This is a genomic window from Leptolyngbya sp. UWPOB_LEPTO1, assembly GCF_017302695.1.
Lineage (GTDB): Bacteria > Cyanobacteriota > Cyanobacteriia > Leptolyngbyales > Leptolyngbyaceae > Leptolyngbya > Leptolyngbya boryana.
This window is the reverse complement of the sequence record NZ_JAFLCJ010000020.1, coordinates 57,672-103,772: the sequence shown is the minus strand read 5'-3', so window position 1 is coordinate 103,772 and position 46,101 is coordinate 57,672. Positions and strand designations below refer to the sequence as shown.

The following is a 46,101-nucleotide window of genomic DNA, read 5'->3' as shown; positions in this document are numbered from 1 at the left end:
TTGCCAGATTTTTAGGAGTAGGGTCGCTCAAGAGGATGCCCTCACGACAACTTTGAATAGTTTGAACTTTACTGTTATTTGCGTACTTGCCTACAATTCCTTACGATCTTTTAACCTGAGTAGTTACGTTCTTGAATATATCTTTGGTGAACCTGAAGAAGAGTGGATGATTCGACAGTGTGTAGACTATTTATTAAGCATTGCTTTGAATCATGAAATCTATTACTATCGCTGCTCAGATTTCATTGGCTTAGTTAATCCGGAACATCCAGTTATTGATATAGAGATCGACAAATTGTTTGTCGAAGAATACGCGCCTTCCATTGGAGCATCAAGAGAGGAAAAGTACAGAATTCAGAAACTTCTAGTCAAATGAGTAGCCAGCGAAGAAAATTTCAGTTGGCTCTCCTTCTTGATAGAGAACTATATAGCGTCCGGTTCCGCGATCGATGCTATCCCAAAACATTTCAAAAGGCTGCCAATTATCGATGGCTTCTTCATCTAGTAAAAGAGACTCAATCAATTCTCGTGTTGGCTGACTGGTTTGCAATATTTCTTGAATTTCGTGCTCAGAAAGCGGGCAAACCGCAAAGCCTTCTGGTTGATTCGATACGTGAGTCATATCGAGAATTGATTGTGTTCCATCTGGCATCGATTGATCAAGAAGGGCTTCTATTGCTGCATGCACACTGCCATACTGCTCAATCAATTCATTTGCAGAGCGATTTGATTGATTGAGAGTTACACCAATCTGCATGTTGGTTGACATTTGATTGAACCAGTAATCAAACCCGTAACGTCCCATCCTGAATTCTTGCTCTCTCAAGTTTTGAAGTGCTTCGTTAATATCCCTTTGGTAGGGAGTGAAGTAGTGCCAAGGATTTCCGCCCATATCGTTGTTGAGTAAATCATCTCAACTCATTTTTCCCAGGTTTTGCAATAAAAAAGGAGATGGAATAATCCACCCCCTCAACTTAATTGCAGAAAGAATCTACAAATCAAAAATTAGTAGCGGTAGCCGCTTCCACCAGAACCTGGTTTGTGAACGATGAAGCTCATTACTTGGCACTGTTTGATGTTGTCGAATGCTACGACGCGGATGTAGCAGTTCGAGTACTCAGAACGGCACTGTTGAACTTCGTTCAGAACTTCTTGAGGAGAAGTTGCGTTGAACAAAGGCAACTTCCACATTGTCCAGTAGTACTGCTCAGGAGCAGACGACTCGCTGAACTCGATACAAGGGAAGAAGCCGTTCTCGATCGTGTATTGGATTTGACGAGCAATTTGAGCATCGGTCAAAGGAGGCAAGTAGGAGAACGTTTCAAAACGCTGCTCTTTAGGGAGAGTTTTCATGAAATCCTCAATAAATTAACTAGGTTCAGGATCAGAATCTTCGGTTGTGGTCGTCAAATCGAGTTGCGTCATTCGTTCTAGCTGTTTGCGGCGTTGCTCCATGTTCGCTTGCTGCATTGACGATCGCAGCATTTCCGGCAGCACATCGGCAATCTCTTCAGCAAGATGCTCTCGCACCGTCAGAATTCGGAAAGCCAGATCCTGACGTTCGCGAAACAAAGCCTCCATAAATGCTTCACCGTCTGTAATGCTTTCCCTTGAAGAAAACTTGTGCAGCCAGTAAGCCTTTTTAGGATCAGTTTCGTCTAGCTGAGCATAAACAACCCGGACAGCCTGATACGTCAAATAGCTTGTTAGCGTTTTTGTCGTATCTTTCGCAATTCGCTTCAGATCCATAAGTTGAATTTTGAATAATAGATTTTAGATCTTGGGTTTTGGCTTATTGTGCAGCCTAAAACCCAAAATCCGCAATCTAAAATTCATCAGACGGTATCAACAGCTTCAAACTCGAACTTGATTTCTTTCCAGAGTTCGCAAGCAGCTGCCAAGTCAGGCGACCAGCGGCAAGCTTCACGGATGATGTCTCCACCTTCACGCATCAAGTCGCGACCTTCGTTACGAGCTTGGACGCAAGCTTCGAGCGCAACACGGTTAGCCGTTGCACCAGGTGCGTTACCCCATGGGTGACCCAAGGTTCCACCACCGAACTGCAATACAGAGTCGTCGCCGAAGATTTCAACCAACGCAGGCATGTGCCATACGTGGATACCACCAGAAGCAACTGCCATGACACCAGGCATGGAAGCCCAGTCTTGGGTGAAGTAAACACCACGGGAAGGATCGCGCTCAATGTAGTTCTCACGCAGCAAGTCGATGAAACCAAGGGTGATCGCCTTGTCACCTTCGAGCTTACCAACGACGGTTCCGGTGTGAATGTGGTCACCACCAGACATTCTCAAGCACTTCGCCAAGACGCGGAAGTGAATACCATGGTTCTTCTGACGGTCGATAACTGCGTGCATTGCGCGGTGAATGTGCAACAGAACGCCGTTATCACGACACCAATGAGCCAAGGAGGTGTTTGCTGTGAAACCACCGGTCAAGAAGTCATGCATGATGATCGGCATTTCGAGTTCTTTCGCGAACTCTGCACGCTTCAGCATTTCTTCGCAGGTTGCAGCGGTTACGTTCAGGTAGTGACCTTTGATTTCGCCGGTTTCAGCTTGTGCCTTGTGGATTGCATCTGCAACGAACAAGAAGCGATCGCGCCAACGTTGGAACGGCTGCGAGTTGATGTTTTCGTCGTCTTTGGTGAAGTCCAAACCGCCGCGCAGACATTCGTAAACTGCACGACCGTAGTTCTTAGCGGACAGACCCAATTTCGGTTTGATCGTACAACCGAGCATCGGACGACCGTATTTGTTGATTTTGTCGCGTTCAACTTGAATCCCGTGAGGAGGACCTTGGAAGGTCTTCAAGTATGCAACCGGAATGCGAAGGTCTTCGAGGCGCAGCGCTTTCAACGCTTTGAACCCGAATACGTTACCGACCAAAGAGGTCAGCAAGTTGGTAACAGATCCTTCTTCAAACAGGTCGAGAGGATATGCAATGTAAGCAATGAATTGGCTATCTTCGCCACGGACAGGCTCGATATCGTAGCAGCGTCCTTTGTAGCGATCGAGGTCGGTCAGCAAGTCCGTCCAAACGGTCGTCCATGTTCCCGTTGAGGATTCAGCAGCAACAGCAGCAGCAGCTTCTTCGGGCGGAACGCCAGGTTGAGGAGTCACCCGGAACGCTGCCAAAATATCGGTGTCTTTAGGCGTGTAGTCTGGGGTGTAGTACGTTAAGCGGTAATCTTGTACCCCAGCCTTATACCCAGCTTTCGACTGGGTTTTGGTTTGAGCGTAGGACATATCTCCCTTCCTGTAATGAAAAACGATGGAAAACCTTATAAGCAGACATCACCAACAGTGACCAGAGAAATCCTCTGACCGAATTGGTTGGCATATTGCCCTAGTCACTGGGGATCAGTTTGCCACAACATGATCCCATGTTTGGAGTCAGTTTCTTTAATCTCGACTGATTCCGGTGCATAGGCGCAGACTTTCAGAATCATATCAGGATTTCAATAAGCCTTACTTTAGAGAATCTATGTTCGTTGATAAAAAAATGTTATCAGACATGTCCAATTATTACGTTTGCCATATTAAAGCTTAAGAAAATTGGAACTGCCTCATCTGCTTCAGAAAATGCGATCGCTGTCAAGAGGATGAGCATTCTGATTTGCCCGAAAATCGCCCAATTTATAATAAAAAATCTGAACTAAATCTTAACTAACTACAAAAATTAGAAGCGAATGATTCGTGAAACCATAGAATTATGCCTTACCAAAAAATAGATGCGTCTGAGCAGAGATGTCCGTAGTTTCATCTAGGTTCCAACAAAGCTCGATCATTTTATCCCGGCGGTAGTTTATACCCTTGTACTATGAATATACTGCTGAGACAATTTTTTGGTTTTATAGAATACTAAAGCGAGGCTTAGTTTATGTCTCTTTTAAAACGATGTGCAGCAGAGTTTCTAGGCACATTATGGCTGGTCTTTGGGGGATGCGGAAGTGCAGTCTTGGCAGCAGCTTATACAGCAGATACAGCCAAGATTGGTGAGAATACGACGTTTCCGCTAGGAATTGGTTTGGTTGGCGTGTCGTTAGCATTCGGGTTGACGGTGCTGACGATGGCTTACGCGGTCGGTGGAATTTCAGGTGGACACTTTAATCCGGCGGTTTCGTTTGGATTATTTGCGGCGAAGCGGTTTCGCGGTGGACAAAACTTGCTGGCGTACATTGTGGCGCAGGTTTTAGGCGGAATTGTGGGGGCTGGAGTTCTGTATTTGATTGCGTCTGGAAAGCCTGGGTTTGCGCTAACGGGATCGAATCCTTTAGCGACGAATGGATTTGACGCACATTCGCCGGGAGGGTACGGATTAGTCGCTTGCTTTTTGGCAGAGGCGTTTTTGACATTCTTCTTTTTGCTGATCATTTTGGGCGTGACTGATCGACGAGTTGCAAGTGGATTTGCGCCTGTTGCGATCGGGTTTGCGTTAACTTTGATTCATTTGATCAGCATTCCAGTTACCAATACTTCAGTGAATCCGGCACGGAGTCTAGCTCCTGCGGTATTTGTCGGTGGAGAATTGTTGGCACAGGTTTGGTTATTCTGGGTAGCTCCAATACTCGGCGCAGTTTTAGCCGGATGGGTCTATTCATCCTTGTTTGAGGATGCGCATACTTCGGATGAGCCGGAGCGGATTGAGGAAATGGTTTAACGAATTGAGAGCGGAGGTAAAAGCCTCCGCTTTTTTTAGGGTTGGCGAGTTGCGATCGCGAGGCGAATGTTGGGAATCGATCTCAGCCGATCCATAACAGTAATGACTTGCCCGTGAGGGACTTTCTCGTCGGCATTGATCACAACAACGGCTTTAGGATTTCGGCTAAGAATTTCTCGCACTGCAGCAGGGAGAGTGCTGATATTCATTGGTTTTTTATCGAGAGCAAGCTCGCCGTTCGGAGTGATAGTAATCACGACTTGAGAAACTTTTTGAGATTCAGCGGTGACAGCTTTGGGAAGAGCGACGGGTAAGCCTTGCGATCGCGTAAGAAACAGCGTAGACATGATGAAGAATGTCAGGAGCGCAAAGATTACGTCGATCAGGGGTGCAAGGTAGATTTGGGGAGGTAGATCTGGGTCTTCGGGCAAGCGCATAATAGAAAATCCTGGATTTGATCGTGTGGGGTTCAGGCTCAACCTTTCCTACAGTTGATTAATTTCACTGAGCTACTGATCACGAGCGACCGATTAACTCACGACTTAGAAAGTGTGCCGACGACGATAGAGAAGTTCTAACTGTCCGCCGTACTCTTGAATCAGCGCAATCTGGCGCGCGTACAAACCTCGGAACAGATTGGCAAACAAGAGGGTGAAGATGGCGACAACCAGACCCGAAGCAGTAGAAATCAGAGCTTCACTGATCCCGCCTGTGACTCCCAGTGTATTCGTCCCCCCAACATCTCCAAGCCGTAGGGAAGCAAACGAGTTAATCAGTCCGGTGATAGTTCCTAGCAATCCGAGCAGGGGAGAAAGACCGACGATCGTATCAAAGACCGTATTAAAGCGTTTGAGCAAAGGAATCTCTGCGAGTCCGGCGCTTTCGAGAGCGAGGCGAAATTCTTCAGGCGTAGCTTGTTCTAATTCCAAGGCGGCAAGGAAGATTCGAGCGATCGGTAAATCGGCGTTCTTTTCTAACATTTGGAACGCGGCAATTTGGTTGCGTTTGTAGACGCTGAGCACTTCTCGTGCCACTCTTTGATGACGTTGGGAGACTTTGCCCCAGAAAAGAATTCGCTCTAGAATCAGCGCGACTGCCAGGATTGAGAAAAGCAGAAGCGGATACATGACAAGTCCGCCAGCAATAAACCAGTTAGGCATGAGAAATGGGCAATCTTTGGACGATTCATTATTATCGATGACTTTGAGTACGATCGTGGTAATTTCGGAGCGTGTTTGAGGCGTGAGCACTGATTCAATTTATACAGGTTGCGCTGCAAAAAAGGTTTCAGAGAGTCTGATACCGACATCATTCATGCGCTGTTGCAAGCTGTCTAAGAATTCATGCAGCCCGGATTCCATCACATCTTCGATCGTTAAATAATCTAAATCCGATCGCAGTTTTCCGAGCGATCGCTCAACGGATGTATTCCAAGCGCCTTCAGGCGTTCCGGTGATTTGATGCAGCGATCGCTCAGTTTGGCGAATACAATATCGAATCGATCGCGGAAATTCTCGATCGAGCACTAAAAACTCAGCGACCGAAGTTGGGGTGATGCGATGCACGCCACGTTTGCGATACATCTCATACGCACTTGCAGACCGCAACAATGCCATCCACTGCAATTGATCTAACGTTGTGCCCACATCTCGAATCGAAGGAAGCAAAATAAAGTACTTCACATCGACAATTCGACTCGTTTTATCGGCTCGTTCCAGCCAGCGACCCATGAGTCCAAAATGCCAGCCTTCGCTATGGGTCATCGTGGCACTGGCAACTCCCGCAAACAGATGGCTTGCAAGTTTGACTTCACTAAAAAATGTAGGAAAATCAAGCCGATCCGCGACTGCTGCATCATTGACAAAGTGATAGAACGCATTGATCTGTTGCCACATCTCAGACGAAATAATTTCACGTACCGATCGCGCATTCTCACGGGCAGCATTCAAGCAGGAAATGATGGAGTTGGGATAAGTGCGATCGAAGGTCAAAAACCGAATTACATTATCCGCAGTGGCTTCTCCATACTTCTCTTGAAAGATAGCTAAATCTCCAGTCGTCCGGATCAATGGCTCCCATTGCTGAACAACCCCGATCGGTGAATCAAGAGATAAATTCAAATTCACATCAATGAAGCGCGCAATATTCTCAGCACGCTCAACATAGCGATTCATCCAGTAGATCGAATCTGCAACTCTACTTAGCATTGTTCTTTCCTCTAGCTAGCTAACCACCCAAGTATCTTTATATCCGCCGCCTTGCGACGAGTTGACGACTAATGAGCCGCGCTTCAACGCAACGCGAGTCAGGCCTCCTGGCGTGATGTAGATATCTTCGCCATACAAAATATAGGGACGTAAATCCACATGACAGCCTTCAAACTCATCGCCCATTAAGGCAGGCACACGCGATAAGCAGAGGGTCGGTTGAGCAATGTAATTGCGAGGAGCAGCTTTGATCTTTTCTGCAAATTCTGCTCGTTCTGCTTCAGTCGATTGTGACCCAATCAACATGCCATATCCTCCCGACTCATTCGCCGCTTTGACCACGAGCTTATCTAAGTTGGCGAGCACATAGCTCAATTGTGAAGGTTCCCAGCAGAGGTAAGTTGGAACATTCGACAGAATCGCATCTTCGCCGAGATAGTAGCGGATCATTTCTGGAACATACGCATAAATCACTTTGTCGTCTGCAATTCCAGTTCCCAAAGCATTGGCTAAGCCTAATCGACCCGATCGATAAACATCCATCAGTCCTGGTACTCCCAGCAGTGAGTCTGGGCGGAATGCTAACGGATCAATGAACTCATCATCAATGCGTCGATAAATCACGTCGACTCGCTTCAATCCTTTCGTGGTTCTCATTTGCAAGTAACCGTCTGCAATCACAAGATCGCGACCTTCGACGAGTTCAACGCCCATTTGCTGAGCTAAGTAAGAATGCTCGAAGTAAGCAGAGTTATAAATGCCTGGGGTCAGTAGTACAACAGTGGGATTCTCAATGTAATCAGGAGCGAGATTCAGCAACGTTTCGAGTAAATAGCTTGGGTACTCTTCGACCGGCTGAATGTTCATGCGATTAAAGACGAGCGGCAGTGTGCTTTTCATAATCCGCCGACTTTCGAGGACATACGACACGCCAGAAGGACATCTGAGATTGTCTTCTAGGATGTACCATTCTCCAGTGCGATCGCGAACTAAATCCATCCCGCTAATATGTGACCAAATTCCTTTCGGGGGCTTCAATCCCATACAGGGCTTGAGAAAGCCTCGCGAAGAAAACACAATCTCGGATGGAATCACGCCATCTTGAATGATCTTTTGGTCGCCGTACACATCGGCTAAAAACTCATTCAGTGCGACGATTCGCTGCTTCAGTCCCTTTTCTAAAATCTGCCATTCTGCAGCCGCGATCGTCCGAGGCAGAATATCGAACGGAAAAATTTTCTCGGTGCCCTGCTCATCGCCATAGACGTTGAAAGTTACGCCCATTTTGAATAGTGCAATCTGAGCGGCTTGCTGACGATGTTGAATTTCTTCGATCGATAAAGAATTAATCCGGTCAATGAGCGGAGTCACTTCTGGACGAGGACGACCCGGCGCATCAAACAGTTCGTCGTAAAAATGTCCAGGATCATAGTTTGCTAACTTCACAACAAATCACCATAGTGCTCTCTGATTAATAGGATTGAGTGAACTGCTTAAGCTGTAAAGCTGAATACTAAATCCATCATCTTAGGAATCAAGAAATATAACGAAGTCAATCTATTCTCTGAATGAAATTGCAAGGTAGAGATGGAATTCTGCAAAGTTTGGCAATTCATGATGTACGCAGCAGATTTGGGAAACGGACAACGGTTAACGATCGAGAATGTTGGAACACAGACTGTGCTGACTTGGACAAGCCAGAGTTCTGGGCAGCAACAAAGCCAGCAAATGAGCCTCTCGCTTGGCGCTTGGTCAAGTATGCCGAAGTTGTTTAAATCACATTCCAGCTTTATTTTGCAGATCGAATCTCAACGCACGTCTTACATTCGATTGCAGGCAAACGGAATTAGTCTGTTGAGCGAAGTGCCGCTGATGCTTGGTTCTGAAGAGGTTTTGTTTCAGCGTGTCACGACTCCTAGTAGTCCCAAAATGCCAGAAATGAAGCCATTAGAACCCCTGCGGATGGGCAATATGACCATGCGAATGGAACCGATGGAGATGAGCATGGGCAATATGAATCTCCGATTCGAGACTGAGACATCTTCATCTGCCAATGCTTCAACGGCTCACTTCTGTTCGCAATGTGGAACGAAAGTGCAAGAGAACGATCGTTTTTGTGCGCACTGTGGAACAAGGCTAAAAAGTTAGCAACTAAATTCCCCGAATCCGAGGAATTTAGAAGGCGATAGTATGGCTAGCTATGTTCAAAAGTCTGGCTCAAGGCGTGGGCGGAAAAGTTGCAGACCCTAAATCACCCGCCGCACCCATGACTTTAGCTTCGCCATTATTGTACGACAGCGAAACTCCTCCCGCGTTTCCCGTATTGATCTCGACAGATTTACCACTCCAAGATCTCTGGGTTCCTTTTGTCAGTGTGCCTTCGTAAACAGAAGTTCCATCAACGAGGACTTCTACCCAGCTTTCCTCAGTGATATTCATTTTGACATTGACAGCCCCTGGAGACGGTGAAGCAGGAGTCGGGCTACTTGGGGTAGAAGCGACTGGAGCAGAACTGCCGGGTGTAGGCGCTTGAGAGGGTTGTACAGTCGGAGAAGTTGCAGCACTAGGATTCGATCGCTCTGGCTGACGATTGACAAACGTTGAAGCGAGAACGCCGATTACGCCTAATCCGATTGCAGCCGCTAAAGCAATCAGTGGCAGACGAGCAGGTGGCTCACTGGTGCTGATGCGAGGAGGCGTAGGAACGGAGTCGCGGACGGCAGTAGGCTCGAGTTTTTGAGCAGGCTGAGGATCACGAATGGCAGCAGGTTCAGAAGCTTTGGGTGTGGGAAGTGGAGTTGGAGCTTCGCTATGCACGACCTGAGGAGGCTCAGCAGCCCTGGGGATGGAAGGTTCAGGTGCTTTGGGAACAGCAGGCTCAGATGCTTTGGGGATAGAAGATTTGAGAGCAGTTGGCTTCGGGGTTTGAGGCTCGATCGTATTCGAGATCAAAGAAGCCGTCGCTGGAGCAGGCAGGGGGGAAAGATCAACAGTGAACTCTTTCGACAGTGCGATGCCGTCAAGCCCAATCGCATCCGCAAAACGCCGAATGAAGCCTTGAATGAATACAGGCTCGGGAAGCCGATCGAGATTTGCATCTTCGAGCGCAATCAGTAATCGTTGCGGAATGTAGGTTTTCGCGGCAATTTCTTCGAGCGACATCGATTTTTTCTGACGCTCCTGACTGAGCCGCGTTGCGATCGCTTTAAGTTGTTCTTTTTGTGCCGACATACCCATAAATCCTACGACTTTCTTTAGCCTTGCATCATGACAAAAGCACTTTAGATCGAGCCTAGCTGCTTGAGTCAAGCGTATCGTGTTTCAGCCCCGTGTACAAAATCACGATCGCTTTTCAGTATGATGGGGAAGCTAAAATTCTGTAAAGCGTTTTGGCGGAGAGTTCTGATTGTATAACTTATGCTGCGCCGCCCTGATATTGCGTTTATTCCCACCCCTGAATCCGCGATCGAAACTTTGCTCGAAGTTTTACAAGTCAATGATTCTGATGTAATTTACGATCTCGGATGTGGCGATGGACGGATTTTGATCAGTGCCGCATTCCAGTTTGGGGCGCAGGGCGTTGGGATCGACCTTGATCCCCTTCGAGTCAAAGAAGCTCAAGCGAAAGCAGATGAGTTAGGAATTCGCGATCGCGTTAAGTTTCAAGAAGCGGATTTGTTTACAAGTCGATTTGAAGATGCTTCGATCGTCGTGCTATATCTTCTGCCACATCTGAATTTGAGGCTTCGACCTGCTTTGTTTGAGCAGCTTAAACCGGGAACGCGGATTGTCTCGATCGATTTTGATATGGGGGATTGGTTACCTGAAAAAGTGATTAAACTCGATATCGAAGAAGAATCGACCTTGTACTTCTGGACAATTCCAGCCTAATAAAAACCTCCTTGCTCTCAGGGAAGCTTAAAACATCTGCCAATCTGGAGATCGAAGCCGGCGCAACTGCTCGGCTCGTTTGCGGAAAAATGAATCGTCCAAACGGCTGTAATTGTGGCGCAGGGCATAGGTTAGACTAATTGACCAAACCCAAATATGAGCCGTTTGAGTAAAAGCAGAAATTGCTTTCAGTTCAAAAGCTTCCAGCGGAGTGACGGATTGATATCCCGCTAAAAATGCCTCTCGAACTCGACGGCTAATGCCTGTATTGAGCGCAATCTGCCGAAACTTACCCAAATCAAACGCTCGCCAACCCAATCCACATTGATCAAAATCAAATAGAGTGGGTTGATCAGTCTCTGTAAAATGAGCATTACCACTGTGCGGATCGCCCCAACAAATCCCCCAATAAGGAGCCGATCGCGGAAATGTCTGCAACTCTGATTTGATTTGCAAAATTGCAGTTTTGAGATAATCCCGATCACTACTTTGCAAAAACGGAGCGATCGCATCCCAGGATTCATCGAGCAAATACTTCAGCGTCAAAGGCTTGCGATCAAACTTGCATTCAAATGCTTCTCCAGCTTGGTGCATTTTTGCGATCGTTTCTCCTAATTTCGTCGCCTGCCGAACGCTCAAATCTCCGAGCGGAATTGCACCAGGCGCATAGATAAACAAAGCAGCATAGCGATCTCCCTCCGGGGCTTTGATCACAATTGACAATTTGCCAGAGGTTGTAGGCAAGGGATAAGCAACTGAAATCCCTTTCTTTTGCAGAAAATCAAGCAACGCTAACTCAAAATCGATATCTGCTTGCGATCGCCAACCCCAATGGGAAACTCTCAGCACATACGCTGCTTGATCGGTTTCAACCAAATAGACATCACTTAAACCGCGGCACCAAAATTCGCAGGATCTGACCGTTCCAATGTCATAGCACGACAGCACCCTAGACACGATCGCGCTTGGATCGATCGTAGAATAAAGAACGGGCAAAGAAACAACTGTCATGAACTGTTAACGATTTTGTCAACCTCTATACTGGGCTAGAACGACCTCGCTAACGGTTAGATGTGATACGAAACCCGTAAACTTGAGAATGAAGATTTAATTACAAAAGGCGATCGCTGTGATTCGAGTCGGAATAGTTGGAACTGGGTATGCCGCAAAACTGCGGGCAGAAGCTATCAATCAAGACGATCGCGCGAAGTTAGTGGGAGTGGCTGGACATCGAGCCGATAAGACAACTGAATTTGGACATACCCATCAAACTCAAGCATTTAACGCTTGGCAAGAGTTACTCGGTGCTGTTGATTTGGTGATCATTTGCGGGGTGAATTCAGAACATAGCGCGATCGCTCAAACGGCGCTCGAATCGGGCAAGCATGTAGTTGTGGAATATCCTTTAGCCATCGATCTTGAATCTGCGACAACGGCTATCGAGACGGCTCGTGCTCAGAATCGATTACTTCATGTTGAACATATCGAACTACTCGGGGGAGTCCATCAGGCATTTTTGCGATCGCTTTCCCAAATTGGCACGCCTTTTTATGCCCGCTATGCAACCGCCACACCGCAACATCCTGCACCTGCTAAATGGACTTACAATCCCTCTGTTTTTGGGTTTCCACTTGTAGGAGCATTGTCTCGGCTCCATCGGCTTGTTCACGTCTTTGGACAGGTCGAATCTGTGAGTTGTCAGAATCGATATTTGAACTTACAGAGCGATCGTTTTTTGGGCTGTATGTGTAAGGCGCAACTGAACTTTCAGAATGGCGTCATTGCGGATGTTGTATATAGCAAAGGCGAAACAGCATGGAGCGCAGAACGCAAGCTAGAAGTTCAAGGTGATCAAGGCGCATTAGTCTTTGAGGGCGATTCAGGTGTGTTGATCAATTCTGAAGGTGCAACGCCGATCGAGATTGGTGCGCGCCGAGGTTTATTTACCAAAGATACCAGTGCAGTTTTAGATTATTTGTTAGACGGCAAGCCCCTCTATGTCCAACCTGAAGAAAGTTTGTATACCTTGAAAGTTGCGATTGCTGCTCAGCGATCGGCAGAATCCGGACAAACGATTCGCATCGATTAAGCACTTCGTTGCAACTTTGTTCAACTCTTGTCGATGCTGTAAGTCGAGCAAAGTTGCAACACATTCTACTTCCCTAGCGATTGCAAGCCGCCTCTCGTTGGCTCGGCGTTGCATCTGGATAAAATGTCACAATTCCGCGTGCCGCTTTCACAAATACCGCTTTAAAAGGAATCCTTGCTTCTGGATCTCGTACCGTAAACAAACAAACGGACTTACTACTCGAAGTCGATCGTGAAGTTTTAAACGCGATCGTGGCATCTGTCAAAAGCTCCTCAGCATTACTCACATAGGAATATCCTTTCTTCGCATCTCTAGAGATCACCTGATTGCCCCGACGCACCTCAACGCCTAAGGTATAGATTTTCCCTTCGACCACCTCTTCTGCTTGAGCATTATTCGGCAATCGTCCTGCAATTCCGGCTTGCTGCAACTGCCAGTAACGCCCTACATAATGCAATCCTCCAATCTGCTGTGAGCCTCGCAGTTCACCACAAAAGATATGCTCAAACCCTTTTCGATTTGACCAAATCGTCAGCAGATCATCTTGAAACTGCTGATCACTTCTGCGACCTGGAAAAATCTCACCCCCTACTGCGGTTTTAATCCTTTGCACAACATCAGGCGATTCTGCAAACAATCGACGCAATCTAACGGTTCCAACCGGGCTACCAAACTCTCCGCAAGTTGCAAGTACTTTGCGATCGAACTCATTCAATTGCGGTGCAGGCGGAGTAATGTCTACTAAGCGATCGCGAGGAATGCCGACTTGCGCTGGATTATTTTCTTGATCAAAAAATGGCAAAAGTGCTGACCTAGCTGAAATCGCGCGAGTTGGCTTGGGTTTCTTTTGTCTCGCTTGGTATTCAATTCGGGGACTAGATTGAGCCAATGCAGAGGAGTAAACCGTTGTTACACCGAGTAAGAGAAGTCCAGAGCCTACTAGCCCAACTTTGAGAAATTGTTTCATCGCTCACCATCTACGAATGTCATGCCAAAAATTGGGCACTACTAAACGTAGACCATGATACGCGCCTTCCAGTTTCTCACTTACCTAAAAAATCTCTTATGCGCTCCAAAATTCCGGTTGGACTGCTCTTGCTAGTGAGTTTAATTTTCGTTGGATGTGGTGATCGATTTTTGCCATCCGCGATCGGGAAATATAGCTTGCAGGCTCGAACTGCGATCGACCAACTCTTAATCAATGCTTTTCCACGGTGGCAACCTAAAACAAATCCGAACCAGCGGACTGAAGACGCGGTTCGGAATATGAAGAAGTAGGGAATGAGAGCATAAAGAATCAGGGAATCTTTAGAAATTTTATCTCCCTACTCCCCACTCCCTACTCCCTACTTCTACGCCTTCTTCAACCAGCTAAACATCGCACGCAGATCCTTTCCAACCTCTTCGATCGGATGCTCCGCCTCACGCCGACGCATTGCATGGAAACCTGCCTTACCCGACTGATTTTCCAGCACGAATTCTCGTGCAAATTGCCCGGTTTGAATCTCGTCGAGAATCTTCTTCATCTCTGCACGAGTTGCATCGGTGACAATTCGAGGACCACGAGTCAAATCTCCATACTCCGCAGTATTCGAGATACTGTCACGCATCGTCGCTAATCCACCTTCTACAATCAGATCTACAATCAGCTTCACTTCATGTAGACACTCAAAGTAAGCAAGCTCAGGCTGATATCCTGCATTCACGAGCGTTTCAAATCCAGCTTTGATCAGCGCACTCAGACCACCGCACAGCACAACCTGCTCGCCGAATAGATCAGTCTCGGTTTCTTCCCGGAACGTCGTTTCCAGAATGCCACCGCGAGTACCGCCAATTCCTTTGGCATACGCCATTGCGCGATCGCGTGCTTGACCTGTCGCATCTTGATACACGGCAAACAAGGCAGGCACACCTTGACCTTGTTCATACGTGCGACGCACCAAATGCCCTGGACCTTTTGGTGCAACCATGACCACATCCACATTCGCAGGTGGAATGATTTGAGCATAGTTGATGTTAAAACCGTGGGCGAATGCCAGCACATTGCCTTCGCTCAGATTCGGTTCAATTTCATGGGTGTAAACGGAACGTTGGACTTCATCTGGCAGCAAAATCATGATGAAATCCGCAGCCTTTGTTGCATCCGCAACACTATGAACCGTTAAGCCAGCGTCTTTCGCTTTCGTCGCTGATTTACTGCCCGGATACAGCCCAACGATGACGTTCATGCCGCTGTCTTTGAGGTTAAGGGCGTGGGCGTGCCCTTGAGAGCCGTAGCCAATAATCGCGATCGTTTTGCCCGCAAGTAAATCTAAATTGGCATCAGCGTCATAGTACATCCGAGCCATATGAGGAGTCTCCCAGCAAGTCGTAGATAATAAATTGGTGTCAGAATCAGTAATCTTATCAGAAAGTTGGGAAACTATTCGGAATCATTCAGAATTCCTAAAAGTCTGATAGAGTTGGCAAAAATAGAGCCGAGGCACGAAATGTTGAGAGTGAGGTAGGATATCGCCCGGTTTCTAGTAGACTTACTCAATTTACCTACTACCGTCAGTTTTCATTATTGATCTGGTTCTGGAGTCTTAATCAAATCGATTTTCGTCCCTATTTATATGGTGGGAAAATTTGTTTTATATAGCTTAGATCTTTACATCAATCATGTCGCTCAGTATCCTGAACTCTATATATTTGTCCATTCAAATGGCCCTATTTTGGGTAGCTTAGAACTTTCAGAATTTTCCAGTTTAAAGATCCCCAAATTTGAGAGATTCAGGGAGCAAAACAGGCTATATATTTCACGAGCAATTTGGGACTGCTATCTCTCAAAGACGAACCGATTACCTATCATTTTTTCATTACTCAATTGCATTCATCGTTTCAATCTTCAGATCTAGAGGATGCGAATTGTTTGGTTGATTTCACGGTTTACTGGTTTGTGCGATCGCACAAACTCCTCGGAAAATTTATTTGACTTCTTCCATTATTAATGTTGCCTTTCACGAATAGTAATGGCATGCTGGCATAGGCTGTCGCGCTATTGTTTGCGACTCCGCAGACGCAAAATCGATGATTACTCTCTGAATCCGAAAATTACAAAATCGCAATGTAGCTAAACCTGAATTTCAATCATTCAAGTTTATGTCTTCTAAAGCTGTAAAAGTTTCGGCGTTGGTTTATGCGATCGTGTTTTTAACAATTCTCATCCTTGCCTACACGGGGAACCTTCCCACCCAACTCGACTTCATTCCCTACTTGGATAAGATCGGGCATGTCATTCTCTACGCGATCGCAACCTATCTCGGACATTCCCTTTTCGGATATCGTCGTCTGCGAAATGGGATGCCAATTTTCCCACTTCTTTTTGCGATATTCACGATCGTTGAAGAAGCAGTGCAAGGATTCTCACCCAATCGCACGCTGGATGCGATCGATCTCGTGATGAGTTTATTCGGGATTGGCTTAGGGTATCAGCTCGCCGAAAACGGCAACAAGCGCCGTTCCTAACACCACAAAGCTGAATTTATGGAGTCCGACTCTGCTCAGCCTGATAAATGTAGAACTTGCCAAACATGCCAACGGTTTCCAACTGAAACGCAGGCAAGTCAAGAAAAATGGGCAAATTCGGCACAATCGATCGCGTGGATAAATTCGTACGATAAATGCTGAATAGTCCGAAATTTTGGCGATCGGTACTTTGGAGAATTAATTTTTTAACCTGCGCTTGATTATCTTGAACAAACTGCGGGCACTGCTCGCGAATAATTTGAGGCACTTTTTGACAGCCTTCAGCTTTGATTTGCTGTAATGCAAATTCTCCAAATGCGGCTTCATCAGGATTAGTCAGCGCCATGAATCCTGCACCTCCCAGCATTGCTAACCCAACAGTCCCCAAAAGAATCTGAGAGGATTTCATCTTCACACCACCCCGCTACAATTCACGATTTGGTCTTCTATGACGTTTTACCAAGTCTACATGTTCTCAGATTCTTGAACTTATCTAATTTCTTATGCTATGATCATTAACGCAATGGCGAGCGTAGCCAAGTGGTTAAGGCAGAGGATTGTGGTTCCTCCACTCGGGGGTTCGAGTCCCCTCGTTCGCCCTTCCTGGTTCTAGTAAACCCAAATGGAGACTTTTCTGAAGTCTCCCTAGAGCCGAAAATTGAATCCTTCAAAGGTGGGCAAAGCCCATCTCTTGACCCTTTGATCTGTTCGACAAAGGGTCGGATTTTTTATGGAAATCTGTAAGCGATTCACGCTTTTAGGTCTGAAAGCTTCTTGATTGAGTAGACGTTACGATCGCCCCTTGCTATGACTTTTTCCTGGCGAGCCGCGTGTCCCTTTAACTTCTACAACAATTGACCTTAACTGAGATTCCTGAGATCCCTAACTTTCCTTAATTTACCCTTATCGACTCGCGGAAGCAAACCGAATAACTTAGACACATCAACTACGAAAGCCCCTCTAACTCAGGCTTTCAAGACTCTAAGAAAGGAGCTTCCCACATGAGCGTCACTCTAACATCTCAATTTCGTCATGCTGTACTCAAAGCCACAGCCCTCTTGAGCATCAGTGTGCCAGTCCTGACACTCTCAGCACCTCAAGCTGCACAAGCAGATGCACCTCAAGCTCAATGTACTCAAGCGCTCGGCATTAATATCTGCGCCGATATACAAGAACCCCCCGTTGCTTATGGACTCTACGCCCAATCCAATAACATCACGAGTGAAAGAACGCTGTTGCCGCCTGAAGGCGGGTGTCCGGTTTTCACAATCAACGCTCCGAGTGGTCGTTTTCGGGTAGAAGGCTGTTTTAAGCCTGGTTCACCTGCCACACTGGAAGGTGCAGTGAAACGCATCGGCACGACTCAACAACAAGCGTTTAGCTTGAACTTACCCGACGGCCACTTCTTAGGAGACGACCGCCATTTGGGAGAAAAAGGATATGCGTATTATTTAGATGGTGTACAAGTGGCAACGGAACCCAAGTGGTCACGTCAAGATGCAATCACTCACCTGGAATTAGCGAAAAAGACTTATCCCAACCGACAGGTCGAAGGCTATTTCGACGGGAGGAAGCTGGGGTATGAATTATTTTGGGATGGGGTGCGAGTCGGGTTTGAACCAAGTTGGAGCATTGCACAGGCAATCGACAATCTGCAACAAAACAAGAAAGCTTATCCTGAGAAGCGAGTTGAAGGGGTCCTAAACGGGCGAAAAATCGGCTATGAATTGTTTTGGAATGGGGTGCGAGTCGGGTTTGAACCGGGCTGGACGAAGCAGCAAGCGATCGACAACCTCCGTTGGAATAAACAGACCTACCCAAATAAAAACGTAACAGGCTTGTTCAACGGTGAACCGATCGTTTTCCAGCGACCCGCTACCCGTCCTCCAGTTGTGAGACCCTCATCAGTCTAAGCACAGTTCCTCCCGTTCGCTGTGTAGAGTGTGGGGAGAAGATGCAACGTTCCTCCTTCTGAAGCGGAAGCATATCCCTTGCGAGTGACGACTCAATGCTTTTGAAACAAGAAGATGGTATCACAAACTACAAAATGTGATTAAGCAGGAGGAAAACATGGCTGTAATGAACCATAGACGAGCCGTTGGTGTCTTTTCCACTTCTCAAGCAGCAGAACAGGCTTTAACTGAATTGCGGGATGCTAGATTTCCGATGGATCGCGTCTCGGTGATTGGGCGAAACACCGATCGATTGGAAGACAGTCGTCATATCGGGGAAACACATGTTCAGGATCTTTCTGAAACCACTCATGTTGATGAAGGATTGAAGACAGGCGCAGCAGCAGGCGGCGCAGTTGGGGGTCTAACAGGCTTACTTGTTGGACTGGGTACACTTGCAATTCCTGGTGTAGGACCAATTCTGTTAGCAGGCGCGACAGCAACAACACTCGCAACGACCTTGGCAGGTGGAGCGATCGGAGCTGCGGCAGGCGGGCTGCTTGGTGGACTCATCGGGTTGGGAATTCCAGAAGATCGAGCACGGGTTTACCACGATTACGTTACTCGTGGAGAATATCTTGTGATTGTCGATGGAACAGACGCAGAAATTCACCAGGCTGAATCTATTCTCAAGCATCGAGGCATTCACGATTGGGAAATTTACTCTTCTCCGACTTCTGCGGTTCGATAAAACAGACGGTGAGATAGCTACGGTCTAGTGCGGCTTTGACGATGCTTTCTCACTTGTGTTGAGACTGTAATTCTAGAGAAATAAACCTATGAAAAAGATAATGACGCTAGCGCTGAGCAGCATTCTCCTACTTGGAGTCGCTGCTTGTGAAAGCAATTCATCAAAAACGAGTGAAAGCGCTCCCAATTCGACTGAGAAGACTGGGGAAGTTCCGACGAATCAAACTGCCCAAAATAATCAGAACGATGCCGCAAGCAAAGTGCGAAGAGATCAATTGAACTCTGATATTCGCGCTCGCGAACAACGGAGTAATGCAACGGGCGGAGATACTGATCGCGCTGATAGTGATCTAGCAAGAGAAGTCGGCAGCAAGCTGGAAGCGAATATTCCCAATGGTCAGTTAGCGATTAAAGCGAAAGATGGTGCAGTCGTTGTTTCTGGGACCGTACAAACTCAAGATCAGCTCAATAAGATTGAGCCTTTATCCAAGGAGATCAAAGGCGTTAAGACAGTCAACGTTGCGGCAAAGGTTGCTCCTGCTCAAAAGCAGTAGTGTGTGCAATTTTCAAATCGCAAGTAAACAGGATTTGAAAATTACATAAGCCTCAATCATGGATGTCCTGATTCGCTGAGAATCGCACAATCAGGACATCCACTGATTTATAAGCAAAAGTTACTAGCTCTCAAGAGCAAATGGCACTCAGTAAAGTTGAGTTTGAGTTAGAGAAGATGCGATCGCGTATCGTCTTCTTCTCAAAGATTCAAGTTGAAGTCGTTAAAAAAGAGCGATCGTACAGCACTGTACGATCGCTCTTTACAATTTATTTGCTCAACTTAAGGCGCTAACGCATTGCCGCGAATCAAGCTGCCGATTGTTTTCGCCGTAATCTTTAATTGCACCAGCGGATTTGCCGGGACAACCGTTTTGTAGAGATAGCTATCGAAGGTCAATTTCTGAACATCGATATCCGAGCACATTTCGACGAATGCTTCGCGAGTTGCGTCCGTCCGATAGAACACGGTTTGCAGAATATCCAACACCTTGTAGGTCAGACCATACTGCTTATCCCACCGCTTGAGATAAACTTTCAAATCCGCCTCAGTGGGAATCCGACGGCCATTTTCGGAGAATTCAACGATCGTTTCTGCACACATCCGCGCTGACTTCGCAGCGAAGTAAATTCCTTCACCAGAAGACTTCGTTACGGTTCCTGCTGCATCGCCGACAAGGGCAACGCGACCGACAACGCGCCGAGGTCTGGGATGTTCTGGAATTGGATGCGCTTCGACGCGAATGATCTTACCGCCTCTCAGCTTTGCCGCCGCACGGGCACGAATTCCAGCTTGTAGCTTTTTGATGTCTGCTTTGTTGGGCGACATCGTTCCGGTTCCGACCGCAACGTGGTTGTATTTCGGAAACACCCAAGCGTAGAAATCTGTAGAGACATCATCGCCCACATACATTTCTGCCAGGTCTTCGTAATACGCCATCTTGTCGTCTGGCAAGCTGATGCGCTCTTGGAACGCGATCGCATAGTTATAGTCACCTGCATCGATCGCTTTTGCGACGCGTGAGTTTGCCCCATCCGCGCCGATCACCAGATCGACTTCTAGGGTTGCCGCTTTTCCTTCTAAGTTGCCATCGGAATGATCCGCATAGTGTAAGGTATAAACCCCGTTTGCACTCGTTGGCAATTCCAGCTTGTGCATCGTGCCGTTAATCAGCTTCGTGCCACAAGCCACTGCGCGATCGCGTAAAAAGCCATCTAAGACTTCGCGGCGGCACATGCCAATGTATTCATCGTCTTTCAAAGTGCTGCCGATGCTGACTTCCACGTTGGACGGGGAAATCATTTTCATCTTGCGAACTTTACGATCGATAATTTCTTCTGGCAAGTCAAACTCAGCCACCATACAGAGGGGAATAGCCCCGCCACAGGGTTTTACGTTGTCTAACTTGCGTTCGATCAAATAGGTTTCAATACCTGCTTTTGCTAACGTTTCTGCTGCGGATGATCCAGCAGGTCCGCCGCCTACAACTGCAACCCGGAGTGTCAAAGGTTTTCTCCCAATTTCTTAAAAGCTACGAGAGCAATGGTATCACGCCTGTTTTGCTCATCTGTTACGGAGTGCCGCAAGTTGAAACACAGCTTAACAATTCCTCTCGCAAGGTTTCGAGTGCATCAATGTTCTTATGCTGAACACTTTGCAATTACTCTATAGAACTGATGCGAATCTCTTGCTCTCTTAACGTATTGCGCTCCCAAAATACACCGTCTGCCAATCCTTGAATTTTCGGATCAATCTCTGCTAATTCCAAACGGCGCTCTGTGAATAAACAATATTCTTCATTCTGCTCAATTCCTAAGTAGTGCCGTCCTAATTTCTTTGCGACGACTGAAGTTGTGCCACTGCCAAGAAACGGATCAAAGACAAAATCTCCGGGATTGGAGCTGGCGAGAATTAATTTTGCAATCAATTTTTCACTTTTTTGAGTGGGATGGTCGGTATTCTCCGGCATTGACCAAAACGGAATCGTAATATCTGTCCAAAAATTCGAGGGATGAGTATCGCGAAAATTTCCCTGTGCGGTCACTTGCCAATCCTTCGGCGTTCCGTCCTGAGTCCGATAAGGCGCAATCACCCGTCGGCGCTGCTTCACTGCCTCGACATTAAAGGTGTACTCGTGAGACATCGTACAAAACCAAATATCTTCGCTGGAATTTTTCCAATTGGTTTTGGCTCCTCGCCCCTTCTCACGTTCCCAAGTAATGCGATTTCGCACAATAAAATGAGTCGCAGCAACCGTGAAAATCGAAGCAGAAGACAGCCAATCGCCACAAATGTAGATCGAAGCAGTCGGTTTCAGCAAAGGCTTGAACTGAACGATCGCAGCATCGAGCCACTCGGTATATGCCTCGACGGTACGACGCTCAAACTTGAAGCCATTGAAATTCTTCGTCAAATTGTAGGGCGGATCGAGAATCAACAGATCTACAAATCCAGTCGGCAGCAGAGTAGCGATCTCCAAGCTATCCGCTTGAATCGTTCCGGTTCTCAAGTCTGAACTCAGCCTTTCGATAGAAATCAATCGCGGTCGGAGTCGATCGCGATCTAAATCTGTGAGTTCTAGGCTACGATTTCGATTCGCTTTCAGCTTTTTAGCGATTGACATAAGAGAATCCTAACGTTTCCTTTAAAAACCATCGTTTTTGCGGTTGTCATTTAGCACATTCTGCTCTGTTAGTTGAACTTTTGTAGAAATGCTTTAACCAAAGTAATAGTTTTTAGCGAATTCCCCGGACACGGTTTAAAAAATTAATGGGTAAGGTATTACAGTATTCAGATTTTTTCGACAATTGGGCATTCTAACGATTGCACAATTTCAGTTCGACAACTTCTGTCACTCAGATTGGGTAAGAAACCACTTCCATTTATCTTCAGGGTTGACTTGTCATGATGTTCAAAATCGATAATTTTATCTGCGTACAATCACTTAGGCATCGACTTTTTTCTCAGCTCAACCTATGTAAGAAGCAATAACTCCACCGTGTAAACACTGGATTCGTTGACTTCGATCACGTAGAATAGTGGTCAAGACGATGAAGCGAGTCCCCCACTGTAGATGCTCTATCTTCATAGGTTGCTGCCCATGAGTACTTTTCTAAAGACTACACTGACGGCAACTTTGGCTGTGAGTGTATTACTGATAATGGATGGCTCGAAGCTGGTTCGAGCAGAAAGCAGTCCATCTACCAATGGTTCAGAATCCGTACAAGTTCAAAATGCAAGTCCGGTTGCACCCATCTCGATTCGCTCCACTGTCCGCCATTTGGCTGAACCATTACAGAACAGCTTCGATCCAGAACCCAACGATCCTCCTAAAGGAACAGGCGGGTCAGGAACCCGTTAGCCAAAGAGTTTCGATGTTTCAATGTTTTGCTTTCAGTTCCGCAGTTCAGTTCGCTGAGCTGCGGATTGTTTTATGCGATCCTGAAACAGGTGTGCTTTCTGAGAACAGTGCGTTATGACTCAACCTTATTCCGATATTGACCTTGCGCCCTTTATCGATCATTCGCTGCTTGCCCCGATCGCGACGCCTGTGCAGGTCGAGCAGTGGTGTGAAGAAGCCGATCGCTATCGGTTCGCCTCGGTTTGTGTCCTGCCTGTGCATGTTAAGCAAGCCGCCAATCTGTTACACACGAAACAACCGCGCGTCGGAACGGTGATCGGATTTCCGATCGGTGCAAACACCTCAAACGTCAAACTTTATGAGGCACAAGATGCGGTCGAAAATGGAGCGAGCGAATTAGATGTCGTGATTAATATCGGCTGGCTTAAATCTGGGAACCTCGACGCTGTGCATCGAGAAATCGCTGAAATCCGAGAAGCGACCGGATGTCCGATCAAAACGATTTTAGAAATGTCGCTTTTAACAGAACAGGAAAAACGCACAGCCGCAGAAATTTGTTTAGATGCAGGTGCGGCTTTCCTGAAAACAAGTACAGGTTGGACAGGGGGGGCAACGGTCGCAGATGTGCGCCTTCTCAAAGAAATTGCGCAAGACCGAGTCGGAATTAAGGCTTCTGGTGGAATCCGTACCGCAGAGCAGGCTTTGGAGTTAATCGTGGCGGGAGCAACTCGACTTGGAACCTCACGAGGTGTTGAGTTACTGCGCCAGCGCGATACCCTGGATAAGAACCCGTCTTAATCCGTCTACATGAGTCGAACTTACAAAGCGATCGGGATCAATCTCAAAGCGATGCCTCTCGGTGAATCAGATCGGATTGTCACGATTCTGACGAAAGAGTTTGGGCTACTGCGTGCGGTGGCAATGGGAGCACGTAAGCAGAATTCTAAATTGGGCGGACGGAGTGGATTGTTCGTTGTCAATCAACTCCTGTTTGCGAAAGGTCGATCGCTCGACAAGATTACGCAAGCCGAAACGCTCGAATCTTATCCGGGATTGGCGCGGAACTTGAAGAAATTAACTTCAGGACAATATTTAGCAGAACTGGTGCTGCAGCAAGCTTTAAGTGAACAGCCTCAGGAAGACTTGTTTTATCTCTTCAATGAACATCTCGGTAGAATTGAGCAAGCCACGGATTCTGAGGTTCTCCCCCGCTTGATTCACGCGATTTATCAACTTCTCGCGATCGCGGGAATTGCTCCCCAAGTGTATCAGTGCTCAGTGACGGGAGCCACAATCGAGGCCTTCGACCAACTTGATCCAGTCTGTGGATTTAGTGGAGCCGCTGGCGGTGTGGTCAAACTTGATGAACTCGATCGCATTATTGAAGAACAAGCTCCACGTCACCGAGTCCAGTCACCTGTGGGAGAATATCGAGTAGAATCCTCAACTTCGTCGCAGACGACAGTCACCGATTTCCCCCGTAAATTCTTCTCGTCGCGTTCCCTCAATGTGCCGCTTCACGCCCCTGAACTGGCCGCCCTTCAACAGCTTCCCCAAGCTGACTCTCCTGAACCTGACCAGTTTCCGACGACGACCTGGTTGATCCTAGAAAAGTTGCTCCGTCAGTATGCTCAGTATCATTTCGATCAACCGATTCGATCTGCTGCGCTGATTGAGAGTTGTTTTGCACCCGATTCGATGCCGAAACCATGATGCGACCCTCCCCTTCTGATGATTACGTTCTCATGTCCTCTCCGTTAGATAAAGATGCGATCGGCTTGAATTCCCGTCCAAGTTCGGAACCGTTTCGCTCTCAGCCACCGACTGGGAATGGGCGATCGCCGATGCCCAAGGAAAATTTTTCTCCAGAATCAAATGGCAATGGTTCTAAGAAATACGTATCAGAAGATAAGCCTGTCGAGCCGAAACCTCCAGAAGAAGTAGAACAAGGATTTGCTCCTGTTCTAAAAAATCGCGCGTTTCTCACGCTCTGGTCAGGACAAGTCTTTTCTCAACTTTCCGATAAAGTTTATCTGGTGTTGATGATTGCGCTGATTGCGAGTCGATTTCAATCAGAAGGGCAGACGATTAGTGGCTGGGTGTCGTCGATCATGATTGCCTTTACGATTCCAGCAATCCTCTTTGGTTCGATCGCCGGAGTTTATGTCGATCGCTGGTCAAAAAAAGGAGTCCTCGTCGCGACTAATCTTCTCAGGGGCGCACTGGTTTTCATCTTGCCGATCGCGCTTTGGCTGACCAAGGGTTGGACAACCTTTCAAGGGTTACCCGTTGGATTCTGCTTGCTGCTCGGCATTACATTCTTAGTGTCAACGCTGACCCAGTTCTTTGCACCAGCCGAGCAGTCGATCATGCCGCTTGTGGTAGAAAAGCGGCATCTGCTCTCTGCAAATTCGCTTTACACCACGACTGCAATGGCATCTGTGATTGTCGGCTTTGCTGTCGGAGAACCCCTATTAGCCTTAGCGGATACGGTCGCGAGTTGGTTTGGGGGAGGCACGGATTTTGGCAAAGAATTGTTGGTGGGAGGAGGATATGCGATCGCGGGTGTTCTGCTTTTACTCATGCACACCAACGAGAAAACCCAAGACATTCCCTCTCAAGAGCAACCCCATGTTTGGGAAGATATCAAAGACGGGCTGCGATTCCTCAAAAATCATGCCCATGTCCGAGGTGCATTAATCCAGTTGGTCATTTTGTTCTCAATTTTTGCGGCTTTAGCCGTCTTAGCCGTCCGCTTAGCGGAAGTCATGCCTGAAATTAAATCCTCACAATTTGGATTTTTGCTCGCGGCAGGCGGAGTAGGGATGGCAGCAGGAGCCGCGTTACTGGGGAGCTTCGGACAGCGATTTGCTCATGCGAGACTCGGCACAATTGGGTCAATTGGAATTGCAGGTTCCCTTGTTGGGATTGCATTTTTCTATTCTCATCTCTGGATTACCTTGGGACTTTTAGCGGCGTTGGGTGCCTTTGCCGCATTAGTTGGCATTCCCATGCAAACAACGATTCAGCAAGAAACGCCAGAAGACATGCGCGGGAAAGTGTTCGGATTGCAGAACAATGCCGTGAATATTGCATTATCTCTACCGTTGGTCTTAGCGGGAGTTTCTGAGACTCTATTTGGATTACGGGCTGTGTTTTTAGCCCTTGCCGCGTTGACGATCGCAGGAGGATCTTTAACCTGGTATATTGCTCATACCACCGATGGGACTGAAGAATAAGCCTTAATACCTAGAGACGAGTTGTTTCTAATACTCTTCGCCCTCGCTGATTCCCTAGCCTCTATTACAAACTACAATGCACATCGCTTGGCTTGGCAAGAAAACGCCATTTTGCGGCAATGTTACCTACAGTCGAGAAGTTACGAATGCTTTGCTAGACCGGGAACATCAGGTCAGTTTTTTCCACTTTGCCCAGGAAGAAGCCAGTCCTGATAATTTTCCGGATTTAAGAGAAATTCAAATTCCATTTTTATATAAATCCCAGATCTATACAATTCCGACTCTAAAATCTGCCAAAGTTCTAGAAAAAGCTCTGCGGGATCTCTCTCCTAAACCGGATATCGTACATGCATCGCTGACGCTTTCTCCGCTAGATTTCATGCTGCCGGAAATTTGCCAGGAGTTGAATCTGCCGCTCGTTGCAACCTTTCATCCGGCATTCGATCGCAAACTTCGCAATTTCACATCAGGCACGCAACATCTGATGTATCAGCTGTATGCGCCGTCGCTTGCCAAGTACGATCGCGTCATTATCTTCTCTCGAATTCAAAGGGATTTATTAATTAAACTGGGCGTTCCTGCGGAACGAATTGCCGTGATTCCCAATGGAGTTGATATTGAAAGATATTCTCCAGGTGCGTCTTCTTTCAAAGCTCAACTTGGCGCGAAACGGCTCTTTCTCTATCAAGGTCGGATTGCACCGGAGAAGAATGTAGAATCGCTGCTCAAAGCTTGGAAACAGGCAAATATGGGCGAGGATAGCCAGCTCGTGATTGTGGGCAATCATGGAACCTTAGCGGCTTCACTGATTCCGTTTTATGGCGAAGAACAGGGAATTAAATGGCTCGGCTTTTTAGCAGATGAGCGCGATCGCATTAATATTCTGCGCAGCACAGATGTGTTTATCCTGCCGTCGCTAGTTGAGGGCTTATCGCTGTCTTTACTGGAAGCGATGGCTTGCGGAGTTGCATGTGTGGCAACGGATGCAGGAGCCGATGGTGAAGTGTTAGAAGACGAAGCGGGAATTGTGCTAGAGACGCAGCGAGTGACTTCTCAGTTGCGAGCTTTACTGCCTCAGTTGAGAGATCATTCAAGCTGGACAAGAATGTTGGGGCAAAAAGCGCGGCAACGCGTTGAAGAACGTTACACCCTGAGCCGCAATATTGCCCAGGTCGAAGCGCTGTATGAAGATCTGCTGGATGAACATCGTCGAAAACGTCGAGTGAGCGTTCTGAACAAAATTCCATCGCCTTGGCGACCGACTGCGTTTGACATTCCCAGAGGTCGGTATCCGATGGATTCGATCGTGCCTGAACCTGAGAGTTAAGATTTGAGCCTGTGGGCAAGCAGAATCAACGGCAAGCATTGAGGGGACATGGCATTCAGCAAACCTTGCAGACGCTGTGTTTCTCTGCTGGAAATGTCAATACTGAGTAGAGCACTCCAATTCTCTACTCGGAATCATGCCTGATCCTGTTGATCCTCAAGTCGAATTCTATCTGCGGCAAGCACGTCGGTTGAGTAAAGCCGGGCTTTACGACGATGCGATCGCTCAATTCGATAAGGTTTTACAGCGTCAGCCGAGCCTGTCCGAAGTTTGGTTTGAGCGAGGTAAAGCGCTCTATGGGTTGCAGCGCTATGACAAAGCGATCGAGAGCTTAAAAGAATCCATCTTACTCAAATCGGATTTTGAACCGGCTTGGAATATGCAAGGCATGGCGCTTTCCCAACTCGATCGCCATGCTGAAGCCATCTCCAGTTATGACCAAGCCATTAGGCTTCTTCCAACGAACTTTAAGGCATGGTATAACCGCGCCAATGCGCTCTTGAAACTAGGCTCAACGTATGAAGCGCTTCACAGCTACGAGGAAACCTTAAAACGGCGACCCAACTATACAAAGGCTTGGTACAACCGGGGCATTGTTCTCACCCAACTGAACCGATTTGAAGACGCGATCGACAGCTATCGCCAAGCCCTGCTCAATCGTCCTCATTTTTCTTCGGCTCATTATAATTTAGGGAATTTGTACTATCGGTTAGGACGATACGAAGAAGCACTCTCTAGCTATGCCCAAGTGCTGGAAATTCGTCCTGACCTTTATGAGGTTTGGTACAACCAGGCAAATGCGTTCCATCGCGCCGGGCGACATGAACGTGCGATCGAGAGCTATACTCAAACCCTAGCGCTGAAGCCGAATTCAATCGAGGCTTGGTACAACCGAGGCAATACCTTCGATGCACTCTGCCAGTATGAGCGAGCTATCGAAGATTATCAGCAAGCATTAAAACTCAAGCCTGAGTTTTACGAGGCTTGGTACAACTTGGGCGGAGCTTGCCAGAAATTGGGGCGATATGAGGAGGCGATCGCGCATTACGACCAAGCGATTCGATATAAACCACGGTTTTACGAGGCATGGAGTAGCCGAGGATTCGCCTTGGGAAAAGCTAACCGCTATGAAGCAGCGATCGAGAGTTTTGATCAAGCGATCGCGCTGAATCCCGATGTCGATGAGGTTTGGTATCGACGTGGAAAAGCGCTAGAGCATTTAGGCAAGAGTGAGATGGCGATTGCAAGCTACAACACAGCCCTAAGCCTAAATCCGAAGAACGATAAGATTTGGTACAGTCGCGGGATTTCGTTGAGCCGAGCAGGACGAGATGCAGAAGCAGTTGAGAGTTTTGAAAAAGCGATCGCATTGAATTCGGCTCTCTCAGATGCCAAGCATCGTATTGAAAAGGCGATCGCCTCGAATTTAGATCTTTTAGCCGCGAAGCCTCATCTTGACCACTGAAGAAAATCCGAAGTCACAGAGTTCTTGCCAGCAGGGTATCCGCACAAATTGGTCACGCAACTTGCAGAGATTCGGGGACTAAGCCGCATCTTGATTTCAAACCTGCGTCACCAAGTCGGATCGAAAAAGAGATTGACCGTTATACAGTCTTGTCCGGGTGGAACCGAAGAGATACAACTCCGCACGGTTTCGCCGTTATCGAGTTCGACTTCGCAGGCATGGCATGACCCCATCAGGCAACCTGTCGGGATTGAAACCCCTGCACGATCGGCAACTTGCAAAAGCGGTTCACCGACTTCTGCATCAACAGTGACATCATCAGGAAGGAATCGGATGCTAACACTCATCACAAAATTCTAAAGAATATCTAAACGCTAACGAGTTTAGTAGATTTTGCCTCTACTGTATGAATCAAGGACAAACGGGTACGTTGCACCGAAAGGGTTAGGGATAAGAGCGCATGCAGAGTATCTGATGCGCTTGTTTTTTTTCTAGGGTAAAATCGGTTTCAAATTCAGATGCGGCTCGATCGCATCTGCCAATTGATCCAACATGATTTCCCGTTGTTCTCGATAGTTGGCAACCCCGGTCGGTAGCGATCGTAGTCCTCGCTGTTGCCGCAAACGATTTAACCAAGCCCGCCGCCACGGACCATTATCGAAAATTCCGTGCAAATACGTGCCCCAAACCGATTGAGACTCATCGACCACTCCCAAGTTTGGATCATCAAACAGCGCTTGTGTGCCTTCTTCTGATTCAATCAAGCGAGTTCGACCTTGATGAATCTCGTAGCCTGACACAGGCAAGCCGTCTTGAGGAAAATTCGAGGTGACATTCCGCTGACGCGCCACTTTCTGACCTGCAATCACCGTTTTCAGAGGAAGCAATCCTAAGCCGCGATATCGCCCTTCCTGCCCTTCAATGCCTTCCGGGTCAGCCAAAATCTTACCGAGCATTTGGAAACCGCCACAGATGCCAAGAACGGTTCCACCTGCTGCGACATAGTTTTGAATCTCTTCTGCCATTCCAGTTTTATGCAGTGCGATCAGATCCGCGATCGTGGTTTTCGATCCTGGAATAATCACGGCATCCGGATGCCCTAACGATTGCTTAGGATGCAGATATTTCACATTCACTGAGGGTTCAGCTTCTAGGGGATCAAAATCCGTAAAATTGGAAATCCGCGGCAGACGAACGACCCCGATCGTTAAATCGCCTTTCGGGTTTGAGGAACTGCGATCGAACAAAGACAACGAATCTTCTGCCGGAAACACTTGATCCAGCCACGGAATCACCCCAATCACCGGAATCCCGGTTTTCTGCTCGAGCCACTCAATGCCCGAATCGAGCAGCGATCGCTGTCCGCGAAATTTATTAATGACAATGCCTTTAATCAAAGCTCGCTCATCTGGATCGAGTAATTCCAAAGTTCCAACCACATGCGCGAAGACTCCACCGCGATCGATATCGGCGACAAGAATCGTCGGTGCGTTTAAATGCTTCGCAACCCGCATATTCGTTAAGTCGCGGTGTTTGAGATTAATTTCAGCTGGACTCCCTGCCCCTTCACAGACGACGAGATCAAATTCTTCAGAGATGCGTCTGAGCGATTCTTCGATCGCCGTCCAGCCCGGTTCAAAAAACTGCTCATAATAATCTGCTGCCGTTGTCCGTCCAATCACTCGCCCTTTTAATACCACTTGCGAGGTCATATCGCCTTGCGGCTTCAAGAGAATTGGATTCATCTCAACCCAAGGCTGAATTCCCGCTGCCCAAGCCTGCACCGCTTGAGCATAGCCAATCTCACCGCCATTTGCCGTGACATAAGAATTGAGCGCCATGTTTTGTCCCTTGAAGGGAGCCACTCGAAACCCCTTGCGTGTGAGAATTCGGCACAAGGCTGTTGCGATCATTGATTTGCCTGCATGGGAAGTCGTTCCTACAACCATGACTGCTTTCATTGGGTCACCTCCGGGGAATGAATCGAGTATCGGGTCTAATTATGTGTTCTAAACGGGCAAGCGCAGCCAACGGTTTAACGTATTCAAAATGCGATCGCGCAAATTTGCCTTGCCAAACCCACCGACGGATTGCCATTGCGAGACCAGTTGCCGTCCTAGTGGAGTCAAGCGAAACCGATCCGTCAGTCCTTGCCCATCGACTTCCCGCCGCAGCAGTCCAACTTGAATCAGCCAGAGCATTTCACCATCCGCACTCAGTTCAGAAAGCATCCGCTTTGTCAATTGATTTCGAGTCCCAGGGATGCCAATCAAGGCACTGAGCGCAACACTTTGATCCAGCATCAAAGCATAGAGTTTGAGTCGAAAAGGCGCACACCGAACCGCACGAGCAGCACGATCGAGCGTTTTCTGAGGATGACGAAAGACAGGGTTAGGCGTAGTAGGGGTCATCAGGAATTATGACTAGGTTTGATAAAGCTTTGATGAACTGACAAAAGATTCAGCCTCTATTATTGACAGAAATATTGTTCATTTGCAGATTAGATGGCAGCGAAGTGAGAAAATCGTGCTATCTTTAGTAAATTTTCTCAGAGTTTAACGCCGAATCCGGGTAAAGTTGCAGTTTTTACTCAGTAATCTCAAGGATTCGATGTTAACTCAATGTTTCGATCGCTTCTCTCTCCAAGGGTAGAGCCTCGATTGCGGAGAGAGACCACTCAAGATAGATCCGGCACTTACTCTATACGCCTTAAGATTGCTTCACTGATAGAAATTCGTAGAATCCTCACAGTCTGTGATGTCCAATATACGATTAAGAAATGAGGCTTGGCGGTAGGTATGATTCGAGTCATTTTGATTGAAGACCACGATCTAACCCGTGTTGGGATTCGAGCCGCTCTGCAACAGCGCGAAGGGTTTGAGGTGATTGGTGATGCGCGGGATGCTAAGTCAGGCTTGAAGTTAGTCAAGACAGCCCAGCCTGATGTCGCGATCGTAGATATTGGCTTGCCTGACTTCACTGGCATTGAGCTGACTCAGCAATTTAAGCAAGCTCAAGCATCCGGCGAATGTCCAAATACTCGCATTCTGATCATGACGATGCAGGATAGCGAAGATACGGTCTTAGCTGCGTTTGCGGCAGGCGCGGATTCTTATTGTATGAAAGATGCCAGCATCGATAAGTTGGCGCAGGCGATTCAGACCACAGCCGGCGGAAATGCTTGGATTGATCCCGCGATCGCGCGCGTTGTTCTACATCAAACTCAAAAAGTTTATAGTTCAAATCAACATTCTCCCGAACCTGCCACGATTTCAATTAATCGTCTAGCAGACGAAGATCTAGTTCCTGCTTATCCACTCACTGAGCGAGAACTTGAAGTCCTCAAGCTGATTGTCGATGGCTGTAGTAATGCGCAAATTGCCGAAAAGCTCTATATCACTGTCGGAACAGTTAAAACCCATGTCCGCAACATTTTGAATAAGCTTTGTGCGGATGATCGTACCCAAGTTGCAGTGCGGGCACTGAGAACAGGTCTTGTTCAATAGTTCAATCCCTCTAGATGAATCGAATTACCGCTTAGAGACGTTTCGTTGGAACGTCTCTTTCGCTATGCGGTTAATGCATTAATCCGCTCTAGTAAAGTCAGAAAGTCAATGGGTTTCTGCACATATCCATTTGCTCCAGCATCTAATCCAGGCTGCACTTGGGTCTTATCGTGAGCCGAAACTAATAAGATTGGTAAGGTGCAATTGCGCGATCGAATTCTCTCAGTCACTTCCAATCCATTCATGCCAGGCATCATGACATCTAGCAGAACTAGATCTGGGCAAGTTTGCTGAAGCTGCTGCAAAGCTGCAATTCCACTCTCTGCGACTTCAACTTCAAAGCCTTCTGCTTCTAAAAAGACCTGCAGCAGCAATAGATTGTCCAACACATCGTCAACTGCTAAGATTCGACGCACCTTACGTCTTAACACAGCCTGAGTCCTCACTTTACATTTTGTGCTTCTTGCTACCTATAGTTACTTTTATTTACTGACAATCAGTCATACTCTAGAGGGATTTCGAGAGAAATCTATCTTTCGATTTCGCTCTCTGTCTTGAGGGGCTTATCAATCCGGGTCACGATTTTCTATTCTTACGGCTGTATAACCGGAGAAAAAATTATGACGACCGCGATTGAGACAAAAAGTAGAAACAGCGGACTTTGGATAGGCGTGTTACTCATTGCTTTGGGATTAGGTGCGATCGCTGCTCCAGTCTTTTCGACGATCGTGACTGAGACTTGGCTTGCTTTGATTGTGATTGCAGCCGGATTTACTAAGTTAGTTTATGCAATTCAAACGCGTGAACAAGGTGGGTTTATTTGGAAAATTCTCTTGAGTGCTTTGTACATTGCAACCGGGATTACGTTGCTGGTCGCGCCCTTGACGGGTGTTCTGACTTTGACGCTACTCCTAGGCGGATTCTTAGTCAGTGAAGGGACGTTTGAAACGATTTTAGCGTTCAAGCTGCGTGAGCAAAAGAATTGGTTCTGGTTACTCGGAAATGCTATCGTCACGTTGGGCTTAGGGATCTACATTCTGCTGCAATACCCGTTTGATGCACCTTGGCTCTTGGGAACCGTTGTGGGTGCGAGTGTTGCTGCGAGTGGTTTATCGCGAGTCATGTTCTCTTTGAATCCCCCAGTGCAGAATCCCCCAGTGCAACCGAGTGATGAAAGCTCAGCCACTTCTGTTTAAGCCAATTCGCTGAACAATCATTGATTCTGATTTTTGGAGCCGCCGATGTCTTGTAGATGTCGGCGGCTTCACTGTTTATACAGATAAGCAACGCTAAATCAGGAATAACTTTTATCAGCTTCTCAACAAACTAGCTTTAACAAGTATTAACACGCACAACAGCTAAATACTTTTTCACGAACGCAAATAAATTCCGTAGATGCTCCAGTTAACGAGATCTGAATGTACGGAGCACTATATGAATGGATTTCACATTTCAGTAAAGCTCAGTAAGTACCTACGTAAAATCTAGGAGCTTTCCGAGTTTTAACTTGAAACCTTCTGGGCTAAACTTCTCAGCCTTTTAGGTTATGGGGAATTGAGCGGATTTTTTTGTTCTCTCTGTTGATTGAATCAAGTTATGCAGCGCTATTCGTACTTTCTTTCTATATCCGTCAGCCTGCTGATCAATCTTCTCTCTCTAAAAGGCGCGATCGCTGCTTCTAATCTCAAAATCGATTTGACAAAGCCGATAGAAAGTACAGCCGAGACTCTATCGAATCTGCCCAAGGAGAACTTAGCACTAGACCCGGTAGTCATTGCCCAAACCATTAATCCAACACCTAGCGAGATCATTGTCCCGCTCCCCAAAGACCCAGATGCGCCAGAGATTCAGCAACCCGCTCAACCTCCAGAATCAAAACCTCCAGAACCGAAACCTCCAGAGCTTCCAAAACCTACGATCGCCGATCCAGACGTTTCTAAAAAATTACTCGATGCGATTATCTTAAACGCGATCGGGAATAGCTCGAATCGCTTGCCCTGGGTGGTCAATCCAGCGAGTAACTTGCTTGAATCGACGACTTCATTCACCCCGGCAAAGACTGAAAACTATACAGATATTGATGCTCAATATCGCGATGATCAGCTTCTCATTCGAGAGTTTGACTTTGCGCACTTTCCCAAGTCAGACCAGTTTTACTGGGTCTTGCCGAAGAATCGAGTTGTGATCGAAACACGAGGTTGGCAAGCGGGAATTGACTATCAAGGGCAAGAAAGAATAGTTGAAATCGAGCAGCGTATTAAATTAACGCAAGCACTCTGGGGATTACAAGCTGTTTGGTCTTTGCCGCAGCCGTTTCGGGATTTGTACGGAAAGACGGATACGAGCCAGTTTACAATTCAAACGATTTCAGGTGAAATCAATAATCCACCCGGAGTAGCGGCGGCTCCTGTCGTCATTAATAATCCAAATCTAAGTCCGACAGCGGTTCGTATCGCCCCGCCTCCATCTCCTGGAACTGGCTCTAGTAACACTGCCAACGGTGGAAGCTCACTATTTCAGTTTTTAGAGCCAGAAAATGCTCCTTTGATTCTTCAGGCATACCCGACGAGTAATCTACAACCGCTCCTTGAAGCAGAAGGCTTATTTGTCGGTGCAAAAATCCCGCAATCGGCTCTAGAAGCTGCAAGAATTGGCTGGAAAAATCCGTTTACTGGAGAAGGGGAATCCACAGCCCCAATCATGAGTTCTCTGCCTGGAATCAAGATTGGACAATTGGGAAAGTTTGACAATCTTGATTTACTCAATATTTTGGTCAATCCAAGCTTGAATTTAAGCGAACGAAATTTAGCATATTTCAATTCCTTATTCTGGATTCCACTGGGACAGAGACCTCCTCAAATTTTACGCACAAAAATTACTGAAGCTGACGATCGATTTTGGCATCGTTTGTCGCTGAATCAGCCTCACAATCGCACTCTACTGCAATACGATGCAACTCGTCCTCAAGCGACCTATACGAACGTGTTTGCAAATCCTGGCTTTTCTATCTCTTTTTCCATGAAAAAGGTTCAGGTGAATGATCTGCAGTCGTTGAATTCTAGCTTGGGCTTGTTGTTGGGGGGAGTTTTTAGCTTTGTTCGACCGAAAGAGCTAACCCAAAGCTTAGAAGAGAGCCGCGATCGCTACGATCGCCGTGAACCGTTTTCTGGCATTGTCACTCAAGCAACCTCGAATCAGAGAAGTGCGATCAACCAGCGCCTCAACCGCGGCTTATACTATGCCAATACAACCAGTGGAATCAGACAGATTTCAGGAACGATCACGTTCCCGAGCACCATTACTCCGGGACATGCTGATCTTTTTCAGATTCGGGTCGGCAATCAACGCCGTATTGCTCGTTTTTTGCAGACTGAAAGCACTTGGATTCCAGGAGAAACTTATTTTTCCCGATTAGAACTCTCTAATCGGGACTTTGGTCAATTATCTTTTATTGGTACGCCAGTGCCGTCGAGCTTAACTGGACTGACACCAAATCGCTCGTCTGCAACCCAAGTGGTGATTCAAGCTCCTGATGGTCAAGAGTTTGTGCAAGATTTCTCGTCGTCTTCGCCAGATTACACTGTTGTTCCGATTGGGATTCGATCGTCGGATATTGCGTTCGATCGTATTGAATTGAGTCAGATCGGTCGCAGCAGAACTCGCGTAAATCGATTTGAAGGCTATCTTTTTCTACCTGCTGTCGAAGCAATGGTGTCGGGGTCTTCAGGAAAATGGAACTATGCTGTCAATTCTGGCGTTTGGTTTAACCTGAATGGAGATGCTGCGTTTGATGTTGCAACGAACAATGTAGGCGATCCTGAGCCAACGGTTGGACTTTACTTAAACTCCTTGGTTAATCACATTGATACTCGCGTTATCAACGGTTCTAATGGGAAGCCGAAAGCAGTCGTGAATCTGATTCCATCGTTTCGGCTGTCTTGGAGTAGCGTGCCAAATTCTTCCAATCCAGCTTATTTGAACTTGAGCTATACCTATGCTCGACAGCAAGATAATCTGGACTACGTTCTCACCCCAGGCTTTTTCTTAAGTTATAGTCGCGATCGCGTAGAGCCTGCTGGATTCTTTGAGGGACAACTTAGATTTAAGAGTGGTTTAGAATTTCGTTCTTCGCTCGAACTCAGTGATCAGTTTTTCTCTGGATTCGAGGCACTTCAACGCTTGAGTGTAATTTGGTCAGCAGGTTTATATATTCAAAATTATCGATCGACAGAAAGCCTGATCAGCCGAGAATCTGCCCTCTCTTATGGCATTATCTTGAGAAATCGTTCCACCCGGGGCTTCGCTTGGCGATCGCGTTTAGGGATGAGTGGAGACAATTTTGAAATTCGCTTAGAAGGGGGTTATCAGTTCTAATCTCATTCCACATATGGCAGAGAGATGAGTGATACATCTTTGCTATATGAACAAGCATGAAGCGGAAAAGCAGAAAGCGATCAAAGCGTTCTGAAGTTATAGGTGCTGTAAGCTCAAGATAATTAGCGCACCAAGTTTGCAGCCTTACAGAACAAATTCTTGCTAAATGATCCTATACCTATAAAAAATCAGAGATGTAATCATTACATCTCTGATTTATTCTATACAATACTGCTCGAAGGCAATAAAGTTGGTTGATTGTATAGCACATTAAGAACCTACTAGATAGAAAGAATAGTAGGGGTAGGGACGAAACCAGAACTAGTCTATGACTAAGCTACAGCGTCAGGATTACTCCAATCCATCAACACCAACAGCAGACTTCAGAATCGCAGCATAAGCATCAAGCCCAGCCTGAGTTGTCGTATCGAGACCATTCAGCTCGGCAGTAACAGTTTGCTCCAGCAAAGATGGAGCACCAGGAGCAGCATAAGGTACGATGGGTGCATTGACGCTCAACGCTGGATTCACTTCATTAGCTGAACCCGTAACAGTCAATGCACCGGGAATGAAGAATACTTCAGGTGCAACAATTTCACCAGAAATCGTGGTGGTGAAACCAGCAGGAGATGTACGAGTAATTGCACCACTTACTGATGCATTTTGTGCAGATGCAGGTGCAGCAGCGACTGCTACTAAACCAGCTAAGCCTACTAAAACCGATGCAGAACGAGATAAGAAACTCATCGTGATTACTCCTCTAACTTTTACAACTCTTGAAACGGTTCCAGTCTTATCGGGAATTCTGATAAGACTAGAGTCAGAACCAGAACTAGTCTATGACTAAGCTACAGCGTCAGGATTACTCCAATCCATCAACACCGACAGCAGCTTTCAGAATCGCAGCATAAGCATCAAGTCCAGCCTGGGTTGTCGTATCGAGACCATTCAGCTCGGCAGTAACAACTTGCTCCAGCAAAGATGGAGCAGCAGCAGTAGGAAAAAGTGCAACGTTCGCGTTGACATTTAACACTGGATTCACTTCATCAGCTATGCCTGTAACAGTCAAAGGTCCAGTAAAATATACTCCTTCAGGTGCAACAATTTCACCAGAAATCGTGGTGGTGAAACCAGCGGGAGATGTACGAGTAATTGCACCACTCACTGATGCATTTTGTGCAGATGCAGGTGCAGCAGCGACTGCTACTAAACCAGCTAAGCCTACTAAAACCGATGCAGAACGAGATAAGAAACTCATCGTGATTACTCCTCTAACTTTTACAAATCTTTAAACGGTTCCAGTTTTATCGGGAATTCTGATAAGACTAGAGTCAGAGCCAGAACTAGCTATGGCTAAGCTACAGCGGCAGGATTACTCCAATCCATCAACACCGACAGCAGCTTTCAGAATCGCAGCATAAGCATCAAGTCCAGCTTGGGTTGTCGGATCGAGACCATCCAGCTCAGTAGCAACAGTTTGTTCCAGCAAAGATGGAGCACCAGCAGCAGGAAAAGTTGCAGTGGGTGCGTTGACATTTAACACTGGGTTCACTTCATCAGCTGTGCCCGAAACAGTCAAAGGTCCAGTAAAATATACTCCTTCAGGTGCAACAATTTCACCAGAAATCGTGGTGGTGAAACCAGCGGGAGATGTACGAGTAATTGCACCACTTACTGATGCATTTTGTGCAGATGCAGGTGCAGCAGCAACTGCTACTAAACCAGCTAAGCCAACTAAAACCGATGCAGAACGAGACAAGAAGCTCATCGCTACTACTCCTCTAACTTTTACATATCCAACTTTGTATAACGTACAAAGTTTGTATGACCTTATTATTGAACAAGGAACAATGAATCTATATAGCAAACTTACGTAAGTTAAACGATTACTAACTATGCTTAACTTTATCAGTTAAGAGTAAATACACAATTTTCGTACAGGAAAAGTAGCGCGATTTTCAAATAGTAATTTGCTCTTAAAATGCACAAGCGGAATGAGTCAAATCATCCCGCTTGATTGAAATGGAAACGAGGCTGAATGTGGTCTACTAAGCAAAGAAAAAGGTCGCTTGATTCCCAATTGCTAGGTTCTGGTTAATATTGCTCGGAGTAAAGCCAGTCGTACTCATCAGAACCATCAATTGTGTTCCTTTTCCAAATCCTAAAGCTTGATTTCGCAAGTATAAGGATGTTGTAGCTCCATTGTCTACGACATCAATATTGATCGCGCTGTCAATTCTGAGTTGGTCGCCACCGACTCCCCGCCGGAAGTTCGTCACTGTATCTTGACCATCTCCCACAGCGTAGATCACAAGATCGATCGCTTGATCTAAACCTAAATCGATCGTGTCGTTGCCCAGTCCTCCAATGAGAATGTCCGCTCCAGCATTACCTCGCAAGTTGTCTGCGCCTGCTAAGCCGATCAACGTATTGTTCTCGTTATTGCCGAAAATTTGGTTGTTGAGAGCGTTACCCGTACCGTTTTGAGCATTTCCAGTCAGGGTCAGATTCTCAACGTTATCGCTCAAAATCCAATTGACTGAAGCGTTAACAGAATCAATTCCTTGATTCAAAGCTTCGACGATGACATCAGCAAGATTATCAACCACATAAGTATCGTCGCCAAGTCCTCCGATAAGTGTATCTGCTCCTAAACTTCCATCGAGCCTGTCATTTCCTGCGCCTCCGGTTAAGCGGTTATTTCCAGCATTTCCAACCAAAATATTTGCAAGATCATTTCCAGTTCCATCGATCGCAACTGAACCCGTTAAAGTTAGATTTTCGACATCAGCAGAGAGCGTATAACTCACAGAAGAAATGACTGAATCAATTCCTTGATTTGCGAGTTCAGTAATCGTATCGCTCGCAGATTGAATAAGATAAGTATCATTACCAAATCCACCAATTAGAGTATTCGTTCCACCTCCACCACTGAGGGTATCGTTGCCAGAGTTTCCATTGAGAATGTCATTACCAGAGCCACCCCAAACTGAGTCAGCAGCGCCACTACCAGAAAAAGTAATTGCACCTGCATATCCTGAAAAATCGAATTCTTCAAAGTTCCGAATCACTAACCCTGGAACATTCGTAATTTGTGAGTTGGAGTTGGTCATGTCTACGGTAATCGCAGCGCTTCCATTGTTGAGCACAAATCGATCTCTGCCATTGCCCCCATTCAACTGATCGTCTTGCAGCACTTGAGCATAGTCAACAGTTATTCGATCATTACCAAATCCACCAATAAACCAATCGCGTGCGCTAGTTCCAGTAAATGCGATCGCACCAATATACTGACTAAAATCAAACTCTTCAAAATTTTGAACAGTTAGCCCTGCAACGCCGCTGATTTGATTACTGGGATCTGCTGGATTGACTGTAAGAGCCACATTCCCAAAACTGAGAACAAAGCGATCGTTACCGCTACCACCATCTACTCGATCGTTTTGCAATACCCGCTCGTATAGAGCACTAACAGTGTCATTCCCTCCCCCCGCATTCAGCTGATCTGTTCTCAATGTCAGTGTGAAGGTTTCATCAGCATTCGTTCCATTGATATTGTTTCCAACATTGACAACGATCGATTGACTGACCTGAAAGGCTGTAGTCCCACTGTCGCCATTACCATTGTCATTGACCGTAACTGAAATCGTATCGCCTGTAGCAGCAGTACTCCGATAGGATAATGATGCAAGTGCTGTATTCAGATTGTCGAGGCTACCCCGAATCTGAAAACTCTGATCGTCGCTTCCATCACCTGCGATGAATGAAATTCCATTAACGACACCAAGCGAGAGTGTTCCGGTTCCAGCAGAGAGCGTCACTGTGAGCGGAATCACATTGTTTGCATCGACATCATTGATACTAATACCAGCAATTGCCGTTGAACTATTCTCAGCAACGTTCTGCATTCCAGGAATACTGAGAAGTGGAGCATCATTAACCGCAGTGATACTCAGTGTTGTCGTAGCAGGTGGACTCGTTTGCGTGCCATCTAATAAAACAAACTGAATTTGACGATTTGTCGTGTTTGGATTGTCGCTGAGGTTGCGGTAAGTAATCGATTTGAGCGCAGCTTCATAGTTTGCGATCGAGGTTGTTCCAGTTAGTGTAAGAACACCATTGTTGAAGCTGCCTGTGATGCCGTTTTGGTTAACAAAGAGAAGCTCGTCCTGTGCTGCGACAAAATTCGCGATCGTAATCATCGCTCCAGTCATATTAGAGTTGGAACTCGTTATTGTAAGACCAGAGCTAGCTAGGGTTGCAGTGCCGTTTTCGGTAAAACTTGTTGCAAAATTGATCCCTGGATTTGCGCCATTGAGATCGAGCGCAATCGGTGGTCTGAGTTCAATCGATCGATTTACCTGAATTGGAGTGATTCCGTTATCTCCATTTCCGTTATCGTTGACTGTAATGGAGAGTGTATCAGTCGAGCTACCATTAGCACGGTAGGATAGAGATGCAAGTGCTGTATTCAGATCACTGAGACTGCCGCGAATCTCAAAGCTCTGATCGTCGCTTCCATCACCTGAGACAAAAGTAATTCCAGTGACTGTACCGAGTGAAACAGTTCCAGTTCCAGCAGAGACAATCACATTTAGAGGAATCGCATTGTTAGCATCAATATCATTAATACTAATGCCTGAAACGGGAGTTAATCCGCTAGGGATAAAGCCTTGACTGGTAGGAGCATTAAGAACTGGACTGTCGTTGAGTGCAGTAATGCTGACTGTTGTGGTTGCAACTGGGCTAGAGCGAGTGTCATCAAATAGGACAAACTGAATCTGACGATTTGTCGTATTGGGATTGTCGCTGAGGTTGCGGTAAGTAATCGATTTGAGCGCAGTTTGGTAATTCGCGATCGAGGTTGTTCCAGTCAGTGTAAGGACACCATTGGTAAAACTGCCTGTAATCCCATTTTGATTGGTAAATAGCAGCTCGTCTTCTGCAACGAAATTGGCAATTGTAATCGTTGCTCGATCAATTTCGGTGTCAGAATTCGTAATTGCGAGTGTAGAACTGGTAAGCGTTGTTGCTGCACCATTTTCGGTAAAGCTTGCAGCGAAGTTACTGCCCGCAGATGCGCCGTTGAGATCCAGCGTGAGCGGAGTTGGAGGCTCTAGTTTCCATAAGCGATCGCCAGAACCATTGTCTGCCGAGAAATATAGAGTTCCATTGACATTTGTCAAGTTAGCAATAACAGATCCACTCGTCCCCACCCGAATATCTTTTACAAGCGAGGCTTGACCTGTTGTCGGATCAACTTTCCAAAGTTCTCGTCCATTCTGACCAGCAGCAGAACCATTTGTTGCTGTAAAGTACAAGGTTCCATCTACATTGATTAGAGACTGCGGATCAGAACTCGCTGAACCCGCATTGATATTCCTGACCATTGAAGCTTGACCTGTTGCAGGATCAACTTTCCATAGTTCACGACCATTTGTGCCATCATCTGCAGTAAAGTACAGTGTTCCATTTACATTGATGAGTTCGGTAGTCGTAGTATTCGTGAGAGCAGAACCTGTTGAATTAATGTTTGCCACCAATGAGGCTTGACCTGTTGTAGGATCAACTCTCCATAGTTCACGACCATTTGTGCCATCATCTGCGGTAAAGTACAATGTTCCATTTACATCCGTTAGGCTAGCTGGCAAGGAACCAAGGCTACCTGATCGAATATCGCTGACTAAAGTTGCCTGTCCGCTATTGGGATCAAATTTCCATAGCTCAGTTCCATTTGCATCGTTACCACTTGCAGAGAAGTAAAGAAGACCGTTGACATTGGTTAGATTTGTGAGGGAAGAACCTCCAGTACCAGGTCGAATATCAGCAGCTAGTGATGCAAGCCCAGTTACAGGATCAATCTTCCACAGTTCAGTTCCATTTGTGCTAGTTGTCGCTGCAAAGTACAGTGTCCCATTCACATTGGTTAAAGATGTAGGAGAAGAACCTGCATTTGCGACTAGCTGCGCTTGTCCATTGGTAGGATCAACCTTCCACAATTTACGTCCTGTACCATCAGTTGCTGAAAAGTACAGTGTTCCGCCTATATTGATTAATTCTTGAGGATCAGCATTACCCGTGTTTAAGTTGATATCTCCAACGATCGATGTTGTACCGGTTACAGGGTCAAACTTCCAGAGTTCACGCCCGCTTGTGGGAGTTGTCGCAGAGAAGTAGAGCGTTCCATTTACATTGGTTAGATTTGTGGGAGAAGAGGAGCTACTGCCTGAAACAATGTCACTCAAGAGCGTTGCATTTCCAGTTACCGGATCAACTCTCCATAGTTCAGTTCCACTGCCACTCACTGCTGAGAAGTACAAGACTCCATCAACATTTGCCAAATTTCTGGGTGTATTGTATGTGGTTGCGCCTGTCACAATAACAGGATCATTTGCCAGAATCGATCGATAACGCGCGCGCGCTTCCATCCCAAATGCGAGTTCAGTCTGACATTCTCCCGTTCTGACTTCTAACTCCCAATTTCCTCCAAGTTCTGCACAGCCTGTTTTTGTCGCAGAAGCCGCGATCGTGGCTCCTGTCAGTTCACTCATTTGTTGCAAAAGTGCCTCTGCACCTTGAGCGACTTCGCAACCATAAATTAAAATTTCTGCATCTGCGCTTAATGCTTCCGACCACTGCATCAGCGATCGCGCATAAATTCTCATCGTTTCAGCACTCAATTGTGCTGTGCCTATTAAAATTGCGCCAGGAGTTCCATGAGAGATGAGATGAATCGCTTTAATCTGCCTACGATTCTCTAACACTTCAGCGATCTGCACGATACCATCGCGATCGCCATCGAGCAAAATCACTTCAATCTGCGATCGCACTCCCGCAACGAGACTGGAAACCTCAGGAACAGACGGATCAACAAAGGCAATTTCAGCACGCTCGCAATGATTCAAAACAGCAGCGTCAAACTGGGGTGCAGAAGCAGACATTCTGGTGGACTCCTAACAGAACGTCTTTATCATTCCCGTCTGCGATCGCAACTTAAATAAGCTTATCTAGTGAAATTTCTCGAAGTCAGTAATAGAACTGAACAACGGCATCTCTTAAATTTGGAGATGCCGTTTCAACCGTGAAATCTCTGTGAAACTGCCAACATAAACTGGGCAAATTTTGCAGGCTAGAAATTCCCGTGAGTTGCGATCGCGTGTTTAAGACGATCGATCACCTCACTGAGCGCAATTGCTCCTAATTCACCCGATGCACGCGTCCGAATATTCAACGCATCCGATTCGACCTCTTTCGCACCCACAACTGCCATCACCGGAATCTTTTCCTTCTCAGCATTGCGAATCAGTTTGCCTAATCGATCGCCGCTCGGCGCAACTTCCGCTCGAATTCCTGCAAGTTTCATTTGCTCGACAGCCTGCTTCGCAAATGGTAAAAATTCATCACTCACCGTGAGTAATCGAATCTGCTCAGGAGCAAGCCAAACTGGGAAATCTCCCGCATACTCTTCGATCAGAATTCCGATCAATCGCTCCAACGAGCCAAACGGCGCACGATGAATCATTACAGGACGCTTACGACTGCCATCTTCTGCCACATATTCGAGATCAAAGCGTTCCGGTAAGTTGTAATCGACTTGCACGGTGCCAAGCTGCCATTCTCGATCGAGCGCATCACTAAAGATAAAGTCCAATTTCGGTCCATAAAATGCTGCCTCTCCAATGCCCTCAAAATAGTTCATGCCCATCGTTTCGACTGCACGACGAATTGCACCTTGAGCTTTCTCCCACGCCTCATCAGACCCAATATATTTATCCGAGTCTGGATCGCGGAAACTCAAACGAGCCTTAAAGTTTTTCAGTTGTAGACTCTTGAAGACCGATAAAATCAAATCCACAACACTGAGAAACTCCGCATCAAGCTGTTCAGGCGTGACAAACAAGTGAGAGTCATCGACTGTAAAGCCTCGTACTCTCGTTAATCCGCCAAGTTCACCTGACTGTTCATAGCGGTAGACTGTCCCAAATTCTGCTAATCGCATCGGCAGATCTCGATACGATCGCAGTTCACTCTTATAGATCTGGATGTGGAACGGACAGTTCATCGGCTTCATCACAAAGCCCTGTTCTTCGGTTCGAGCTTTGTCATCTTCCGCCATCATGGGGAACATATCTTCGCTGTACTTCTGCCAGTGACCTGAAGTTTTAAACAGATCCACTTTGGCAATATGTGGCGTAACGACAGGCAAATAACCGCGTCTGGTTTGCTCTTGTTTGAGAAAGTCTTCTAGGGTTGATCTCAGAATCGTTCCTTTGGGTGTCCACAGAGGTAATCCTGGTCCCACTAAATCCGAGAAAATAAACAATCCTAACTCTTTACCCAATTTTCGATGATCGCGCTTCATCGCTTCTTCTTTGCGGCGCTTGTATTCAGCTAACTGTTCAGGCGTTTCCCAAGCTGTGCCGTAAATGCGTTGAAGCTGAGCTTTAGTTTCATCTCCGCGCCAATATGCACCCGCAACGGATTCAAGCTCGATCGCGTCTGGATTTAATTCTTCGGTCGTTTCTACGTGCGGGCCTGCACACAAATCCCACCACTGATCGCCTAAGTGATAAATCGTGATCGGCTCTTGTTTGATATCGTCGAGAATCTCTAGCTTATAAGGCTCATTCAGCGCTTGAATTCGGCTTTTTGCCTCTTCGCGGCTCACTTCTTCACGAATCACAGGCAATTTGCGCCGAATGATCTTCGCCATCTCTTTCTTGATCGCTTTGAGATCCTTTTCAGTAAAAGGCTCCGGGTTATCAAAATCGTAGTAAAACCCATTCTCAATCCAAGGCCCGATCGTCACCTGTGCTTTCGGAAAGAGCTTCTGAACCGCCATTGCCAATACGTGCGAAGTCGTATGGCGAATTTTCTTCAACGCTTCAGATTCGCTGGTTTTGGGCAAATAAATTTTTTCCGGCTGGTTTGAATCGGCAGACATGGGACGAAGGCTAATAAAATCACCCATATATCTTACCGACCTCCCGGTAATTCGGGGTTGAATCTGCAAACTTTCAAGCTAAAATAGAAATGTTACGAAATGTAACGACTATTAGGATTTGCTAACGCGATCGGTTTTCAAAATGTTTAATCCCAATCACCCCGACTCCGACTTATTCAAAACCATCTTAGAACCGCTGCTCGACGACTTCGAGTACTGGTTTTCGCGCTCTCGCAGCCTGTTGGAAGAGCAGCACATTCCATTTCTCTCTGCAGACGAGCAGAAAGACCTCTTGCAGCGGGTAATGACCAGTCAG

General features: G+C 46.7%; 45 protein-coding genes and 1 tRNA gene (1 of these 46 cut by a window edge). 22 read left to right on the top strand and 24 right to left on the bottom strand.

What is annotated here, in order from left to right:
- On the top strand, window positions 1-376 hold a 376-nt coding region (locus tag J0L70_RS24800), incomplete at its 5' end, for a hypothetical protein (RefSeq protein WP_287456299.1).
- Here the strand turns inward: J0L70_RS24800 and J0L70_RS24795 are convergent.
- The 4 genes from J0L70_RS24795 to J0L70_RS24780 form a co-directional block, all read right to left on the bottom strand.
- Entirely contained in the window at window positions 365-892 is a 528-nt protein-coding gene (locus J0L70_RS24795; RefSeq protein WP_287456298.1) for a hypothetical protein, read from the bottom strand. The genes J0L70_RS24800 and J0L70_RS24795 overlap by 12 nt on opposite strands.
- Before the next feature lie 113 nt (window positions 893-1,005).
- Window positions 1,006-1,353, bottom strand: coding sequence for a ribulose bisphosphate carboxylase small subunit (locus J0L70_RS24790; RefSeq protein ID WP_017288866.1), 348 nt, complete (start codon window positions 1,351-1,353; stop codon window positions 1,006-1,008).
- Between the two features lie 15 nt (window positions 1,354-1,368).
- On the bottom strand, window positions 1,369-1,749 hold the full coding sequence (rcbX, locus tag J0L70_RS24785) for a RuBisCO chaperone RbcX (protein ID WP_017288867.1): 381 nt from the start codon (window positions 1,747-1,749) through the stop codon (window positions 1,369-1,371).
- 86 nt (window positions 1,750-1,835) lie between these two features.
- On the bottom strand, window positions 1,836-3,266 hold the full coding sequence (locus tag J0L70_RS24780; protein WP_017288868.1) for a form I ribulose bisphosphate carboxylase large subunit: 1,431 nt from the start codon (window positions 3,264-3,266) through the stop codon (window positions 1,836-1,838).
- 634 nt (window positions 3,267-3,900) lie between these two features.
- On the opposite strand from J0L70_RS24780, the gene aqpZ reads away from it, so the two are divergent.
- The gene (gene aqpZ / locus J0L70_RS24775; protein WP_017288870.1) at window positions 3,901-4,680 is read left to right on the top strand and encodes an aquaporin Z; all 780 of its coding nucleotides are present in this window, start codon (window positions 3,901-3,903) and stop codon (window positions 4,678-4,680) included.
- A gap of 35 nt (window positions 4,681-4,715) precedes the next feature.
- Here the strand turns inward: aqpZ and J0L70_RS24770 are convergent, their stop codons facing one another.
- The 4 genes from J0L70_RS24770 to J0L70_RS24755 all read right to left on the bottom strand — a co-directional run bounded on the left by J0L70_RS24770 (window position 4,716) and on the right by J0L70_RS24755 (window position 8,333).
- Window positions 4,716-5,117 carry an ExbD/TolR family protein gene (locus tag J0L70_RS24770; RefSeq protein WP_017288871.1) on the bottom strand — a complete coding sequence of 134 codons (402 nt, stop codon included), beginning with the start codon at window positions 5,115-5,117 and terminating at the stop codon, window positions 4,716-4,718.
- Between the two features lie 105 nt (window positions 5,118-5,222).
- Complete coding sequence (locus J0L70_RS24765) at window positions 5,223-5,840, bottom strand: MotA/TolQ/ExbB proton channel family protein (RefSeq protein ID WP_017288872.1); 618 nt, start codon at window positions 5,838-5,840, stop codon at window positions 5,223-5,225.
- 99 nt (window positions 5,841-5,939) lie between these two features.
- Window positions 5,940-6,887 carry an alpha-E domain-containing protein gene (locus J0L70_RS24760; protein WP_268242286.1) on the bottom strand — a complete coding sequence of 316 codons (948 nt, stop codon included), beginning with the start codon at window positions 6,885-6,887 and terminating at the stop codon, window positions 5,940-5,942.
- Window positions 6,888-6,902: 15 nt separating this feature from the next.
- Window positions 6,903-8,333: a circularly permuted type 2 ATP-grasp protein gene (locus J0L70_RS24755; protein WP_017288874.1), complete on the bottom strand. Its 1,431-nt coding sequence runs from the start codon at window positions 8,331-8,333 to the stop codon at window positions 6,903-6,905.
- A 141-nt stretch (window positions 8,334-8,474) separates the two neighbouring features.
- On the opposite strand from J0L70_RS24755, the gene J0L70_RS24750 reads away from it, so the two are divergent.
- Window positions 8,475-9,035, top strand: a complete 561-nt coding sequence (locus J0L70_RS24750) for a zinc ribbon domain-containing protein (protein WP_190652043.1) — start codon at window positions 8,475-8,477, stop codon at window positions 9,033-9,035.
- 69 nt (window positions 9,036-9,104) lie between these two features.
- Here J0L70_RS24750 and J0L70_RS24745 read toward each other — a convergent pair whose 3' ends face one another.
- Window positions 9,105-10,118 (bottom strand): helix-turn-helix domain-containing protein, encoded by a 1,014-nt coding sequence (locus J0L70_RS24745; protein ID WP_287456297.1) that lies wholly within the window; start codon window positions 10,116-10,118, stop codon window positions 9,105-9,107.
- A 186-nt stretch (window positions 10,119-10,304) separates the two neighbouring features.
- Between J0L70_RS24745 and J0L70_RS24740 the strand changes: the two genes are divergently transcribed.
- Entirely contained in the window at window positions 10,305-10,778 is a 474-nt protein-coding gene (locus J0L70_RS24740) for an SAM-dependent methyltransferase (RefSeq protein ID WP_287456296.1), read from the top strand.
- Between the two features lie 27 nt (window positions 10,779-10,805).
- On the opposite strand, the gene J0L70_RS24735 is transcribed toward J0L70_RS24740, so the two are convergent.
- Window positions 10,806-11,789 (bottom strand): homoserine kinase, encoded by a 984-nt coding sequence (locus J0L70_RS24735; RefSeq protein ID WP_287456295.1) that lies wholly within the window; start codon window positions 11,787-11,789, stop codon window positions 10,806-10,808.
- A 118-nt stretch (window positions 11,790-11,907) separates the two neighbouring features.
- On the opposite strand from J0L70_RS24735, the gene J0L70_RS24730 reads away from it, so the two are divergent.
- A complete protein-coding gene (locus J0L70_RS24730; RefSeq protein WP_287456294.1) occupies window positions 11,908-12,867 on the top strand; it encodes a Gfo/Idh/MocA family protein in 960 nt (319 codons plus the stop codon).
- Window positions 12,868-12,940: 73 nt separating this feature from the next.
- Here the strand turns inward: J0L70_RS24730 and J0L70_RS24725 are convergent, their stop codons facing one another.
- On the bottom strand, window positions 12,941-13,834 hold the full coding sequence (locus tag J0L70_RS24725) for an EndoU domain-containing protein (RefSeq protein WP_287456293.1): 894 nt from the start codon (window positions 13,832-13,834) through the stop codon (window positions 12,941-12,943).
- Between the two features lie 98 nt (window positions 13,835-13,932).
- Between J0L70_RS24725 and J0L70_RS24720 the strand changes: the two genes are divergently transcribed.
- Window positions 13,933-14,145, top strand: a complete 213-nt coding sequence (locus tag J0L70_RS24720) for a hypothetical protein (RefSeq protein WP_017288881.1) — start codon at window positions 13,933-13,935, stop codon at window positions 14,143-14,145.
- Between the two features lie 74 nt (window positions 14,146-14,219).
- Here J0L70_RS24720 and ilvC read toward each other — a convergent pair whose 3' ends face one another.
- Window positions 14,220-15,215: a ketol-acid reductoisomerase gene (ilvC, locus tag J0L70_RS24715; RefSeq protein WP_017288882.1), complete on the bottom strand. Its 996-nt coding sequence runs from the start codon at window positions 15,213-15,215 to the stop codon at window positions 14,220-14,222.
- A gap of 793 nt (window positions 15,216-16,008) precedes the next feature.
- On the opposite strand from ilvC, the gene J0L70_RS24710 reads away from it, so the two are divergent.
- On the top strand, window positions 16,009-16,374 hold the full coding sequence (locus J0L70_RS24710) for a VanZ family protein (RefSeq protein WP_287456292.1): 366 nt from the start codon (window positions 16,009-16,011) through the stop codon (window positions 16,372-16,374).
- 16 nt (window positions 16,375-16,390) lie between these two features.
- Here J0L70_RS24710 and J0L70_RS24705 read toward each other — a convergent pair whose 3' ends face one another.
- Complete coding sequence (locus J0L70_RS24705; RefSeq protein WP_017288884.1) at window positions 16,391-16,783, bottom strand: DUF4359 domain-containing protein; 393 nt, start codon at window positions 16,781-16,783, stop codon at window positions 16,391-16,393.
- Between the two features lie 117 nt (window positions 16,784-16,900).
- Between J0L70_RS24705 and J0L70_RS24700 the strand changes: the two genes are divergently transcribed.
- From J0L70_RS24700 to J0L70_RS24680, 5 genes are all read left to right on the top strand, one after another.
- Window positions 16,901-16,973: transfer RNA gene (locus tag J0L70_RS24700), tRNA-His, on the top strand.
- Between the two features lie 402 nt (window positions 16,974-17,375).
- Window positions 17,376-18,287 carry a hypothetical protein gene (locus J0L70_RS24695; RefSeq protein ID WP_287456291.1) on the top strand — a complete coding sequence of 304 codons (912 nt, stop codon included), beginning with the start codon at window positions 17,376-17,378 and terminating at the stop codon, window positions 18,285-18,287.
- A gap of 157 nt (window positions 18,288-18,444) precedes the next feature.
- On the top strand, window positions 18,445-19,017 hold the full coding sequence (locus J0L70_RS24690; RefSeq protein ID WP_190652068.1) for a signal transduction histidine kinase (STHK), LytS: 573 nt from the start codon (window positions 18,445-18,447) through the stop codon (window positions 19,015-19,017).
- Between the two features lie 88 nt (window positions 19,018-19,105).
- Window positions 19,106-19,570, top strand: a complete 465-nt coding sequence (locus tag J0L70_RS24685) for a BON domain-containing protein (RefSeq protein ID WP_190652069.1) — start codon at window positions 19,106-19,108, stop codon at window positions 19,568-19,570.
- Between the two features lie 140 nt (window positions 19,571-19,710).
- Complete coding sequence (locus tag J0L70_RS24680) at window positions 19,711-19,863, top strand: hypothetical protein (RefSeq protein ID WP_017288888.1); 153 nt, start codon at window positions 19,711-19,713, stop codon at window positions 19,861-19,863.
- Here J0L70_RS24680 and chlP read toward each other — a convergent pair.
- Window positions 19,852-21,075 (bottom strand): geranylgeranyl reductase, encoded by a 1,224-nt coding sequence (gene chlP, locus J0L70_RS24675; RefSeq protein ID WP_017288889.1) that lies wholly within the window; start codon window positions 21,073-21,075, stop codon window positions 19,852-19,854. The two genes, J0L70_RS24680 and chlP, sit on opposite strands and share 12 nt — an antisense overlap.
- A 154-nt stretch (window positions 21,076-21,229) precedes the next feature.
- A complete protein-coding gene (locus J0L70_RS24670) occupies window positions 21,230-22,192 on the bottom strand; it encodes a DNA-methyltransferase (RefSeq protein ID WP_017288890.1) in 963 nt (320 codons plus the stop codon).
- Between the two features lie 477 nt (window positions 22,193-22,669).
- Between J0L70_RS24670 and J0L70_RS24665 the strand changes: the two genes are divergently transcribed.
- The 6 genes from J0L70_RS24665 to J0L70_RS24640 all read left to right on the top strand — a co-directional run bounded on the left by J0L70_RS24665 (window position 22,670) and on the right by J0L70_RS24640 (window position 28,961).
- A complete protein-coding gene (locus tag J0L70_RS24665; protein WP_287456290.1) occupies window positions 22,670-22,930 on the top strand; it encodes a hypothetical protein in 261 nt (86 codons plus the stop codon).
- Between the two features lie 114 nt (window positions 22,931-23,044).
- Entirely contained in the window at window positions 23,045-23,728 is a 684-nt protein-coding gene (gene deoC / locus J0L70_RS24660) for a deoxyribose-phosphate aldolase (RefSeq protein WP_287456289.1), read from the top strand.
- A gap of 9 nt (window positions 23,729-23,737) precedes the next feature.
- A complete protein-coding gene (recO, locus tag J0L70_RS24655; RefSeq protein WP_017288893.1) occupies window positions 23,738-24,643 on the top strand; it encodes a DNA repair protein RecO in 906 nt (301 codons plus the stop codon).
- 32 nt (window positions 24,644-24,675) lie between these two features.
- Window positions 24,676-26,169, top strand: a complete 1,494-nt coding sequence (locus J0L70_RS24650) for an MFS transporter (RefSeq protein ID WP_287456288.1) — start codon at window positions 24,676-24,678, stop codon at window positions 26,167-26,169.
- Between the two features lie 76 nt (window positions 26,170-26,245).
- Entirely contained in the window at window positions 26,246-27,496 is a 1,251-nt protein-coding gene (locus tag J0L70_RS24645; RefSeq protein WP_017288895.1) for a glycosyltransferase family 4 protein, read from the top strand.
- 136 nt (window positions 27,497-27,632) lie between these two features.
- A complete protein-coding gene (locus tag J0L70_RS24640; RefSeq protein ID WP_190652073.1) occupies window positions 27,633-28,961 on the top strand; it encodes a tetratricopeptide repeat protein in 1,329 nt (442 codons plus the stop codon).
- A gap of 107 nt (window positions 28,962-29,068) precedes the next feature.
- Here J0L70_RS24640 and J0L70_RS24635 read toward each other — a convergent pair whose 3' ends face one another.
- From J0L70_RS24635 to J0L70_RS24625, 3 genes are all read right to left on the bottom strand, one after another.
- Window positions 29,069-29,308, bottom strand: coding sequence for a 2Fe-2S iron-sulfur cluster-binding protein (locus J0L70_RS24635; protein ID WP_287456287.1), 240 nt, complete (start codon window positions 29,306-29,308; stop codon window positions 29,069-29,071).
- 144 nt (window positions 29,309-29,452) lie between these two features.
- Entirely contained in the window at window positions 29,453-30,922 is a 1,470-nt protein-coding gene (gene cobQ, locus J0L70_RS24630; protein WP_017288898.1) for a cobyric acid synthase CobQ, read from the bottom strand.
- A 48-nt stretch (window positions 30,923-30,970) separates the two neighbouring features.
- Window positions 30,971-31,372 carry an Npun_F0494 family protein gene (locus J0L70_RS24625; protein WP_017288899.1) on the bottom strand — a complete coding sequence of 134 codons (402 nt, stop codon included), beginning with the start codon at window positions 31,370-31,372 and terminating at the stop codon, window positions 30,971-30,973.
- Between the two features lie 387 nt (window positions 31,373-31,759).
- On the opposite strand from J0L70_RS24625, the gene J0L70_RS24620 reads away from it, so the two are divergent.
- A complete protein-coding gene (locus J0L70_RS24620; protein ID WP_017288900.1) occupies window positions 31,760-32,467 on the top strand; it encodes a response regulator in 708 nt (235 codons plus the stop codon).
- 62 nt (window positions 32,468-32,529) lie between these two features.
- Here the strand turns inward: J0L70_RS24620 and J0L70_RS24615 are convergent, their stop codons facing one another.
- Complete coding sequence (locus tag J0L70_RS24615; RefSeq protein ID WP_036044694.1) at window positions 32,530-32,898, bottom strand: response regulator transcription factor; 369 nt, start codon at window positions 32,896-32,898, stop codon at window positions 32,530-32,532.
- Between the two features lie 189 nt (window positions 32,899-33,087).
- On the opposite strand from J0L70_RS24615, the gene J0L70_RS24610 reads away from it, so the two are divergent.
- Both J0L70_RS24610 and J0L70_RS24605 read left to right on the top strand, forming a co-directional pair.
- Window positions 33,088-33,663, top strand: coding sequence for an HdeD family acid-resistance protein (locus J0L70_RS24610; protein ID WP_017288902.1), 576 nt, complete (start codon window positions 33,088-33,090; stop codon window positions 33,661-33,663).
- Between the two features lie 400 nt (window positions 33,664-34,063).
- Complete coding sequence (locus J0L70_RS24605; protein WP_287456286.1) at window positions 34,064-36,841, top strand: hypothetical protein; 2,778 nt, start codon at window positions 34,064-34,066, stop codon at window positions 36,839-36,841.
- Between the two features lie 351 nt (window positions 36,842-37,192).
- On the opposite strand, the gene J0L70_RS24600 is transcribed toward J0L70_RS24605, so the two are convergent.
- From J0L70_RS24600 to thrS, 5 genes are all read right to left on the bottom strand, one after another.
- On the bottom strand, window positions 37,193-37,588 hold the full coding sequence (locus tag J0L70_RS24600) for a hypothetical protein (RefSeq protein ID WP_287456285.1): 396 nt from the start codon (window positions 37,586-37,588) through the stop codon (window positions 37,193-37,195).
- Window positions 37,589-37,703: 115 nt separating this feature from the next.
- On the bottom strand, window positions 37,704-38,099 hold the full coding sequence (locus J0L70_RS24595; protein WP_287456284.1) for a hypothetical protein: 396 nt from the start codon (window positions 38,097-38,099) through the stop codon (window positions 37,704-37,706).
- Window positions 38,100-38,213: 114 nt separating this feature from the next.
- Window positions 38,214-38,609 (bottom strand): hypothetical protein, encoded by a 396-nt coding sequence (locus J0L70_RS24590; protein ID WP_190652076.1) that lies wholly within the window; start codon window positions 38,607-38,609, stop codon window positions 38,214-38,216.
- A 280-nt stretch (window positions 38,610-38,889) separates the two neighbouring features.
- Window positions 38,890-43,782, bottom strand: a complete 4,893-nt coding sequence (locus J0L70_RS24585) for a DUF4347 domain-containing protein (RefSeq protein WP_287456283.1) — start codon at window positions 43,780-43,782, stop codon at window positions 38,890-38,892.
- 188 nt (window positions 43,783-43,970) lie between these two features.
- Window positions 43,971-45,785 carry a threonine--tRNA ligase gene (thrS, locus tag J0L70_RS24580; protein WP_287456282.1) on the bottom strand — a complete coding sequence of 605 codons (1,815 nt, stop codon included), beginning with the start codon at window positions 45,783-45,785 and terminating at the stop codon, window positions 43,971-43,973.
- 142 nt (window positions 45,786-45,927) lie between these two features.
- Here thrS and J0L70_RS24575 point away from each other — a divergent pair, with 142 nt between their 5' ends.
- Window positions 45,928-46,101: the 5' portion of a DUF2605 domain-containing protein gene (locus J0L70_RS24575; protein ID WP_017288908.1), read on the top strand. 144 nt of this gene lie beyond the right edge of the window; 174 of the gene's 318 nt are visible here — the first part of the coding sequence; it begins with the start codon at window positions 45,928-45,930; the stop codon falls past the right edge of the window.

Bases quoted from the DNA above. Each gene is read 5' to 3' on its own strand.
- J0L70_RS24690 (WP_190652068.1), top strand. From the start codon at position 18,445: ATGGCTGTAATGAACCATAGACGAGCCGTTGGTGTCTTTTCCACTTCT.
- J0L70_RS24605 (WP_287456286.1), top strand. From the start codon at position 34,064: ATGCAGCGCTATTCGTACTTTCTTTCTATATCCGTCAGCCTGCTGATC.
- J0L70_RS24640 (WP_190652073.1), top strand. From the start codon at position 27,633: ATGCCTGATCCTGTTGATCCTCAAGTCGAATTCTATCTGCGGCAAGCA.
- J0L70_RS24695 (WP_287456291.1), top strand. From the start codon at position 17,376: ATGAGCGTCACTCTAACATCTCAATTTCGTCATGCTGTACTCAAAGCC.
- J0L70_RS24645 (WP_017288895.1), top strand. From the start codon at position 26,246: ATGCACATCGCTTGGCTTGGCAAGAAAACGCCATTTTGCGGCAATGTT.
- J0L70_RS24740 (WP_287456296.1), top strand. From the start codon at position 10,305: ATGCTGCGCCGCCCTGATATTGCGTTTATTCCCACCCCTGAATCCGCG.
- J0L70_RS24665 (WP_287456290.1), top strand. From the start codon at position 22,670: ATGAGTACTTTTCTAAAGACTACACTGACGGCAACTTTGGCTGTGAGT.
- aqpZ (WP_017288870.1), top strand. From the start codon at position 3,901: ATGTCTCTTTTAAAACGATGTGCAGCAGAGTTTCTAGGCACATTATGG.
- J0L70_RS24685 (WP_190652069.1), top strand. From the start codon at position 19,106: ATGAAAAAGATAATGACGCTAGCGCTGAGCAGCATTCTCCTACTTGGA.
- J0L70_RS24705 (WP_017288884.1), bottom strand. From the start codon at position 16,783: ATGAAATCCTCTCAGATTCTTTTGGGGACTGTTGGGTTAGCAATGCTG.
- J0L70_RS24720 (WP_017288881.1), top strand. From the start codon at position 13,933: ATGCGCTCCAAAATTCCGGTTGGACTGCTCTTGCTAGTGAGTTTAATT.
- recO (WP_017288893.1), top strand. From the start codon at position 23,738: ATGAGTCGAACTTACAAAGCGATCGGGATCAATCTCAAAGCGATGCCT.
- J0L70_RS24780 (WP_017288868.1), bottom strand. From the start codon at position 3,266: ATGTCCTACGCTCAAACCAAAACCCAGTCGAAAGCTGGGTATAAGGCT.
- J0L70_RS24590 (WP_190652076.1), bottom strand. From the start codon at position 38,609: ATGAGCTTCTTGTCTCGTTCTGCATCGGTTTTAGTTGGCTTAGCTGGT.
- deoC (WP_287456289.1), top strand. From the start codon at position 23,045: ATGACTCAACCTTATTCCGATATTGACCTTGCGCCCTTTATCGATCAT.
- J0L70_RS24600 (WP_287456285.1), bottom strand. From the start codon at position 37,588: ATGAGTTTCTTATCTCGTTCTGCATCGGTTTTAGTAGGCTTAGCTGGT.
- J0L70_RS24750 (WP_190652043.1), top strand. From the start codon at position 8,475: ATGGAATTCTGCAAAGTTTGGCAATTCATGATGTACGCAGCAGATTTG.
- J0L70_RS24735 (WP_287456295.1), bottom strand. From the start codon at position 11,789: ATGACAGTTGTTTCTTTGCCCGTTCTTTATTCTACGATCGATCCAAGC.
- J0L70_RS24725 (WP_287456293.1), bottom strand. From the start codon at position 13,834: ATGAAACAATTTCTCAAAGTTGGGCTAGTAGGCTCTGGACTTCTCTTA.
- J0L70_RS24770 (WP_017288871.1), bottom strand. From the start codon at position 5,117: ATGCGCTTGCCCGAAGACCCAGATCTACCTCCCCAAATCTACCTTGCA.
- J0L70_RS24670 (WP_017288890.1), bottom strand. From the start codon at position 22,192: ATGTCAATCGCTAAAAAGCTGAAAGCGAATCGAAATCGTAGCCTAGAA.
- J0L70_RS24765 (WP_017288872.1), bottom strand. From the start codon at position 5,840: ATGCCTAACTGGTTTATTGCTGGCGGACTTGTCATGTATCCGCTTCTG.
- J0L70_RS24760 (WP_268242286.1), bottom strand. From the start codon at position 6,887: ATGCTAAGTAGAGTTGCAGATTCGATCTACTGGATGAATCGCTATGTT.
- J0L70_RS24595 (WP_287456284.1), bottom strand. From the start codon at position 38,099: ATGAGTTTCTTATCTCGTTCTGCATCGGTTTTAGTAGGCTTAGCTGGT.
- cobQ (WP_017288898.1), bottom strand. From the start codon at position 30,922: ATGAAAGCAGTCATGGTTGTAGGAACGACTTCCCATGCAGGCAAATCA.
- J0L70_RS24585 (WP_287456283.1), bottom strand. From the start codon at position 43,782: ATGTCTGCTTCTGCACCCCAGTTTGACGCTGCTGTTTTGAATCATTGC.
- J0L70_RS24795 (WP_287456298.1), bottom strand. From the start codon at position 892: ATGGGCGGAAATCCTTGGCACTACTTCACTCCCTACCAAAGGGATATT.
- ilvC (WP_017288882.1), bottom strand. From the start codon at position 15,215: ATGGCTCGGATGTACTATGACGCTGATGCCAATTTAGATTTACTTGCG.
- J0L70_RS24610 (WP_017288902.1), top strand. From the start codon at position 33,088: ATGACGACCGCGATTGAGACAAAAAGTAGAAACAGCGGACTTTGGATA.
- J0L70_RS24680 (WP_017288888.1), top strand. From the start codon at position 19,711: ATGGCACTCAGTAAAGTTGAGTTTGAGTTAGAGAAGATGCGATCGCGT.
- J0L70_RS24745 (WP_287456297.1), bottom strand. From the start codon at position 10,118: ATGTCGGCACAAAAAGAACAACTTAAAGCGATCGCAACGCGGCTCAGT.
- J0L70_RS24625 (WP_017288899.1), bottom strand. From the start codon at position 31,372: ATGACCCCTACTACGCCTAACCCTGTCTTTCGTCATCCTCAGAAAACG.
- J0L70_RS24620 (WP_017288900.1), top strand. From the start codon at position 31,760: ATGATTCGAGTCATTTTGATTGAAGACCACGATCTAACCCGTGTTGGG.
- J0L70_RS24650 (WP_287456288.1), top strand. From the start codon at position 24,676: ATGTCCTCTCCGTTAGATAAAGATGCGATCGGCTTGAATTCCCGTCCA.
- J0L70_RS24710 (WP_287456292.1), top strand. From the start codon at position 16,009: ATGTCTTCTAAAGCTGTAAAAGTTTCGGCGTTGGTTTATGCGATCGTG.
- J0L70_RS24790 (WP_017288866.1), bottom strand. From the start codon at position 1,353: ATGAAAACTCTCCCTAAAGAGCAGCGTTTTGAAACGTTCTCCTACTTG.
- J0L70_RS24635 (WP_287456287.1), bottom strand. From the start codon at position 29,308: ATGAGTGTTAGCATCCGATTCCTTCCTGATGATGTCACTGTTGATGCA.
- thrS (WP_287456282.1), bottom strand. From the start codon at position 45,785: ATGTCTGCCGATTCAAACCAGCCGGAAAAAATTTATTTGCCCAAAACC.
- rcbX (WP_017288867.1), bottom strand. From the start codon at position 1,749: ATGGATCTGAAGCGAATTGCGAAAGATACGACAAAAACGCTAACAAGC.